The following is a 57,671-nucleotide window of genomic DNA, read 5'->3' as shown; positions in this document are numbered from 1 at the left end:
CTGCAGCGAGAAGAATCCGTTGAGTGGGATGAACCACAGGCAAAACGCGAGGATGCTGAGGCCGAGCCCCCATCCGTAGACTGCGGGCGCGTCGACGCCGTCGGGCGTGCTCGCGAGCCCGATGGTGCTCCAGATAAAGAGGCCGATGATGGCGATGAGCGCCACCGCCACGGCGACGAGCATGCCGTAGCCCGACTTGGCCTTGAGTTGCTTTTCCACGCTCATTGTGAGTTCCTTTCACGACTGCGCCGGCGTTTGCGTGACGTCCCCGGCGCCGCGCTCCAGATTGCGATGGGGAGGAGGCGAGTCCCCGAGCAGTCCGTGCGACTGCTGATTGCATTGTGATATCACATTGAGACCAAGTCAAGGAGAATCGGATGCCGTCTCTCATGGCATAAGTGGTTCGGGGCGCCCGGCATCTACGCTCCGTAGAGGTCTTCCTGTTGCATCTTGGCTCGCAAGTCCCTATAATAGCTCCACTCACGGCTGAAGGTTTACCTCTAGATTTGGAAAGGGGAGCTGCACCATGCTTGCTTCCATTTGGCTCTAGCCACGGTCGCGTGAGCGACCGGTACTTCGCTGCATACCACCGATCGCATCAAAGGATTATTCCATGACACAACCGAACCCCTGCGCTTCTTGGAAGCGCTCGCTCGCCATCGTCTGGATCGGCGAGTTCTTCTCCGTGCTCACGAGCTCCATTCTGCAGATGGGTCTCATCTGGCACGTCACCCTCACCACCGGCTCCGCGAGCGCCCTGTCGTTCGTGAGCCTGGCGGCCTTCTTGCCCATGGCGCTCCTCGGCGCCTTCGCGGGCACCATCGTGGACCGCACGTCCATCAAGCGTCTCATGATCGGCGCCGATCTCTTCATCGCGGCCGTGAGCCTCACGCTTGTCTTCGGCTCGCTTCGGGGCGACCTTTCTGTCGCCGTTGTGGCGGCGGTGCTGTTCGTCCGTGCGCTGGGCAGCACGCTCCATACGCCCGCCTTCAACGCGCTCACACCGCTCATCGCCCCGCCCGAGGTGCTCGGCAAGCTGGCGGGCATGCTGCAGTTCATGCAGTCGGGTAGCTATATCATCGGCAACGCCATCGCCGCGGCGGTCTACCCGGCGTTTGGTCTGACTTTCATGATCGCGCTCGATGTCGCCGGGGCGGTGCTCGCGAGCATCGCGGTGGCGACCTCCGGCATCAAGACGCCGGCGCCCGAGCGCCATACGCCCGAGGAGAACGCCGAGGCGTCGCACCGCGCGGTGCGGGCCTTCCTATTGGAGACGGCCAACGGGTACCGCGAGCTCAAACGCCATCACGGTCTGTTCGCCATGCTCTGGATCGGCTTCGCCTTCTCGGTCCTGTTCTCGCCCATATCCGCGCTGTTCCCGCTCATGGTGTTCGACCATTTTGGGGGCACCACTACGCAGTCGGCTATCGCGGAGATCGCGTTCTCGGTCGGCATGATCGCGGCGAGCGGCTGGATCGGGGCGACGGGTGGCCTTAAGAACCGCGCTCTTTCGTGCACGCTGGCCATCGGCCTCATCGGAGCCGCCGCGCTCGCGGGCGGCCTCGTGCCCCCTTCCGCGCTCGTTGTGTTTCTGGGGCTTACGTTCGCGATGGGGGTCTCGAGTCCGCTGTACAGCGCGCCGCAGATGGCGCTCATGCAGGAGCGCGTCGATCCCGAGTGCATGGGCCGCGTCTTCGGTCTGTACGGAGCGGTCTGCAGCTGGGCTATGCCCGTGGGGCTCGTCGCATCGACCTTGTTCGCGGACGCCATCGGCGTAAGCGCGTGCTTCGTGCTCATCGGTGCTGCAATGGTGATCCTAGCAGGCATCACCTGGGCGATCCCGAGCATCCGCAAGATTGGGTAGCGCTCTGGCGGAGTGCGTTTCGTTTCGGACGGCTCGTAGGGTCGCTGCGACGTGAAGGGTGGTCGACGGTGCGCCTGCGAGGGCGCCGTCGACCACCCTTTTGTTTAATTCGTCTGGCCCGGCGCCGATCATCATCTGTTCGCCGGGCGATTGCGATGCCGCCGCTTGCCGATACGCGGCTCCTTACGTTGTGCGCATCCCATCGTTCTGGCAGCGTTTCCTGCAGTTAATCTCCAGAGCTCGAGGCGGTGGCCCCTATGAGTAATCTGCTCGAATCCATTCTGCGCGTCGGTATGACCGTGTTCATCGTCGGCCCGCTCACTGCATGGGTCGCCCGCCGCGGCGCGAGCGAGCGCAGCGAGGCAACGGACAGCCTCGATTGCTTCACGGTGCGCATGCCCGCAGCCATCCGCACGATCATCGCCTGCTGCGCCGTCGCGTTCGAACTGCTCATGCTGGGTGTCTACGTCTGGCAGGGCGTCTCGCTGGGCGAGTGGGACCACGAACTTGTGTGGTTCGGTCATGCCATGGCGCTCGCGGGTATGGCTATCTGGGCCTTGCTGAGCATCCCGCGTATCGACGTGGACGGTGGGCGCATTCTCTCGCGTAACGCCTTCGGCATCCGCAAGGAGACGACGTTTGGCAACATCACCCGTGCAACGCTTCACGCGCAGATGATGAGGATCGACCTGTTCGAGGGCGACCGGAAGTTCTGCTCGATAAGCCTCGAGGGGGTGTGCTCGCTCAACCTCCTCGCCCGTCTGGAGGAAGAGGGCATCGAAGTCTCGGACGCCGTCGACGGTCCCATGACCAAGGCGGGCCTGTGTTGGTCTGCCATCAAGCCGTTGACGATTGTTTTCAACGGCATGGCCCTCGTCTTCTCGCTCGTCCTCGCCTTCATGGCGGTCTTCACCGACGAGGGTGCGCGCCTGCTCGTGCTCATCCCGTTCCTGTTCCTGTTCATAGGGGGGTTCCTGCCCCTGCTCATGCTCGGCATGCCGGCCCGCGGCATCCTCGAGATCGGCAGGCAGGAGCGCGCGCTCGGTTTCTCCTTCTCCGAGGAGATGGCAAGCCGAGGTGCCACGGGTACTTCGCTTGTCGATGACGATTGGTTCATCGAGATCAGCAACGCCCGCGTCGTGGCGTTTCGCCGCGATTACCTCAAGAAGATCACGGCGCACGAGAACAGCGAGAGCGGCGACCGCTGCACGGTGACCACGAGGGGTGGTCGCAAAATCAAGGTGTATGCAAGCGGGCAGCACGCTCGAGGACCTGCGCACGTGGTTCAAACAGGGTGCCAAGGTCAGAAGCACACTCGACCGCGCGGGGGACGCACTCGAGGCGACCGTTTGATTGGGTTGCCTGCCAAGGATCCAAAACGGGAAGGGGCGCTGTCGGCGCCCCTTGTCATACCAGGCCCGCTGGCCAGCGAGAGGCCTGCAGGTCGACATGTCCGTTGGCGAGGAAGGCAACGCCTTCGTCCTCGAGCAGTGTGCGCTGCGCCTCGGGCCCACCGAAGGCGAACCCCTCCGCGAGGCGTCCGTCGGCGAATACGATGCGATGACAGGGGATGGTGCTGGGTTCCGGATTGACGTGCAGGGCGTATCCCACGTATCGGGCTCGACGGGGCTCACCAACGAGCTTGGCGATCTGACCATATGTGGCAACCATGCCGCAGGGCACCTGGCGTACCATGTCGTATACGCGGTTGAAGAATCCGTCGGTGTCCCGGTCTGCCATGCCGCCCTCACTTTCAATCGATATCGCCATTGTAGTCAAGAAAGGCGCCCCACATGCGCGGGGCGCCTTTCCAAAGAGGTGTTGCGCGAGGGGAGGGAAGGCGCAACGTTCGTGTCGAAGGTCTTTAATTCGCCTGTGCCTTCATTAAGTTAACTATAGCTAATTCTCTGAGACCCAAGTCGTAGACCGACGAGCACACAGCCTCTCCATAAGTTAATCAAGGGTTACAAATAGAAAGACACAGTGACATGTGGTCGTTGGGGTTCAAGGAATCGCTCGATGAGTTCGGAGAACGCACCCTCAGTCCCAGCCGTTTCAAGGACGACATCGCAATACGGCCGCACGTCGTCGGTGACATTCGCCACGCCGACGCCCAGTCCCGCCGCCTTGATCATGGAGAGGTCGTTTGCGGAATCACCAACGGCGATGACCTCGGACATCGGAATTCCCAGCATATCGGCAAGGCGCGTGAGCCCCGTCCCTTTGTCAACGCCTGCGGGCATGAGTTCGAGGTAGCGCTTGGAGGAGAAGGTGATGTCAACGCCGAGTCGCTCGGCCATCGGCGCGAGCTTGCGGCCCAATTCCTGCAGCTCATCGAAGTCCCAGTCGACGTACAGGATCTTCACGATGCCACGGCCTTCAAGGAATGAGAGGTCGGGATGGTCAGATCCGCGAAAATGAGTGACCCCGGTGATCGATTCCAGATAGTCGCGCTCCCGTGTGGGTGCGTCATTCACGAACACGTGGCCGTCGGCGACGTTGACGTGCATGCAGAGTCCGAGTTCGAGCCCCTTTGCATAGATCGCGTTCGCGCATTCGTTGGAAAGGCCGCAGGTGGTGAGCGGGGTGGGGTCTCCCACGCGGTTGATGAAGCCGCCGTTATAGGAGAGCACATAGCCGTCTTCGATCAGCTCGCGGGCCTCCCCCGAGAAGTTGTCCATGATAGAGGAATACCATCGCCCGCTCGAAGGGACGAACAGCACACCGAGCTCCCTCATGCGTTTGAGTGCTCGGAGATTGGACGCCGGGATGGCGTGGTCGGCATCGAGAAACGTCTCATCCATATCGCTGGCAACAAGTCGGTACATGCAATCCCCCATACAACGTAAAAAACGAGGCGGGCTTATTATCGCCCACCTCGTAAGACCTTGGCTATGTCGAAGGCGTGGACACGTGAAGATGGCCCATTCGCGTGTCGCGGCGCGTTTCCGCGAGCCGGATGGCTTAGTACACCATTCCCATGGCTTCGCGTACCTCGGCGAGCGTGGCCTCGGCGACCTCGTTAGCGCGGCGGTTGCCCTCGTGCAGGACGTCCTTGACGTAGTCCATATCCTGCACGAGCTCCTCGCGGCGCGCGCGGATGGGGGCGAAGTGCTCGTTCACGCTCTCGGTGACGTACTTCTTGAGCGCGCCTGCGCCGCCCATGCCGATCTCCTCGGCGATCTCGACCTCGGAGCGGCCGGTGCAGATGGCGGCGGTGGAGAGCAGGCCGGACACACCGGGACGGGCTTCGGGGTCGAACGTGATCATGCGCTCGCCGTCGGTCTGGCTCTTCTTGATGCGCTTGGCCGTCTCCTCGGCGGTCATGGAGATGTTGATGGCGTTGCCGTAGGACTTGCTCATCTTGCGCCCGTCAAGGCCGGGCAGCAGCGGCGTGTCGGACAGCAGCGCGTCGACCTCGGGGAACACCTTGCCGTAGCGGTTGTTAAAGCGGCGGGCGATGGTACGGGTGAGCTCGATGTGCGGCAGCTGGTCGCGCCCGACCGGCACCACGTTGCCCTTGCAGAACAAGATGTCGCACGCCTGGTGCACGGGGTAGGTGAGCAAAAGGCCGGTGAGCTCATGGCCGCTGGCCTCCATCTCGGCCTTGACGGTGGGGTTGCGCTGCAGCAGGGCCTCGGAGACGAGCGACAAGAACGGCAGCATGAGCTGGTTTGCCGCGGGCACGGCGGAGTGCGCGTAGATCATGGTCTTGTCGGGGTCGATGCCGCAGGCAAGGTAGTCCATGACCATGTTGTACACGTTGTCCTGGATGTGCTCGGTGGTGTCGCGGTCGGTGATGACCTGGTAGTCGGCGATGAGCACGTTGGTCTTGGCGCCCATGTTCTGCAGCTCAACACGGCCCTTGAGGGTACCGAAGTAGTGGCCCAGGTGCAGACGGCCGGTGGGGCGGTCGCCGGTGAGCATGGTGAACTTCTCGGGGTGCTGCGGCAGGTCGGCGCGGATCTGGTTGCTGCGCTCGAGGCTGACCTCATAGCTGAGCTCGTTGGGCATGCTGTCTCCTTTTGGGTTGAGTGCCTGGCCGGCATTGTCGGTCTTGGTTGAAGATGAAGCTACCAGAGAAACGGCGTCTCTTGCCGGAATCAACGATGGTTTTCGCCGTGTCGTCCCGCAGGGCCGTTTCCCTTCTTGGGAAGGAGCCCCTCGATATGCTCGAGCCGCTCCTCATGGGCCACGTGCGCCGCGCGCTCCTCGGCGGCGAAAGCGGGGTCTTCGGGCGTGACGGTCTCATCTCGCTGTCGACTCCGGTACCACCGCGACGGCGCTCCTGAGCCTGCTCGTCGACAAGCCGGTGACTATCTACACCACCAACGGCTATGCATGTCGGTTTACGGGCGAGCTTGCTGCTAAGGTGGTGGTAATTGGCGGCGACTTCAACCCCGTTACCTGCTCGCTCACCGGTCCTATGGTTGAGAGCGCGCTGCGCGAGCTGTACTTTGACCGGGCGTTTATAGGTGTCAACGCGGTGGACGAGGACCGCGGTATCATGACGCCAGGTTATCCCGAGGCTATCAAAAAACGTATCGTGATGCAGAATTCCCAGGCGAGTTACGTACTCGCCGATAGCTCCAAGTTCCACGTGTTTTCAAATGTAAAGGTGTGCGACCTGGAGGGCTTTACTGTTATTTCCGACAGGCGCGACGCCAAAATCGGCGAACGCGTCAAAATGATCACGGCCTAGGACACTGGGGCATCGCTTCTTGCCCTCAAGCCGTTGCCCACGTAACGAAGCGTGGGGCAAACGTGCGCCCCATTCCTGATTTGGGGACTAGCTTAGTTCGTCGGCTATTTGGTGCTCGTAGAAGGCTTCTACTACGGCGTTAAAGTCGCGGGCGAAGTCTTCCATGGTTCCACGCCAGGTGGCTCGGCCGGGCTTTCCTTGGCCCACATAGGCGGTTTGAATGCCGCAGGCGGGGCTGGGGAAATCGCGCTTGGGATCGTTGCCCACCATAAGGACCTCGTGCGGCTCGAGCCCCATGACCTGCAGCTGCTCTAGATAATATGTGGCATCGGGCTTGCAGCGCGTGGCGTTGCCCATGTGCGTTACGAGCTCGAAGGGCGCGTCTGTCAGCTCGCCCCAGCCCATGCGGCACTCGATGGCCCCTTGGGGAAAGCTGGGGTTGGTGAAGAGCGCGCAGCGCAGCCCCGCGTCCTGTACGGCTTGAAGCGCGGCGTGCGCACCCGGCATGGCTTTTGCGTTGATCATGTCATCGTTCTTGTACGGCAGAACTTCGTGATCGTAGTAGGTAAACGCCTCGTAGATAAGTGGGTCCGAGAGGCAAATGCCGCACCGGCGCTCGACCTCGGTCTGGTAAAACTCAAGATTGGTGCGATTGTCCGTGCTGCTGCGGCGATTGGCGTTGAGGTCGACCAGGATGGTGCCGAGGCGCGCCATCGTGCCCCCGCGGCTGCATCGTCCGATATCCGCGAGCATCGACGAGACATCCTTAAAATAGCGAAGGATGAACGCGTTGAGGTTGATGCTAAGAAGCGTCTCGTCCATATCGAAAACGACTGCTTTGAGCACGCGGGCACCTTTCTCGAAAAATCGTTCCAGAATCGTATGTCTGGGATACTTTACCCCAAAGCAGTGTGCCTAGCTGCTCATCGTCAACTTATGGAGACGGTCGTTCACAAGATTGCGAAAAAGTCTCCATACGAGTAAAAAATCGCAGTTCACGCTTGAAATCGAAGTGATTTCCACGTAACCTATACGAACGTGATTGCATAAGCGTCACATTAGTATCTGTCGGCTCCCGAGTGTTCCTAAACGTTGTGTGCTTGTCGCACCCTTCTGTAGGTCCTAGCAATCGGGGCCCCGTAGTTCGAAAGGGGTCCACCTTTGAGTGAGATTCAGAACTCGTCCATTTTCTCTCTTGACGATGTCAACGAGGAGGAGATGAACAACCTCATCGACGGTACGATTACCGACTTTGATGAGGGCGATCTCGTTAACGGTACTGTCGTTAAGATCGAGCATGACGAGGTGCTCGTTGACATCGGATTCAAGTCCGAGGGCGTTATCCCGGTCCGCGAGCTGTCCATCCGCAAGGACGCTAACCCTGCAGACATCGTTGCACTCGGTGATTCCATCGAGGCCCTGGTTCTCCAGAAGGAGGACAAGGACGGTCGTCTGGTCCTTTCCAAGAAGCGTGCCGAGTACGAGCGTGCTTGGAACCGCATCGAGGAGAAGTTCAACTCCGGCGAGAACGTCGAGGGCGAGGTTATCGAGGTTGTCAAGGGCGGCCTGATCCTCGACATCGGCCTGCGTGGCTTCCTGCCCGCTTCCCTCGTCGACCTCCGTCGCGTCAAGGACCTCACCTCCTACATGGGCACCCGCATCGAGGCCCGCGTCATCGAGATGGACCGCAACCGCAACAACGTCGTTCTCTCCCGTCGCGTCGTGCTTGAGGAGTCCCGTAAGGCCGAGCGTTCCGAGATCCTGTCCAAGCTCAAGTCTGGCATGCGTCTCCAGGGCACCGTTTCCTCCATCGTCGACTTCGGCGCCTTCGTCGACCTCGGCGGTATCGACGGTCTCATCCACATCTCCGAGCTCTCCTGGAACCACGTCAACCATCCTTCCGAGGTTGTCAAGGTCGGCCAGGAGGTCGAGGTCGAGGTTCTCGATGTCGATCTCAACCGCGAGCGCATCTCCCTGGGTCTCAAGCAGACCACCGAGGATCCGTGGCGCGCACTGGTCAAGAAGTACCCCGTCGGCGCTATCGTCGAGGGCACTGTGACCAAGCTTGTCCCGTTTGGTGCTTTCGTCGATCTGGGCGAGGGCATCGAGGGCCTGGTGCATATCTCCGAGATGGCCAACAAGCACGTCGACCAGCCTTCTCAGGTCACCCACGTTGGCGACAAGGTTCAGGTCAAGGTCATGGAGATCGACCTCGACCGTCGTCGTATCTCCCTGTCTATGAAGTCCGCTGCTGAGACTCTGGGCGTCGAGATCGAGGTTACCCCGCTGCCTTCCGAGAAGAAGGACGAGGAGACCGACGCCGAGTAAATCGGTTTGACGATCACTTGCTTTAAGGGATCCGTCCGCAATGGACGGGTCCCTTTTTGCGTTTGCCGGTGAGGTGCGCAATGCTACTCGTGCGCAACGCTGTCCGGACTGTTCACAGGCTATTGGGTTGTCGGTGCATGAAAATGCCGACATCCCGCCTCGGGGAGGAGGCGGGAACGCACCGAGTAGACGGAGGGGTGCGGAGCGCGGTCGCGTCTCGACTGGCGACGTTGCCCATCGACGACCCTATTGTACCGCATGGCATGGTTCTTGGTATATCGTGTCGAACGCTTGTGTTGTGTCTTTGCCTGCGGCAACGGTGTGTTACACTCTTGCACTGCTGAGTGGGCCAGACGGTCGCGCGATGTGCTGCTTGCGGCACGCGTGAGGAAAGTCCGGGCTCCAGAGGGCGGGATGCCGGCTAACGGCCGGGCGGAGTGATCCGACGGAAAGCGCCGCAGAAAAGAAGACTCCCACCTGCGCCGCAAGGCGTAAAGGGAAAAGCTGAAACGGTGGTGTAAGAGACCACCAGCGTCGTGGCAACACGGCGGCTTGGCAAGCCCCATCCGGAGCAAGCGCGAATAGGAACGCTATGGGCCGGCCCGGTCCGCGTTCGGGTAGCGTGCGTGGAGCTGCACGGTAACGTGCAGACAAGATAAATGACCGTTCACGACAGAACCCGGCTTATCGGCCCACTCGGCACTTTGTTGACGCTGCGAACCCGTCAGCGCGACAATCTGCCTTTCAAGCCTTCGGGCATGACCATAAGGTCAATGCCCTCGTCTTTCAAGGCACCTTGCTCGCGCTGACGGGTTCTCGCTTTCGTTGACGGAATCATCGGCGGTTCCGTTCTTGGCATCTCGCTGTTTTTGCCTGGTCAGCGGCAGCTTCATTTCTGTTGCAATCTCGTCTTTCAAGGCACCTTGCTCGCGCTGACGGGTTCTCGCTGTTGGTGACGGCATCATTGGCATTTTCGCTCTTATTGGCGAGGACAACGGTGCTGTCTTTGCCGTATTATTGAGGCTGTTTGTTGCCGCGCTTAGTTTTGTTGAGGGGCTTTGTTGGACAGCTACTTTACTCTGCGATCGAATATTGAGGCTTCTGGCGAGTTTGTGGATCGCAAGAGCCGGTTTATTGCCCAGCTGGTCCATATTGAATCCGAGGATGAGGCGAATGCCTTCATCGAGATGGTTCGCAAGCGTCATTACGACGCTCGACACAATGTTCCCGCATGGATTTTGGTCGATGGACGCGAGCGTCAGAGTGATGACGGTGAGCCGAGCCGCACGAGCGGCATGCCGACGCTCGAGGTGTTGCGCGGCGCTGGGCTCAAAAATGTTTGCTGCGTGGTGACGCGCTATTTTGGCGGCACGCTGTTGGGGCCCGGTGGCTTGGTGCGCGCCTATACCGCGGCGACGCAGGCGGCGGTGGCAGCTGCTCAGGAGGCAGGGCAGGTCGTTGAGATGACGAGCATCGTGCCTGTTGACGTGCACGTGGCCTATCCGCAGTATGAGCAGGTGCTTCGTTTGGCGCAGGATTCGGGTGCCAAGGTTTCGGATACCGATTACGCGGATGCCGTGACGATTCATTTGGTGTTTAAGGCGGGGGAGCAGGAGCCGTTTTGCGCTAAGATGCGCGAGCTTATGGCGGGGCGCGAGGAGATTGAGGTTGGCGCTCCCAAATTTGCCGAGTTCTAACGGCGACGGCCGGCGTGCTTTTGGATGAATCCCAAGCACGCCAGCCGTCGTTTTCTGTTGCCGCCGTTTACTCGGCGAGCTGCTTTAGCACATCGCAGGCGATCTCGATGGCGTCGTCGATGCAGCCGGGGCAGCTGCGGAGCGGACCATTGTCCGATCCGATGCCCTTGAGCGTGCCGCAGACGGTCGTCGTGTTTTTCGTTTTAAAACGCTTGGCGATTTCGCGCGACAGCTTGTAAGTCTGGCCCTTGGTCTTGGGGTTATCCATGCCGTCGCTCATTACAGCGCCCATGATGGCCACGGCGCCCGAGATAGCGCCGCAGGTCTCGGTCATGCCGCCCATGCCGGCGCCAAAGCCCTCGGTGAGGATAAAGGCGGTCTGGGGGTCGAGCCCGACGGCGGGTGCGAGCGTGCAGGCGACGGCCTGTGCGCAGTTAAAGCCACGGGCGTGGTATTCGGCAGCCTGAGCCTGACAGGCGGTGATGTCGAGCTGGGCAGTATCGATTTGCTTCATCGTTGTCTCCTCGGTAACGGTGTACTCGCCTATGGTACCCTTGCCGACGCTTTTGTTCATCGAAAGCCTCATGTATGCCTCATTTTTATCTATCGAATAATTGCCAAGATCTGCGATAAATGCCCCCTGTTGATTTGTCTCATAACCTACCTTGGGGATGGGTTGAGAGGGGTGCGGGGTAGCGGTATCGTGAACCGGATAAAAATGTAACCCAGGCAAGGGAGCTAGATATGAGCGAGCAGACCATCGGTACGACATGTGTTCAGGGCGGCTATCACCCGGGAGATGCGGAGCCGCGCCAGGTGCCCATCTACCAGTCCACCACGTGGAAGTATGACACGTCCGAGCACATGGGCAAGCTGTTTGACCTGGAGGAGTCTGGCTATTTCTACAGCCGTCTGCAGAACCCTACGTGCGATCTGGTTGCCGCCAAGATCTGCGAGATGGAGGGCGGCACCGCTGCGATGCTCACGAGCTCGGGCATGGCTGCGAACTTCCTCGCGATCTTTAACGTGGCCGGCGCCGGCGATCATGTGGTCGCAAGCTCGGCCATCTACGGCGGTACCTACAACCTGCTTGCCCATACCATGGGTCGTATGGGCGTTACCTGTACGTTCGTTGCCCCCGATTGCACCGATGAGGAGCTCGAGGCAGCCTTTGAGCCCAATACCAAGCTCGTCTTTGGCGAGACGATCGCCAACCCCGCCCTTGCCGTGCTCGATATTGAGCGCTTTGCCAAGGCCGCGCATGACCACGGCGTGCCGCTGATGGTCGACAACACCTTCCCGACGCCCGTGATGTGCCGTCCCTTTGAGTGGGGCGCCGATATCGTTACGCACTCCACTACCAAGTACATGGATGGACATGGGGCCTGCCTGGGCGGCGTGATCGTCGACCACGGCCAGTTTGATTGGATGGCCCATGCGGACAAGTTCCCGGGTCTCACCACGCCCGATGAGAGCTACCACGGCGTGACCTATGCCGAGAAGTTCGGTCGCGAGGGCGCCTTCATTACCAAGGCAACCGCTCAGCTCATGCGCGACCTCGGCCCCATGCAGAACCCGCAGGCGGCGTTTTTCCTGAACAGCTCGCTCGAGAGCCTGCATGTGCGCATGCCGCGTCATTGCGAGAACGGCCTGGCTGTTGCCAAGTTCCTGCAGAGCCATCCCAAGGTGCGCTTCGTGAGCTATCCGGGTCTGGAGGGCGACAAGTACTATGACCTGGCTCAGAAGTACATGCCCAACGGCACCTGCGGCGTTGTGAGCTTTGGCTTTAACGGTGGTCGCGCGGCGGCCGAGACCTTTATGAAGAGCCTCAAGCTCGCTCAGATCGCCACGCATGTGGCCGACGCCCGCACTTGCTGCCTGCATCCCGCTAACGCCACGCACCGCCAGATGAACGATGAGGAGCTTATCGCCTGTGGTATCTCCGCCGACATGGTGCGCCTGTCGTGCGGTCTCGAGGATACGGCCGATATGATTGCCGACCTTGAGCAGGCGCTTGAGCAGTGCTAGGCTAGCGTTCGTGCAAGGCGCCGATGCCGGCAGAAAGCTTCGGCGACCTTTAGCTCCGATACCGTAGGCGGGGCCCCAATCGCGACTGTTTGCAGGCGATTGGGGCCCCGTTTTTTGTGTTGCGCCACTCGAAAGGATGGATATGGAGAAAACCGCAGAGCAGCTGCGCCGCGAACACATCGCTCTTGAGGGGGACACCCATGGCAAGAACAAATGGGCGATTCTGTTTACGGTGCTCATCATGACGTTTATGGTGTGTCTGGATTCGACCGTCGTGACCGTGGCGCTGCCCGTGATGCAAAAGGAGCTGGGCGTGGGCCTCGATCGCATTCAGCTGGTAAGCTCGGTGTATCTGCTTGCGGCTTGTGCGGCGATGCGGCTTTGTGGTGCGATGCGGCTTGTGGGGCGGGCGGGGGTCGGTCCGTGGTAGACTATCGAGCAACGTTTATTAATCGCGCGGTATCGTTGCCGCGAGAAGGGGTTGCGCCATGCAGGAGCTTGAGGACCGTATTCGCCATGACGGCATCGTAAAGGCCGGTAATGTCCTTAAGGTTGATGCTTTCCTCAACCACCAGTGCGACGTTGAGCTGTTTGACCACATGGGCGCCGAGTGGGCCCGTCTGTTCGAGGATGTCGAGATTAACAAGATCCTTACGATCGAGGCTTCGGGCATTGGCATGGCCTGCATCGCAGCCCAGCATTTTGGCGGCGTGCCGGTGGTCTTTGCCAAGAAGGCGCAGTCCATCAACCTCGACGGCGAGCAGTATGCCACGACCATCTACTCCTTTACCAAGCAGAAGGAGTACCCGGTCATCGTTGGCAAGCGCTTCCTGTCCGAGGGCGACAAGGTCCTGATTATCGACGACTTCCTGGCCAACGGATGCGCGCTCGAGGGTCTTATCAAGATCTGCGAGGCTGCGGGTGCCGAGGTGTCCGGCATTGGCATTGCGGTGGAGAAGGGCTTCCAAGGCGGTGGCGATAAGCTCCGCGAGCGCGGCTTCCGTGTTGAGAGCCTGGCCCGTATCGCCGATATGGACTGTGAGAACGGCGAGATCACCTTCGCCTAAGCGCGCAACACAAGCGATTGGTATGCGATGTGACAAAGGGGGTGTCCCTTTGTCACATTTTTTGTATGAGGGGAGGTGTTGATATGGATGAGAACAAGATGGGATGGCGTGAGTATGCGCGCTATGCCGAGATGTCGGTCGAGGAGCTGGCGCGCGATTGCGAGGTGCAGGTGTTTCGCGCGACGGGCCCGGGCGGGCAAGGCGTGAACACGACGGACTCGGCGGTGCGCATGAAACATATCCCTACGGGGATTACCGTGACGGCGCGCGAGAGTCGCAGTCAGTTCCAAAATCGTAGCTGCTGTTTGCGTAAGCTACGCGCCGAGCTTGAGCGTCGCGGGCGTCCACCGCGTCGACGCGTAAAGACCAAGGTGCCTCAGCGCTCTCGCCAGCGCAGACTTAATGACAAGCACTTCAACGCCATTAAAAAGGCCAACCGCCGCAAGCCGGGCGGGGAGGAGTGATCTTCTCGATAAGTTGCGGCGAAATAGGGGCTGTTTTGCGGCTTTACCTGCATAAACAGTCCCTATTTCACCGCAACTTAGGGGTGGTTAGCGGGTTGGACGCCAGACTTGGAGGGCGCCGGGTAGGATGTCGACTTCGATGCGCGAGGCGATAACAGGTTCGCCGTCGGCCTGGATGGGGTAGTCGGGCTCCTCAAAGGTAAGCTCGGCATGGCGGCAGCGACGCATGCAAACCGGCGGCAACTTGGTATGGTGGCCGTCCTTGGCCGAAAGGAACATGGGAAGCGCGACCGCGCGCGGAACGGGGCCGCAGGCGTAGCAAACGTCGAGCATGCCGTCGCACGGGTCGGCGTCGGGACAGATGCGATAGCCCGAGCCATAGGTGGGGCCCAGCTGAATCGCCATGATGATCGCCCTCACGCGCTCGGCGGGCGCGCCATCAAAGCTGACTGTCATGGGGTAGTTGCGATAGCGCAGGCCAAACTGTTCAAGTCCCGAGAGGGTGTAGAGCGGAGCGCCGGTGAGGCCCGTCTTTTTGCGCAGCTCGGTGGTGCCCAGGCCGATGGCGGCGTCAATACCGACGGAGAGCGTCTGGTCGTAGTACTCAACGGAAGCCTCGCCGCTACCGCTTGCAGGGTTCCATGAGCGAATGCGACCGATGTCCTGACGCTGCAGCTCGCAGGTGAGCAGCGCGCCAAAATCCTTGCCGGAGAAATCTTCTATACCGAGCGTTTGGGCAAAATCGTTGCCGGAACCCACGGGTAGGATGGCAAGAGCGGGGCGGGCGTCCTCCTTTTGTGCCATAAGCCCGTTGAGGACCTCGTGGATCACGCCGTCGCCGCCAAGGGCGATAACGGTGCGATAGCCCTGAGCCTGTGCGGCCAGCTCCTCGGCGTGCCCCATACGCTCGGTCAATACCAGGTCAAACTGGGATGCGCGTGCAGTCATGTCCAAAAAGCGTTGCAGGCGCTCGGCAACTTCGCGCGCCGCACCCGATTGGGCGGCTGGGTTGGCGATGATGAGCGTTCGACCAAATTCAGTTGCGTGCATGGGCGACTCCCGGCGTATGGCGTGACGGTGCGGTCGCGCTCGGGTCGAATTGCCCCCCGATTGTGGCTGCACGGCGAATACTTACGTCTACTCTATCAGGTCGTTGTGGCGCTCGATAGCATCCGCTACCGTACCGCCCTCATCCACTATAAGCGAACGGCGTTTGGGTGAGATGATGCGCTGGGCAGGGTACACGCCGCGGTGTCCGCCGGCGAGATAGCTGATAAAGGCCACGATGACAAAGAACCCGGCGGCCGTGCCGTGGAACAGGTCGATGGCCATCATGCAGGTGGTGATGGGCACGTTAAGGCCGGCACAGAACACGCCGAGCATGCCGAGAGCCGCCAGAAAACTGGGGTCGAGCCCGGTAAGGCAACCGATCCAGCCACCGAGTGCCGCACCGATGCCAAACAGGGGCGTGACCTCGCCGCCTTGGAAACCGGCACCCAGGGTGAGTGCCGTTACGACGAGCTTGATGGCGGCGTCGGCGAGGGTGGTGTTGCCGGCAAACCCGGCGCCCGAAAGCCACGTGGAAAGGCCGGCGTAGTCCCAGGCGTCGAGGAGGGCATAGACAGCCAAAACCACGAGTGCGCCTATAAGGGCGCGAACGAGGTAATTGGTGATAAAGCGACCGTACAGGCTCTTGACGGTTCGAACCGACCAGGCAAAGAGGCGTGCCGTCAGACCGAAGATAATGGCGCTGATAACAACGATAACGACCGTTTTGGGCGTCATGGCGGGAACGCTGGCGATGGCATTCGCTTCGTACTCGGTACCCAGGGCGAGTGATGTAAAGTAGCCGGTAAACGAGGCGACCAGGCAGTAGATGCCTGCGGTGTAGTCGATCTTGCCGATAAAGCACATCTCCATGCCAAAGAAAGCTCCGGCAAGGGGCGAACCGAATACGGCGCCAAAGGCCGACGAGATGCCTGCGAGCATGAGGTCGTGGTGGTCATGCTTTTTGAGGTGGGCGAGGCTTGAGATGTTGCTGGCGATGGTGCCGCCAATCTGCACCGCGGCTCCCTCGCGACCGGCCGATCCGCCCGTTAGGTGCGTGAGCGTGGAGCAGACGAAGGTGAGGACGGCCATGCGCTTATGGATGAGGCGTGTGCCCAGAGCGGAGTCGATGACCAGGTTGTTACCGCGTTTGGCGGCAAGACCGTGGTTTTTGTACGCCCATGCGGTGGCAACGCCCACAACGGGAAGCAGCGCGTAAATCCACGTATGGTGCTCGCGATAGTCGGTCGCGATATTCAACGAGGCCAAAAAAGCCCAAGCGGCAACGCCCATGGCGAGCGAGACGATGACGACGAGCACGAGCAACTTAGCGCTCGCGAGTAGGTTGTGGGCATTGCGGCGCGTGTCGGCAGCCAAGAGATGCTCGGAGCGGGTGAGCTGTTGCCTGCCTGCCATGATGACGTCGTTCAGGGAGAAAAAGCCGCCGTCGTCGAGCGACTGAGAATGATCCTGCGCCTCGTTTGCGCTTTCGGGTTTGTCGGTAAAAGCCATACGGTCCTCTTTTAGGTTGCAACACGAGCATTATAGAACGTGCCAAACGTGACAAACCGGCAGGTTGGTTTCGGTTCTGTTTCGCGGCTTGCGGCCGACAGATGTATTCGAGAACGTGGGTCGTTTCGCCGCCGTGCGGCAGGGGATTATACTGAGACAAGCATAAAGAATTGGCGCCCCCGTTGTGCGCTGTGGCATTAAGAGGTGCATATGGCAGAGAAACTCATTCCGCTGGAGGACGCGCAGTCGATTGTTCTGTCGCACGTTGCTCCGACCGATCTCGTCGAGATTCCCGTGTGGCAGGCCGCCGGCCTTCCCTTGGCCGAGGACGCGGTGGCCGATATCGACATTTCACCGTTTGCCAACAGCGCTATGGACGGATATGCCGTGCGCGCCGTCGACCTCGCCAAAGCGTCCACCGATGCGCCCGTGACGCTTTCTGTCGTGGGGCACGAGGCGGCGGGCCATGTCTTTGAGGGCGCAATCGGCGCGGGCGACACGGTTCGTATCATGACGGGCGCGCCGGTACCCGAAGGTGCCGATGCCGTGGTGAAGTACGAGATCGTCGATGTGCTCGACGGTGACGGCAACGAGGGTTCGCGTGTGAGATTCTCGGCGCCTGCCAAGGTGGGGGAGAACGTTCGATCGGCTGCTGAGGAAGCGCATACTGGCGACGTCGTGATGTACGCTGGGGAGGTTGTGGCTCCGGCGGGCGCCGGCTTGCTGGCGAGCGCCGGGTATGCGAGCGTGAAGGTACATGCCGCGCCGCGCGTGGGCATTATCTCGCTGGGGACGGAACTGGTCGCACCAAGTAACGTGCCGGCGCGCGGGCAGATTCGCGACTCCAACTCGTCGGCGTTGATGGCCGAGGCGCTCGATGCAGGAGCCGAGCCCGTGTTCTACGGCATTGCGCCCGATGATGAGCAGGCGATTGCCGAGTTGGTGCATCGCGCCGCGCAGGAGTGCGATCTTGTCATTACGAGTGGTGGCGCCTCTGCGGGTGATTACGACTATGTGACGGCGCTCGTTCGGCGCGAGGGCGAGGTACTGTTCGACCGCATCTCGATGCGTCCCGGCAAGGCCATCACGTTTGGCCTGCTGGGGGGCAAGCCATATTTGGGACTTTCGGGCAATCCCGCGGCGGCGTATGTGGGCTTTGAGATGCTCGCCCGCCCGGCGATCCGCAAGATGCGCGGCTTTGCCGAGGGCCTGCGTCCCGTGCAGCAGGCGAAGCTCACACACGGCGTGAAGAAGCGACAGCATCGCCGCTTCTTCGATCGTGCCACGGTTTTGCGCGACCCCGAGACCGGTGAGCTGTTGGTGACCGAGGCCAAGACGCAGAATTCGGCGCTGCTCGGCACGATGCAGCGGGCCAACTGCCTGCTGCGTATTGATGAAGGCCCGTGTGACCTCAGGGCGGGCGACGTCGTGGATGTCGTGCGTGTCGACTTGCCTGAGGGCGCGGTGCTATAGGAGGAATGCTATGGAGCTGAAGATATCGATTGTGACGTGCTCGGATACGCGCGATCTTGCCCAGGACGAGGCGGGTGCTGTGCTCGAGGAACTCATCGCGGCGCAGGGCTGGACGGTCGCCTCACATGTGGTCGTGCGCGACGACGTCAGCGAGATCGGTGATGCCATTGTGGAAGCGGCCGATGAGTGCCACGCCAATGTCGTGCTCACCTGCGGCGGCACGGGCCTTTCGATGCGCGACGTGACGCCCGAGGCGACGCGTGCCGTCTGCGACCGCGATGTACCGGGTATTGCAGAGGCAATCCGTGCGTACTCCATGACCAAGACGCGCCGCGCTATGCTTTCGCGCGCCGTGTGCATGCAGCGTGGGCATACGCTTGTCATCAACTTTCCGGGATCAACGAAAGCGGCCCGCGAAAGCTGGGAGGCTGTGAGCGACCAGCTGGAGCACGCAGCTCAAATGACGGCGGGGGGCGGGCACGCCAAATAAGCGCATTACCTGCGGCGGAGTGACCTTACGGGCTGCTCCGCCTTTTTTATGCAGCGACAGTGCGGGCCGTCTCGTGGTTATCGGTAAAGGAAAATTATTAGACGAGAAATATTTATCACAAACACTATTCGTGCAAAAGTATAATCTAGTAACAGAATAAAGCTTGCGGCGGGGTGCCCGGGCGTAGCGTTCGAAAGGGTTGAACATGTTCGATACGGTTTCTCGCCGCGGGTTCGTTTCACTTTCCGCTGTCGCCGCTGCCGGCCTTGGCCTTGCCGGCTGTTCCGGCAGCAAGACGTCTGGGCCGACTGGTTCCGATGCCGGCTCCGCCAAGATTTCGTCCAAGAAGGCTGTTGAGCTGCAGGTCTTTGCTGCCAACTCGCTCGAGAAGGCCCTGCCCGAGGTTCAGAAGCTCTATACCGACCAGACCGGCACCACGTTTGCCGACACGCAGTTTAAGGCTTCCGGCGACCTTGTCGAGCAGATGCGCGCCGGTGCCGCCGTCGACGTACTCATCACGGCCTCCAAGGGCACCATGGATGACGCCGAGGCCGCCGAGCTCGTCGACGCCGACACGCGTGAGGACATGTTCGTCAACGACCTCGTGATCATTCGCGCCGAGGGCTCCGACACCAGGGTCGAGGCCATCGCCGACGTCGCGAACCTGGACGGCAAGATCGCCATCGGCGACGCCAAGACCGTTCCCGCTGGCAAGTACGCCAACCAGGTCCTGGCCTCCGTGGGCCTCTACACCGGCACCGAGGGCGACGACGGCGAGTATGCGCCCGATCTCGCCGACAAGGTGGCTCTGGCCGACAAGGTCGGCACCTCTGCGTCTTACGTCTCTACGGGCGATTGCGTGGCCGGTTTTGTCTACAGCTCCGATATCTTCCGCTGCGACGGCATCGAGGAGACCTTCGTGTGCCCCGAGGACTCGCACAAGCCCATCGTGTATCCCGGCGCTGTCGCCGATAGCTCCGAGCACGCCGACGAGGCCAAGGCGTTCATCGACTTCTGCCTGACCAACAAGAAAGCCCAGAAGATTTGGGCTAAGTACGGCTTTGAGCTTTCCGCGTAGTTCGCAACATCGCCGCATAACGATATGCTTGAGGGCGGGCGTTCTCGCGATCGCCCGCCCTTTTGATTGAACCGGCGTGTCCGCGTGCCGTTGCCCTGTGTTTGAGGAGTCGCCCGTGCCAAGGAAAACGATTCGCCTGCTCGCCGTGCTGGCTGCGGTTCTGTGCGTGCTGACCGCACCGCCCGGGGTTGCTCGGGCCGAGGCACTCTTCACCACCGCCGATGGCTGCCAGGCGACCGAAGATTCTGCGCTTATCGATGGCGTCGGGTTTGGCCTCAACGCGTTTGAGCGCAATGCCAAGGGCACGGCCCGTTCGTTTGCGGGTCAGCCCGAGGGCTACCGTTTTCCTATCTACAAGAAGACGACCCTCGTGACGGTGACGACGCCTGAGAGCATCGTGGTCTGGCTCGACGCCCATGCCGCCAAAGACGCGGGGCTCGATATCTCAAAGGCAGATGACCAAAAGGCGCTCAAGAAGATGCTCGTGGGGCTCGACAAGTCGCACTCCATGGGTGGTGCGTTGCTGGAGGACTCTAATCTCGAATGGGTCTTTACCTCGGATAACGCGCTGGTGCAGAGCGATTACCGCTATCAGTTTAAGGTGAAGGGCGGCAACGGCGATTACTACACGGTAGTGAATGCCGCCGACGCCGCGAATGCCGAGCTAGATTTGGGTGACGGCGTCCTGTGGAGCGATAACGCCGCCCTCGTGCGGTATGCGGACGTGTCGACGACGGTGCCGCCGTCGCTGGCGGAGCGCGCCGCAGCCTTCTTTGGCGACATCGACTATCGCCCGTTTTGGGTGTCCATAAAAACGAGCGGCCTTGCCCTGCTGATCTCCTTTGCGCTGGGGCTGTTCGCCGCGTGGAAGACTATGGGTACCTCGAGTCGCATCAAGGGCCTGCTCGATTCGGTTTTTACGATTCCTATGGTGCTGCCGCCCACGGTCTGCGGCTTTCTGCTCCTCATGCTGTTTGGCCGCTCGACCGGGGTGGGCCAGTGGCTTATCGCGCACGGCATCTCGATCGTCTTTACGTGGCCGGCGGCGGTGATATCTGCCGTGGTGGTGTCGTTCCCGCTCGTCTATCGTACGGCACTCGGTGCCTTCGAGAGCCTCGACACGCAGATGCTCGACGCCGCGCGAACCTTGGGATGGTCCGAGCGTCGCATCTTTACCAAGCTCATGATGCCGCTCGGCTGGCCCTCCATCGCCGCCGGCACGGTGCTCGCCTTTGCCCGCGCAATGGGTGAGTTTGGCTGCACGCTGTTCTTTGCGGGCAACTATGCCGGCATCACGCAGACCATTCCCATCGCCATCTACTTTGAGTGGATGGGCGGCAATACGTCGGTGGCCCTCTTTTGGGTCGTGGTCGTAATCGTTTTTAGTTTCCTAGTCATCCTGTTCATCAACATGTACACTGCGCATTCGCAAAAGTATCGCGAACGGGGCCTTTCCCGTGCGGAGCGCAAGCAGGCCAAAGATCTCGCCGGACGGGGCGATTCGCTCGATCCGGCGGGCGGCGATGCCTTGCGTATCGATCGCGAGGCACTGGTCGAGCTCATGCGCGATGACGCCGTCTCGAAGGGAGGTCGATAGGCCATGTCGCTCGTTCTGGATATCAAAAAGCACTATCCCGGGTTTACGCTCGACATGCAGCTTGAGGCCGGCGAGGAGCGCGTGGCGCTGCTGGGCGCCTCGGGTTGCGGCAAGAGCTGCACACTTCGCTGCATCGCCGGCGTGGAGACGCCCGACGAGGGCAAGATCGTCGTCAACGGCATGACCTTTTTTGACTCGGTGGCGGGCATCGACCTGTCGCCTCAGGAGCGCAAGTGCGCCCTGCTGTTCCAAAACTATCAGCTGTTTCCCAACATGACGGTGGCCGATAACGTATGTGCCGGTGTAAAGGACGCGGGCGACGCCGCGGCGCGCAAAAGGTTGGCGGAGCGCTATCTGGGCATTTTCGGCCTGGCCGATTTTGCCGACCGCTACCCCGCGCGCCTTTCGGGCGGGCAGCAGCAACGCGTGGCGCTCGCCCGCATGGCGGCGGCGCATCCGGGCATCTTTATGCTCGACGAGCCCATGAGCGCGCTCGATTCCTATCTCAAGAGCGCCCTCGAACAGAACATGCTCGACCTGTTCGACGTCTGTAACCGCACCGTGCTCTACGTGAGCCACGACATCGACGAAGCGTGCCGCCTCTGCCAGCGCATCTGCGTGATGCATAACGGGCGCGTCGAGGAGATCGGTTCTGTCGAGGACGTGGTTCGCCGTCCGCAGACGCTGGCGGCGCTGCGCCTGACGGGCTGCAAGAACACTAGCCGGGCGCGCAAGATCGGCGATGAAGAAGTTGAGGCGCTCGATTGGGGCATGACCTTTAACGTGGGTCGCGAGGTTCCCGATAATGTGGCGTACCTGGGCATTCGCGCAAGTTACTTCCATGTTGACAACCGTGCCGAGCGGGGCCGCAACAGCTATGATTTGCACGTGGCCCGAGTGAGCGATTCGCGTTTTGAGCGCCTGGTGCTGCTGGACGTACCGCGCGTCGATGCGCCAACGCGCCTGCAGTGGAAGGTCAACAAGGTGGGCATGCCTGTCGACGAGCTACCGCAAGCAGGCGAGACGCTGCGCATGCATTTTGATGCCAGTAGGATCCATTTGGTCTGTCGATAGCGCCGGGTAATGCCGTCGGGGATATAAGCCTCGGCGGCTTTGTTTTTGCCGTTCGCCGAATGAGGGATGACAAACTCTTATCAATTTAGATAATTATTTATTAAACGATGGCACACGACGCTGTCGTACGACGATGCCGCGGGGGCTGCAAGCGTGGCTCTGTGCGGTACGTCCGACGAGGTGATTCCCGAGGCCGAGAAGGTGCTGCCGGCAAATCTGTGTCCGCTCATCAAGCCGACGTACGGCTTTGCCTACTCGCAAAAGTGCCCGTTTACGTACTTTAGCGACATGATCATCGGCGAGACCACCTGCGACGGCAAGAAGAAGATGTACGAGCTGCTGGGGGAGCTTAAGCGCACGCACATTCTGCATCTTCCGCAGGGTCGCGACCGCGCCTACGAGCGTGAAGGCTGGTACGAGGAGTGCCGCCTGCTCAAGGAGGAGCTCGAGGGCTTCTACGGCGGCTAAGGCCGCTGTGGTCGATGGGGTGGATTCGGTGACGTGGACCTGCGTGCAGCCAACCGGGTTCTCGTCGGTCGATGCGGCCGAGCGTCTGCGTGGCGAGCTTGCCGCGGCTGGCTATGACGTGGCTGCCGACCTGGCGCGTTCCGGCGAGCCCACCAAGATCAGCAGCATGTGCACGGTGTTTGCCGAGAGCGAGGTCATTAGTCTGATCGGCCGCGGCGAGCCACGCGAGAACATTGCGCGTGGCGTGATCGACAGCGTGGTCTCGCGTGTGGCGACCATGGCCTCGCAAGCCGCGGGCGCCCCGTACTATCTGACCGGTGGTCTGTGCGAAAACGCCTATGTCGTCGAGCGTCTTGGCGCATTGGTGGGCTCGCCAGTCACCACCTCGCCCCAGGCCCGCTTTGCCGGTGCCATCGGCGCGGCCATTCGAGCCCAGGCGCTCGCGTAGGGGGCCGGTGCGATAAATTGCCCGCTCTCGGCGCCGCCATGCGTATACTGGGAGGAACTGATTGACCGATGAGAGGAGGTATCGATGGCTGACGATCTCATGAAGCTCACGCAGATGACTGCCGCGAGCGGTTGAGCCGCTAAGCTGGCTCCTGGAGCCCTCGCCCAGGTCCTGGGCGACTTACCCAATGTGCATAACGACAACCTGCTCGTGGGGTTCGATACCTCCGACGATGCGAGTGTCTTCCGCGTTGGCGATAACTTGGGCCTCGTGCAGTCCATCGACTTCTTCCCACCGATGGTCGACGACCCGTTCCTGTTTGGCCAGATCGCCGCGGCAAACTCGCTGTCGGACATATACGCCATGGGCGGACGGCCGAGCCATGCCATGAACCTGCTTTGCATACCCAGTTGCCTGGGCGTTGAGGTTGCCGGCCAGATTCTGGCGGGCGGCGCCGACAAGTGCGTCGAGGCCTGCTGTGCCATCGCGGGCGGCCACACCATCAACGACGACGAGCCCAAGTACGGCCTGTCCGTGAGTGGCTTTGTCGCGCTTGACCGTATGCTCGCCAACAGCGGCGCACGCGTAGGTGATGTTCTGCTGCTGACCAAGGCGATCGGCTCGGGCATCATCACTACGGCCATTAAGGGCGAGCTCATCGAACAGGACGAGGCCGCAGCCATGTTTGACTCGATGCGGACCCTCAACGAGGCTCCGATTCGTCTGGCCGAGGACCTCGAGCTTCATGGCTGCACCGACATCACGGGCTTTGGCCTGATCGGACATGCGTGCGAGATGGCCGAGGGCTCGGGCGTGCAGATTGAGCTTGTGTCGGGGGCGGTGCCGCTCTTTGACCAGGTGCTCGACATGGCACGCCTTGGCATTATCCCTGCCGGCGCCTACCGCAACCAGGACTTCTTTGGCTCGCGCGTGGCGGTCGACGATGGCCTGGAGCCGGGCATGCTCGACGCGCTGTACGATCCGCAGACCTCGGGCGGCCTGCTTATCGCGGCGCCTGCTGCCGATGTGGATGAGCTTGCGCGCCGTCTGCATGCCGAGGGGCGCGTTGCCGCCGTCGTCGGTCGCGTGTGCGAGCCGGTGCCAGGCGGTCCTGCCGTCCACGTTGTCCGCTAGCCCGCACGTTTATGTAACTGTTTACCGTTCTCTAGAATGGTTCTTTCGAAAGGAAATGCTATGTCTACCAAGATTGAAGTCAATGCCATGGGCGATGCCTGCCCGCTGCCCGTCGTCAAGACGCTTAAGGCGCTCAAGCAACTCGATGGCGAGGGCGTTGTCGTGACCTCGGTCGATAACGAGACCGCCGTCAAGAACATCTCCAAGATGGCGCAGGAGAAGGGCTGCACGGCCTCGGTCGAGAAGGTTTCTGACGCCGAGTGGCACGTGACCGTGGCGACCGCCGGTGCCGTGGCCGTTGCGGACCCCGAGCAGGACGGTGCTGCCTTCTGTGATGCCAGCGCCGGCAAGGGCAAGCTCGTCATTTCCGTCTACACCGACTGCATGGGCCGCGGCGACGACGAGCTGGGCCACAAGCTCATGAAGGCCTTCATCTTTGCCGTGACGCAGCAGGAGGAGCTGCCCGCGACCATGCTGTTCTACAACGGCGGCGCCAAGCTCACCGTCGAGGGCTCTCCGGTGCTCGATGACCTGAAGGGCCTGGCCGAGCAGGGCGTCGAGATTCTCACCTGCGGTACCTGCCTGGACCACTTTGGCATTAAAGACCAGCTTGCGGTGGGCGAGGTTACCAACATGTACGTGATCGTGGAGAAGATGGAGCAGGCCGTACGCGTCGTGCGCCCGTAGCGTATTGGTTGGAGTTGCCATGAGGGAGAAGCGTCCGGCGCTTGTCATCACGTTTCCCACCACGGCGGCCGCCATGGGGTGCGAGACCCTATGCATCGAGCGCGGCCTCCCCGGGCGAACGATTCCTGTGCCCGGGGAGGTCGCTGCCGGCTGCGGTCTGGCGTGGAAGGCGTTGCCTGCCGATGAGGAACTGCTGCGCACCGAGCTTGCCGCAGCTGGTGTTCCCACCGAGGGCTTTACGGTGATTGACATGTGGGAGGTCGTGCGATGATCTATCTGGATAACGCGGCGACGACCATGCTCAAGCCGCAGGCGGTCATCGATGCCGTGACGCAGGCGATGTGCTCGCTCGGCAATGCCGGGCGCGGCGCCACGTCGGGTGCTCTCGATGCGGCTCGTACGATTCACGGTTGCCGTGCCAAGCTCGCGCGCCTTTTGGGTTGCCCGAGAGCGGACCATGTGTGCTTTACGCCCAACTCCACGGCTGCGCTCAACACCGCCATCTGTGGCGTGGTGCGCCCCGGCGACCGTGTGGTCACGACGGTGCTCGAGCACAACTCGGTGTTACGCCCGCTCAATCGCCTGGCGGCGGAACAGGGTGTGGCGGTTGAGCGTGCGGGCTGCGACGCGAACGGCGCGCTCGACTACGACGAGCTCGAGCGGTTGGTTACGCCGGACACGCGTGCTGTGGTGGTGACGCACGCCTCCAATGTGACCGGCAACGCGGTCGACATTGCGCGCGTAGCGGCCATGGCCCATGCGGCAGGTGCGCTGGTGATCGTCGATGCCTCGCAGTCTGCCGGTACGGCGCATATCGATATGCACGCCATGGGGCTCGATGTCGTGTGCTTTACCGGTCACAAGGGGCTTATGGGTCCGCAGGGGACCGGCGGCCTGGCCGTGGCAGAGGGCGTCGACGTGGCGCCCTGGGCCATGGGCGGCACCGGTGTACACAGCTTCGATGAACTGCAGCCGCTTGAGTGGCCCACGCGCCTTGAGGCGGGCACGCTCAACGGTCACGGTATCGCGGGCCTTTCTGCCGGCCTCGACTTTATCGAGGCACAAGGCGGGGTCGAGGCGATTGCGGCGCATGAGCGCTTGCTTGCAGAGCGCTTCCTTGCCGGCGTGCGCGAGATTCCGGGGATTAAGCTTTACGGTGCCTTTGACCAGCCCGTGCGCTCGGCGATCGTCTCACTCAACGTGGGCGATATCGACTCTGCCCAGATTTCGGATGCGCTCATGCAGGGGTGGGGGATTGCGACGCGCCCCGGCGCCCATTGTGCCCCGCTCATGCACCGCGCGCTCGGGACTGAGCGTCAGGGTGTCGTTCGTTTCTCGTTTGGGTATTTCAACACGGACGGGGAAGTCGACACCGCGATTGACGCGCTCCGCGATTTAGCCTGCTAGAGCGTATATACTTGCGGGACGGGTCTTTTGCCCGTCCCGTTTTTGTTTCGACCCGAAAGGTGGTCCCATGGCCTCATCCGCCCCGCGCGGCCTGCGCTCCGACCATGTCGTTACCGTCGGCATCGCCCTGTTCTCGATGCTCTTTGGCGCCGGCAACCTCATCATTCCGCCGCTGCTGGCGCTGCAGGCAGGCTCTGCCACGCCGCTCGCCATGCTCGGCTTTCTCATCGCCGCCATCGGTCTGCCCGTCATGGGCTTTATCGCCGTGGCGCTTGCCGGAACGGCGCGCGAGCTGGCCGGGCGTGTGCATCCTAAATTTGGAGAATTCTTCGTTGCGGCGGTGTATCTAGCCATCGGCCCGTGCCTGGCTATTCCGCGCACGAGCTCCACGGCCTTCGAGATGCTGGTGCCGCTGCTGCCGGAGGGCGTCTCGCTCGGCACGGCACGTCTGGTGTTTGCCGTTGGCTTCTTTATCGTCGCGTTTGCGCTCACGCTGCGTCCGGGCGTTATCACGCGCGTGCTCGGCCGTATTACGGGCCCCGCGCTCATTGCGCTCATCGTGCTGGTCGTGGGTGCCGCCGTGGTCTCGCCGTTGGGTCCCGCTGGCGCGCCGCAGGCTCCCTACGATGCAGGCGCTGCCGTGCAGGGCTTTTTGACCGGCTACCAGACCATGGACCTGCTTGCGTCGCTCGCCTTTGGCATTATCATCGCCGAGACCATCCACGAGCTGGGCGTGACCGATGACAAGCGCGTGGCCTTCGAGATTTCGCGTTCCGGTGTGATCGCCGGCGTGCTCATGGCCATCATCTACTGCGGCCTGGCGCTTGCCGGCATGCAGCTCGGCACGGTTGTGCCCGATGCCACCAACGGCGCCGCCATCCTTGCCCGCTCTGCCTCCATACACTTTGGTCTTGCCGGCACGATCGTGGTCTTTGCGATCTTTTTCCTCGCCTGCATGAACGTGTGCATCGGCCTCATCAGCTGCTGCTCGCGCTACTTCTGCGAGACGTATGTGGTCGAAGGGGGAGCGGAGGCTTCCGAGGAGGCTATGCGCCGTCCCTTTGCGGTTCTCGCCTTTGTGTTCGCGGCGTTTTCTTGCGTGCTCTCCAACGTGGGTCTCGACGCGATCCTCATGTTCTCGGTGCCCATGCTCAACGCCTTGTATCCCGTTGCCATCGTGCTGGTGCTTATGGGCCTGGTGCACGGCTTTTGCGACGCTCATCCGCAGGTGTGGGTCTGGGTCGGCGGCGTCGTCGCGGTGCAGAGCGTGATCACCTCGGTCCGCGACGCGTTCTTTGCGGGCGCGTGGCTGCCGTTCGATGCGCTGCCGCTGGCAGATATCGGCGCTGCGTGGGCGCCGGTCGCTGTGGTGGCGTTTGTGATTGGCCTGCTCCATAGCCAGTTTGTCGCACATTCGAGGAGCTAGGGTATCGTCGCTTGCACAGGCGGGAAGTCTCCCCTATAATTTCCTTCGCTTTGGGACACGCAAGGTTTAGACCTTAGCTGCTCAACACCTTCGGGACGTGGCGCAGTTTGGTAGCGCGCCTGCTTTGGGAGCAGGATGTCGCAGGTTCAAATCCTGTCGTCCCGACCATATCTTGCGGGCGTAGTTCAATGGTAGAACCCCAGCCTTCCAAGCTGATGACGCGGGTTCGATTCCCGTCGCCCGCTCCATAGGATAGTTTTAACGGCTTTGGCTCCATTTGGTGCCAGAGCCGTTTTCATAAGCGTGCCGGGCGACGGGAATCGAACCCGGCAGGGTGCGAAGCCGAGAAAATGCGTGAGCATTTTCCAGCGCAGCACGCAAGGGCCAATGGCCCGCAGCGAAACAAGGGTTTGCGAAGCAAGCCCTTGGACTTCCCGTCGCCCGCTCCATAAGATTGATGAATGGCTCTGCTTCCTTTTGGAAGCAGAGCATTTTCATATACCTGCCGTGGACCCCACATCCCCTCCTAAGTTGCGGTGAAATACGGACTGCTTTCCGGCTTTTATGGCCCATGTAGTCCGTATTTCACCGCAACTTGCACCTGAGCTTCAGGTTGAGATTGCTCGGCCAGGAAACGCCGGCTATTATCTGGCAGATTATGGTTGGCACGTGCCGTCGCTACTCGAGGCCTGCGATGCGCTGCTCGACGAGCGCGGTTTTCGCGGGTCGGCCAAGGCCGGCATCTCGGTGTTTGACGACGACTTTGGCCTGCATGCTCAGCAGGTGGCACCATCCGCTTGCTCGACAAGCGCGACGTAGCCCGCAAGTCGATGTTCACCACGCATTCGCTCCCTTTGTCGATTCTGATCGAAGAAATCGAGCAATCGTGCGATGATATCTTCTTCATAGGGATTCAGCCGGGCGACACGGAATTCTACAACCCCATGTCCCCGGAAGTCTTTGACGCCGTTGACGCCGTGTACGACGCCGTGGCCGCCAACGACTTTTCCCACTTTGTCCGCTTGGGACAGGAGCTGTAGCAGCGCTTGTCCCTGGTGATTAGGAAAGAAGTGATTGACATGGCAGATTCCAAGGTGGAGTACCCTGCTCCCGATTGCCTGGCGCCCGCCGCGATCGAGGCCAAGACCGAGGCCGCCGGCGTGACCAAGGCTAACCTGCCGGTCGATAAGGCCTTTCTGTTGGCAATGTTCGCCGGTGCGTTTATCGCCTTCGGCGGTCTGTTCTTTACGGTGTTTTTGAGCGACAGCACGCTGGGCTGGGGTGCCCAGCGCGTCGTGGGCGGCCTGTGCTTTTGCCTGGGCCTGGTGCTGGTGCTGGTGTGTGGCGCCGAGTTGTTCACCGGTAATTCGCTTATGGTCTGCGCTCTCAAGAGCAAAAAGATCACCCTGGTCCAGATGCTCAAGGCTTGGGTCGTCGTGTGGCTTGGCAACTTTGCCGGTGCCTTGTTCATCGTCTTTTTGGTGTACATGGCCGGCGTTTACAAGCTCAACGGCGAGGCGGTCGCCAATTCCATGGTGAGTGTCGCCGCCGGCAAGGTGACGATCGACTGGCTGACGATCTTCTTCCGCGGCATCCTGTGTAACATCTTTGTGTGCCTGGCCGTGTGGATCGGTACCGCCGGCAAGACCGTGGTCGATAAGGTCGTGGGCATTCTGCTGCCCATCGCCGCCTTTGTGGCCTGCGGTTTTGAGCACTGCGTTGCCAATATGTACTTTTTGCCCATGGGTGCCGTGATGCACGCGTGCGGCTATGGTGCCGACGTCGCCGGCGCCGATGCGCTCAACGCCGCGGGCATTGCGTTTAACCTGTCCGCCGCCACGCTGGGCAACATCGTGGGCGGTGCGGTTCTGGTCGCGCTCGGCTACTGGTTTATCTACGCCAAGAAGTCTGAGGCGTAGGGTACCGTCTGTTTGACGTTGGACCTCCCGCGGGGCGTCGCCGTGCGGGGATAATAGCGATTGATTGACTCAGCCGATCGAATCGGCTGATAGCTTGACGTTCGAACGATTGATTCACCTTTGGTTTTGAAAGGCCGCACATGAGCGATAGCCAGAACATGTCCGATGAGGTTCGCGCCCGCCTGCGCGCCATTCCCTCCGTCAACGAGCTGCTCGCCGAGTGGCCGGTAGTGAAGGCGGCGGGGGAGACCTGCGACGCGGTGGTGCATGCCGTCGTCACGGCCGAGCTCGACGAGGAACGCGCCGCCATTCGCGCCGGTGCCGTCCCGCGCTCTAAGCGCGACCTGGCCTCGGCGATCGAGTGGCGTGCGCACCGCTCCGCGCTGCCGAGCCTGCGCCCTGCCGTCAACGCCACGGGCGTGGTCATCCATACCAACTTGGGCCGCGCCCCGCTCGCGGAGTCGGCGGCAAAGGCCGTGGCCGAGGTTGCGCGCGGGTACAGTACGCTCGAGTACAGCGTGGACACCTGCTCGCGCGGGTCGCGCAAGGAACACGCCGCGCAGCTGATCCGCTCGCTCACCGGTGCCGAGGACGCGCTTGTGGTCAATAACAACGCTGCCGCGGTGCTGCTGGTGCTGGCGACCCATGCCGCAGGCAAGGAGGTCGTCGTTAGCCGCGGCGAGCTTGTCGAGATCGGCGGCAGCTTTCGCATCCCCGATGTCATGGCGTCTTCGGGCGCCAAGCTCGTCGAGGTCGGCGCCACCAACCGCACGCACCTAACAGATTATGAGCAAGCCATCACGCCCGATACGGCCATGATTCTCAAGGTCCATCCTTCCAACTATCGCATCGAGGGCTTTCACGAGGAAGTGAGCTCTCGGGAGCTTGCGGCGCTTGCTCACAAGCATGGCCTGCTGTTCTATGAGGACCAGGGGTCGGGCGCGCTTCTGCCCGATGACATCCTGGTGCGCGGTGGCGAGGAACCCACGCCGGCTTCGGTCGCGGCGGGGCTCGATATCGTGTCGTGCTCGGGCGATAAGCTGCTGGGCGCGGCGCAGGCGGGCATCATCATGGGCCGTCGCGATCTGGTCCAGGCCTGCGGCGCACATCCACTCATGCGCGCTCTGCGTCCGGGCAAGTTGGCGCTTACGGCGCTCGAGGCCACGCTGCGCATTTACATGGACGGGGCGGATGCGGCCCATCGCGAGGTGCCGGTGCTCAGCATGCTTACGCTGCCGCAGGCCCATTTGGAGCGACGTGCCCGCAAGCTGCGCGATCGTATGGTCGCCGGGCTCGATAAGGCCGGTTGCCCGTGCGCCGTTCAGGTGGAGATCGTCGAGGAATCGTCGACCCCCGGTGGCGGCTCGCTGCCTACCATGGAGCTGCCCACGATGTGCGTTGCCGTGCGTCTTGTTGACGCGCGCCTGACGGTCGATGCGCTCAAGCGCTCGCTTGTCCAGGACTTCGACACACCGGTTGTCACGCGAACCTCGCACGATCGCATTTTGTTTGACGTCCGTACGCTCGTGGGCGACCGCGATATCGAGACGGCGGCATCGACGCTTGCCGCATGCGTTGAGAAGGCGATTGCTCGATGAGTGAGGTCCAGGCGCTGGTGGAGTGTCCCGTTATCGTTGGCACGGCGGGCCACGTCGACCACGGTAAGTCGGCATTGATCGAGGCGCTGACCGGCAAGAATCCCGACCGTCTGGAGGTTGAGCGTCGTCGAGGTATGACCGTTGAGCTTGGCTTTGGCGAGCTGGCGCTGCCGAGTGGCAAGATTGTCGGCCTGGTCGACGTGCCTGGCCATGCCCACTACCTGCGCGCCATGGTGCAGGGCGCCACGGGTATCGACGTGGCCGTGCTGGTGGTTTCGGCCGTCGAGGGCGTGATGCCGCAGACCCGCGAGCACGTGCATGTGCTGGAGCTGCTGGGCGTTACGCATATGGTGGTCGCGCTGACGATGTGCGACCTGGCCGATGCCGAGATGACCGAGCTTGCCGGGCTCGATGTCGATGACTTTTTGTCGGGTACCGTGTTTGCGGGCGCGCCGATTGTGCCCGTGTCGTCCAAGACGGGCGAGGGGATCGACGGGCTGCTTGCGGTGGTCGACGAGCAGGTAAGTGCCTGCTGGGATGCTTGCCGCGACCGTTCCGATCGGAGCGATGCCGCGTCTCGCCTGCCGATTGACCGCTGCTTTACGATCAAGGGTGTCGGCACCGTCGTTACGGGAACGCTGCACGATGCGCCGGTTGCGGTGGGCGACGAGCTGATGGCTCTGCCGTCGCGTACGGTCTGTCGTGTGCGCGGGATTCAGGTGCATGGCGATACGCCGCGCGCGCTGCCTGGACAACGCGTGGCGCTCAACCTGGTCGGTGACGGTGTCGCGGCGCTTGACCGTGGTGAGATGCTGGGCGTGGCGGGTCGCTTTGGTCAGACGTTGCGCTTTATGATGACGTTTACCTACCTGGGCCGCGAGGGCGCCAAGCCGCGCGTGCTCGAGTCGGGCGCGCGCGTGCACGTGATGGCCGGCACGGCCGGGGTCATCGGCCGTGTTATGCTTTTGGAGGGCGAGGCCCCCATGGCGGTGGGCGAGACCCGTACCGTGCAGGTGCGCCTGGAGGAGCCATTGCCGCTGCGCGCCGGAGACCATGCCGTGGTGCTGTCGTATTCGCCCGTTATGCTCATCGGCGGCGGGCGTGTGCTGCTTTCGCGCTGCCGTCGCTCGCGCGAGCTTTCGGCCGGCGAGCGTGCGCTGTTTGCGGCGCTTGAAGCCGGCGATGCCGTTGCTGGCGTAGACGCGTGGCTGGCGCTGCAAGCGCTGCCGGTTGCGGCGGCTGATGTTGCCGAGGCGCTCGATCTTGTTGCCGGTGAGGCTGAGGCAGCGCTGGGCGAGTTGGTGGCGCGAGGTGTTGTTTGCGAGCTTGCCGGCTCGGGCGGCACGTTGTATGCGAATGGCGCCGTGCTCGATGCCGCCATGGACGTGCTGGCGGCGACCCTGTCTGCCATGCACGCGGCGGCTCCCAAGGAGACGGGTTTTACGCCCGGCGCCGTTGCCCATGCTGCGTGGCCTGCCGCCGATGAAGGCGTTGCCGCGGCTCTGATTGCCGAGGGCTGCTCGCGTGGCGTGTGCGCCGCCGAGGGCACCGAGGTGTTCGACCCGCACTCCGCTGCTGCCGCGGTGCGTGTGGTGCGCGAGGCGTGTGAGCGCATTGTGGCGCTGCTCGATGGGGCCGGCCTCGATGCGCCGACGCTGCCCGAGGTGGGTGAGCGACTGCAGCTCGACCGCGACACCATGACGCGCGCCCTGCGCGAGCTTTCGCTCAACTGCTCGATCGTTAAGGTCGAGCGCGACGTTGCCCTGTCTGCCATCTCGGAAGCCCATGCGCGCGAGCTTGTCGCCGCTGCCATTGAGACAGCCGGCGGCGCTGCCACCACGAGCGTGCTGCGCGAGGCTCTGGGTGTGTCGCGCAAACGTGCCATCAGCATCTTGGAGCACCTGGATGCCGCGCGCTTTACGGTGCTCGACAAGGAAGCCGGTGGCCTGAGGTCCCTGCGCTAGACTGGCTGCTCGGTTTGGTAAAATACCGCCGCACTTGGGAACGGATGAGCTCCGGTGGGCTCCGCGGTCCTCAAAACCGTTGCGAGGCGTGCAAAACGTCTTGGATGTGTTCGATTCACATACGTTCCCGCCACACGCCACCAGCGCTTTTGTGCTCGCGGTCTTGCTGCGTGCCGCAAAGGCGCTGTTTTGTTTTTGTGCGGGTCCGCCGTGTCGTCTGTCTTGCCGCCGGTGTGCCCGGGCGCATCATGTGTCCCCAATGTGGTGGTTTGGAACGTGTGGACGAAACAGCTTCGAAACACGCGATTTGTACGTCGGGTGCTCAAAAACGCTTCTACCTGCATCGTAATCAAAATGAAACATCTGCTCGTCGGCTTATGCGAAACTTTGCTGCAACAGTGCGATATTATCCATACACGATAAAGTTCGCGGCGCATGGGGTGCCGTGACCGACATTTTCGTTTCCCATCATTGGAGGAAGCATGAGCTACACGCAGAAAGTTCTCGAAGAGCTCAAGGCCCGCTATCCCGAGCAGCCTGAGTTCATCCAGGCCGCGACCGAGATCCTCGGCACCATCCAGCCGGCGCTCGACGCCCACCCCGAGTACGAGGAGGCCGCCCTGCTGGAGCGCCTCGTCGAGCCCGAGCGCATCGTCATGTTCCGTGTTCCCTGGGTCGACGATCAGGGCAAGGTTCAGGTCAACCGCGGTTACCGCGTCGAGTTCAACTCTGCCATTGGACCCTACAAGGGCGGCCTGCGCTTTAACCCGACGGTCACCCTGGGTATGCTCAAGTTCCTGGGTCTGGAGCAGATCCTCAAGAACAGCCTGACCACCCTTCCCATGGGCGGCGGCAAGGGCGGCTCCGACTTTGATCCCAAGGGCAAGTCCAACAACGAGATCATGCACTTCTGCCAGTCCTTCATGACCGAGCTCTATCGCCACATTGGCCCCAACACCGACGTTCCCGCCGGCGACCTGGGCGTTGGCGGCCGCGAGGTTGCCTACATGTTCGGTCAGTACAAGCGCCTGACCAACGAGTGGACCGGCGTCCTTACCGGCAAGGGCCTCTCCTTTGGCGGCTCGCTCGCCCGTACCGAGGCCACCGGTTACGGTCTGGTCTACTTTGTGGACGAGTACCTCAAGAGCCGCGGCGACTCCTTCGAGGGCAAGAACGTTGTCGTTCACGGCTCCGGTAACGTCGCTATCTACGCGGTCCAAAAGGTCGCCCAGCTCGGCGGCAAGGTGCTCGCCTGCTCCGATACCCACGGCTGGGTCGAGGATCCCGACGGCATCGACTACACCGTGCTCGAGCACGTCTACAACAAGAAGCGCTCCGGCCACGACAAGGGCGTCACGCTCGCCATGTATGTTGACGAGAAGCCCAACGCCGTGTGGCACGAGGGCGACGGCCGCGGCGTGTGGCAGCTGCCCTGCGACATCGCGCTGCCCTGCGCTCGCGAGAACACGCTGCTGCTCGAGGACGCCCAGGCGCTCGTCGCCAACGGCTGCAAGGTGGTCGGCGAGGGCGCGAACATGCCCACGACCATCGAGGCCACGACTTACTTCCAGGAGAACGGCGTCGCCTTTATGCCCGGTAAGGCTGCCAACGCCGGCGGCGTGCTCGTGTCCGGCCTGGAGATGAGCCAGAACGCCGAGCACCTGTCCTGGACCTTCGAGGAGGTCGACGGCAAGCTCGAGCAGCTCATGCGCGGCATGTTCCACAACGTGGACGACACCGCCAAGGAGTACGGCCAGGAGGGCAACTTTGTCATGGGCGCTAACATCGCCGGCTTCCTGAAGGTCGCCGACGCCATGCTCGCCCAGGGCGTCTGCTAAATCTTCGCTCGACATAGCATGTGATGAGGCTCCCAGCCATCAGGCTGGGAGCCTTTTTCTATGGTGGCGAGGGCTGTGCGCCCTCGTTTGGTACACTTAGAGGTACTGGATAAGTGAGGAGATGGGGGAGAACGTGCTCAAGTTCGGTACCTACGTTCGCGTTGGAAACGCGGCCGAAGCCTATGAGCTCTTACAGAAGAACCGCAACAACAAGATTGTGGGCGGCGGCATCTGGATGCGCCTGGGTTCGCGTCGCGTGGCGACGGCGATTGACCTTTCGGCCTGCGGACTCGACCAGATCGAGGAGACCGAGACCGAGTTTCGCATCGGTGCCATGTGCACCCTGCGCCAGCTCGAGCGCCATGCCGAGCTCAACGCGCTTGTCAACCATGTCTTTGAGTTCGCCGTCCACGATATCGTGGGCGTGCAGCTGCGCAACACCGCCACGGTGGGCGGCAGCATCTACGGTCGCTTTGGTTTCTCGGACGTGCTCTCGGCCTTTTTGGCGCTCGATTCATACGTTGAGCTGACGGGGGCCGGTCGCGTGCCGCTCGCCGAGTTCGTGGATATGGGTTACGTGCGCGACGTGATTGAGCGCGTCGTGGTCGTTAAGCACGATTACCGTGCAAGCTACGAGGCCGTGCGCAAGGCCGCGACCGACTTCCCCTCCTTAAACGTCACCGCCGCCTGGTGGGACAACAGCTGGCATGTCACCGTGGGTGCCCGCCCGCTGCGCGCGACCCTGCTGCAGGGCGAGGCATGTGGCCTGGTGAGCGAGCAGCCTTCCGAGGACGAGCTGCGCGCCCTGGCCGCGTCCGTACGCGCGCTGAGCTACGGCACCAACCTGTGGGGCTCGGCCGACTATCGCCGTTGCATCTCGGCGCCGCTGGCGATTCAGGCCGTGCGTCGCGCCGCCGGCATCGAGCTTTCGGCCTCGCTTGCCCGCGAGCTCGAGGGCGTGCAAGTGCCTAAGTTTGCCACGGACGAGTATTCCTGCCGCCGCGTGCCCGGCGTCGATTCTAGCGAGGTGCGCTAATGGCTGCCAAACTCATCGATCTTTCCTTTACGCTCAACGGCCGCAAGGTCAAGGTTCAGATTGCCCCCGACACCATGCTCTTTGCGCTGCTGCGCGAGCAGGGTTGCGCCTCGGTGCGCTGTGCCTGCGAAACCACCAACTGCGGTCTGTGCACGGTGTGGCTCGACGGCGACCCGGTGCTGAGCTGCTCGGTTCCCGCTGCGCGCGTCGAGGGCCGCTCCGTCACCACGCTCGAGGGCCTCAAGGCCGAGTCCGAGGCGCTCGCCCACGCAATGGCTGCCGAAGGCGCCGAGCAGTGCGGTTTTTGCGCCCCCGGCCTCATCATGAACGTGCTGGCGCTTGCCCGCGCCGCCAAGGAGGACCCGAGCCTCGTCGCCACGCGCGAGGAGCTCTCGCGCCAGCTCGCCGGCAACCTCTGCCGTTGCAGCGGCTACGAGAGCCAGCTGCGCGCCATCGTCCGCTTCCTTAACGAGTCCGGCGTGCAGGTGGGCTTTGAGATGCCCGAGCTTCCGGTCAACGACACCAGCTGCGATGGTGTCTCGTACAAGCAGATCACCCATAAGCAGCCCAAGAAGGACTCGAAGGCCCTGCTCGAGGGGCGTCCCGTCTACACAGGAGACCTGGTGCCCGCCGGCGCCCTTATCGTCAAGCTCAAGCGCAGCCCGTATGCCCGTGCCAAGATCCGCTCCATCGATACGTCGCGCGCCCTGAAGGTGCCCGGCGTGGTGGGCGTCTACACCTACGAGGACGTGCCCAAGCGCCGCTTTACCATCGCCGGCCAGAGCTATCCGCAGCCGAGCCCCTACGACCGCCTGATCCTCGAGAACCTGGTGCGCTACCAAAACGAGGAGGTGGCGATCGTCGCCGCCGAGACCGAGGAGGCCGCCGACAAGGCACTCAAGCTCATCAAGGTCGACTACGAGGTGCTCGAGCCCCTGCTCGACTTTACCCAGGCGCTCGATAACGACATCGTGGTCCACCCCGAGGGCGACGTGACCTTTATGTTCCCGCAGGGCGGCGACGTTGCTCGCAACCTGGTGTGCAGCGGTACCAGCGATTTTGGCGACCTGGACGAGGCCTTCGCCCAGAGCGACATCGTCTTTGAGCGCACTTACACCAGCCAGGCCACGCAGACCGCGCCCATGGAGACCTTCCGTGCCTTCGCGACGACCGACGCGTTCGGCCGCATCTCGGTGACCACCTCCACGCAGGTGCCCTTTCATGTGCGCCGCATGGTCGCGCAGTCGCTCGACATTCCGCAGTCGCAGGTGCAGGTTATTAAGCCGCGCATCGGCGGCGGCTTTGGCTCCAAGCAGACGGGCTGCTGCGAGATCTTCGTGGCGTTCGTGACGCAGCAGACTGGCCGTCCGAGCTATTGCTGCTACACCCGCGAGGAGACCATCACTGCGGGCAACTCGCGTCACCAGATGCAGATGACCGTCAAGCTGGGCGCCATGAAAGACGGCACCATCACGGCCATCGACCTGCACACGTTGTCCAACGCCGGCGCGTATGGCGAACATGCCACCACGACGATCGGCCTCTCGGGCCACAAGAGCCTGCCCATCTACAACCACGTGAAGGCGAGCCGCTTTAGGTGGGACGCCGTCTACACCAACACCAACCGCGGCGGTGCGTATCGCGGCTACGGCGCCACCCAGGGCCAGTTTGCCGTGGAGAGCGCCGTCAACGAGCTCGCCGACATGCTGCACATGGATCCCGCCGACCTGCGTCTTAAGAACATCGTGCGCGAGGGCGAGATTATGCCGCAGTACTACAATGAAAAGCTCAACGCCTGCGCGCTCGACCGCTGCCTGCTGCGTGCGATGGACATGATCGGCTGGCGCGACAAGCCGCTGGCCGTGGACCTGGGCGACCGCGTGCGTGCTCTGGGCTGCGCGCTCACCATGCAGGGCTCGGGCATTTCCAATGTGGATATCGCCGGCATCGACATGCGCCTGGAAGAGGACGGCTTCATTACCATCGGCACCGGAGCCACCGATAACGGCATGGGCGTCGACACGATCCTGGCGCAGATTGCCGCCGAGGAGCTGGGCGTGGAGAGCTCGCTTATCGTGGTGCGCGGCGTGGACACCGACGTCTCGCCGTTCGATGCCGGCTCGTACGCGAGCTCGGGCACGTACGTGACGGGCCTGGCAGCCAAGAATGCCGCGACCGAGCTGCGCGAGAAGATCTGCGCCAAGGCCGCCCAGATGTGGGACGTGGACGCCGCCGACGTGGTCTTCGACGGCCAGTACGTGCGTCTGTCTGACGAGCGCGCCGCTCGCGAGTGCGGCCGCTACCTCACGCTGCGCGACTTTGCCAACCTGTGCGTAAAGAACATCGCGGGCGGCGACGCGCTCACCTCGCATGCTTCTGCCTGCCTGCCCGTTTCGCCTCCGCCGTTTATGGCCGGCATTGCCGAGGTCGAGGTCGACAAGGCCACCGGCAAGGTGACTGTGGTGGACTATGCGGCGGCTGTGGACTGCGGCACCGTGATCAACGAGGCACTCGCGCGCGTCCAGGCCGAGGGCGGCATTGCCCAGGGCATCGGTCACGCACTCTACGAGATTGTCGAGCACGACGACCGCGGCCGCCTGCGCACCGGTAACTTTATGAGCTACAAGCTGCCCACGCGCCTGGATATCGGCAGCATTCGCGTGGCCTTTGAGCCGAGCTACGAGCCGACGGGCCCGTTTGGCGCCAAGTCGATCGGCGAGGTCGTCATCAACACACCGCTCGCCGCCGTTGCCTCGGCCGTGGCGCACGCCACCGGCCACCAGGTTCGCTCGCTGCCGATCACGCCCGAGAAGGCCCTGCTGGGGGAGTAGGCGAGGCGCGGCAGCCGCCGCTCTTTGGCAAGCCCGAGGAAACTGCAGCCCACTTTTCAACCGAATTGTGGGCTGCGGGAGATAGCCGATGGGGGTAGCTAATTTGGGACGGGGCTTTTTTAGTTACCCCCACAAGGGGGGTAGCTAAGAAAGCCCCGTCCCAAATTAGCTACCCTGTTCCGCTGTAACTCGTGGTGAGGTCGTGGGTCTAAAAAGGTGTGCGTGCGCTTGCCGTTCGTATCTGCTATCATTCCTTGTCTGTGCGCTCATGCGGGCGTGGCGGAATTGGTAGACGCGCCAGATTTAGGTTCTGGTGGGATTCCCGTGAAGGTTCGAGTCCTTTCGCCCGCACCAACGCACCTGCGTCGGCCTCGGCCGTCGCGACACTTTGTTGCATAAAGGTACCAGCACCTCAGATAAGCTGGGCAGTATGAGGAGGAACGTGTTGAACATCACCGCTTCTGACGTCAAGGACGCCAAGCTCACCGCTACGGTCACCATCCCGGCCGCCGACGTCGACGCCGCGATCAAGAAGGCCTACAAGGACACCGCCAAGAAATACCGCTTCCCGGGCTTCCGTGCCGGCAAGGCTCCCCGTCCGGTCATCGACGCTGCTCTTGGCGCCGAGGCCACCCTCGCCCAGGCCACCAACGATCTGATTGCCGCCAACGAGCCCGCCGTCCTCAACGAGCTGGACATCGTCCCCACCAAGAACGGTGACTACAAGGAGCTCGACCTCGCCAAGGATCACGAGGACTACACCTACACCGTCGAGTTCTCTCTGCGTCCTGCCGCCGAGCTCTCCTCCTACGACGCCGTCGAGATCGAGATGCCTCCCGCGGAGGTCACCGAGTCCGAGATCAACAACCAGGTCGAGATGCTCCTCAACTACCGTGCCACCTTCGAGGACGTCGAGGATCGTGCCGTCGAGGCCGAGGACTACGTTACCGTCGGCCTCAAGGCCGTCGAGAACGCCGACAACTTCGCTGCCGAGGGTCGCATGCTCATCGCCGGTAGCGACAGCAACCCCAAGGAGTTCAACGAGGCTCTGATCGGTGCTAACGTCGACGACGTCAAGACCGTCACCTGGACCGACGAGGTCGAGGAGGGCGAGGAGGCCGAGACCCACACCGTCGAGGTCACCGTCAAGGGCATCAAGGTCCGCAACACCCCCGAGCTCACCGACGAGCTCGTCAAGTCCGATTTTGGCTTCGACAGCATCGACGCTATGCGCGACGCCATCAAGCTCGAGATCGAGCAGGACAAGGCTTCCCGCCTTCCTGCCGAGAAGGAGAACCGTTGCGTCGCCGCTCTCGCCGAGCGCCTGCAGCTCGAGGAGATGGACGCCGACTATGAGCAGTCTGTCTTTGAGGAGCTTGGCCAGAACTTCCTGTCCAACCTCGCTGCCCGTGGCATGACGCTGGACACCTGGCTGCCCGCTTCCGGCCTGACCATGGAGCAGTTCATCGGCGACCTGCACAAGCAGGCCAACGACGTTGCCCGCGAGTCCCTGGCGCTCGACGCCCTCGCCCGTGAGCTCAAGATCGAGGTCACCGAGGACGACGTCAACGCCGAGTTCGAGAAGGCCGGCGTCAAGGACGTCGAGGCTTCCAAGGCCGAGTTCATCGCCGATGGACGCATGCCTGCCGTCCGCGAGTCCATCCGTCGCTCCAAGGCCGTCGATCACCTGGTCGAGAACGCCAAGGTGACCGAGGTCGACGAGACCGCCAAGGACGCCGAGTAATTCTCGCCACCTTTCCCGCGAGCGCATGCAGGCGCCCGTGATGGGGTAAAGTTATAAACCGGTTATTCGGTTGCTTCGTACGGTGCCAGCCAATGCATAGCATGCGGGCACCGTACGTTTATCTAGAACCAATTTGGTCCGCAAGAGAGAAATGGAGATGCGTATGATCGCTAAGTTCGATTCCGCCCTCGTGCCATACGTTATCGAGCAGACGCCGCGCGGCGAGCGCAGCTACGATATCTATTCGCGCCTGCTCAACGACCGCATCATCTTCTTGGGCGAGGAGATCAACTCCGTCAGTGCCAACCTGGTCGTTGCCCAGCTGCTGCATCTTGAGAGCCAGGATGCCGAGAAGGATATCTCGCTCTACATCAATTCGCCCGGTGGCGAGGTCTACTCCGGCCTGGCGATTCTGGACACTATGAACTTTATCAAGCCGCAGGTCTCTACCATTTGCGTCGGTATGGCCGCGTCTATGGCCGCCGTGCTGCTTTCGGCCGGCGCCAAGGGCAAGCGCTTCTGCCTGCCGCACTCCAAGGTCATGATTCACCAGCCCAGTGGCGGTGCCCAGGGTCAGCAGACCGAGATCGAGATCGTGGCCGAGGAGATCAAGAAGACCCGTCGCGAGCTCAACCAGATCTTGTCCGACGCCTCGGGCCAGCCGATCGAGAAGGTCCAGGCCGATACCGAGCGCGACAACTACCTGACCGCTGCCGAGGCGCTTGACTACGGCCTGATCGACCGTATCGTCACCTCGCGCGATCTTGCCGCGAAGGACGCCTAGGATGGCCGGTAACATGCAGGACAACTTTGACGAGAACGGCAACCCCATCCGCTGCTCCTTCTGCGGAAAAGAGCAGGGTCAGGTGCGCCGCCTTGTAAAGGGCCCTACCAACATCTTTATCTGCGACGAGTGCGTTGCCGCCTGCTCCGAGATCTTGGAGGAGTCGCTGGCTTCGGACTTTATGGATGCCGCCTGCAACGGCAAGCTGCCGGGCTTCCTCAACGACCACGGTCAGGCTGCCGGGCAGCCTGCCATGGATCCCGAGCCCGAGGGCTTTGAGCTCGAGGACGACGTACGTCAGGTCATCACGCACGTGCCGACCCCGCACGAGATCTATGACGAGCTTTCGGCCTATGTCATGGGTCAGGAAGACGCCAAGCGCGCCATGTCGGTTGCCGTGTACAACCACTACCGTCGCGTGATCGAGGGCGGCGCCGCGCTTTCGGCCTTTGACGAGGCCTCGGGTGCGGGTTCGCGGCTCGACGACGATATGGACGAGGTGGAGCTCGCCAAGTCTAACATCTTGCTGCTCGGTCCCACCGGTACCGGTAAGACCTTGCTCGCCCAGACGCTCGCGCACATCCTCGAGGTGCCGTTTGCCATCGCCGATGCCACCGCACTCACCGAGGCCGGTTACGTGGGCGAGGACGTGGAGAACATCCTGCTCAAGCTCATCAATGCTGCCGATGGCGATATCGAGCGTGCGCAGGTCGGCATCATCTACGTGGACGAGATCGACAAGATCGCCCGCAAGGCCGAGAACCTCTCCATCACCCGCGACGTTTCGGGCGAGGGCGTTCAGCAGGCGCTGCTTAAGATCCTTGAGGGCACGGTGGCAAGCGTTCCGCCCACCGGCGGCCGCAAGCACCCCCAGCAGGAGCTGCTGCAGATCGACACGACCAATATCTTGTTTATCTGCGGCGGTGCCTTTGTGGGTCTGGACAAGATTATCGCCGATCGCGTGGGCAACAAGGGCGTGGGCTTTAACTCCGAGATCGCCGGCCCCACCTCGGTCGACGAGAACGACCTGCTGCGTCAGGTGCTCCCGCAGGACCTCAACGCCTTTGGTATGATCCCCGAGTTTGTGGGACGTACGCCCGTCGTCACCCAGACACAGGCGCTCGACGAGGACGACCTGGTATCGATCCTGACCGAGCCAAAGAACGCCGTTGTGCGTCAGTACCGCAAGATGTTCCAGCTCGAGGACGTTGAGCTTGAGTTTGAGGACGCCGCCCTGCACGAGATTGCCCGCATGGCGCTTGCCCGCAAGACCGGCGCCCGCGGCCTGCGCTCCATCTGCGAGGACGTGCTGCAGCAGACGATGTTCGACCTGCCGAGCGAGGAAGGAGTCGCCAAGGTCATCGTGACCGAAGCCTCCGTAAAGGGCACCGAACAGCCCCAGCGCATCTACGGGTAAACCTGCCAAAAAGGGACAGGTTTATTTTGGCAGGTTTTATCAGGGAGAATGACGTTTGCCCATATAAAACCGACCAAAATAAACCTGTCCCTAAATGGTAGGTTTCGCAAATGTGAATTTGAATAGCCTCCGACCACCCGCGGTCGGAGGCTATTTTATATATACGCAATAACCCCAACTACCTGTGTTATTCTGTGTGATTGTTTAAGCCTCAGCGAAGTCGTATCAGTCTGAAGTAATCGATACCTAAGGGGAGGAATGCAGACCCTGGCGGGCCTACATTCCTCCCCGGTGGGACGGGAGAGATATATGGAAGAGATGCCCAAAAACTACGATCCGTCGACCAACGAGCCGGCGATCCTGCAGAAGTGGCTCGACGGCGGCTACTACAAGCGCCGTGAGGGCGTGGGCGACTGCACTGTCACCATTCCGCCTCCCAACGTGACCGGCAAGCTCCACATGGGTCACGCCACCGACGATTCCATCCAGGATGCCATCATCCGCATGGCCCGCATGCGCGGCAGGTCCACCCGCTGGGTGCTCGGTACCGACCACGCCGGCATCGCCACGCAGACCAAGGTCGACAAGAAGCTCAAGAGCGAGGGCATCAGCCGCCTGGAGATCGGCCGCGATAAGTTTGTCGACGCCTGCTGGGATTGGACCCACGAGTACGGCGGCATCATCGTCGAGCAGATCAAGCGTATGGGCTGCTCCGTCGACTTTGATAACGAGCGCTTTACCATGGACGAGGACTACGCCCAGGCCGTGCGCAAGGTGTTCTGCGACTGGTACCACGACGGCCTGATCTACCGCGGCAAGCGCATCGTCAACTGGTGCCCCAACTGCACCACCGCCATCTCGGACGACGAGGCCGAGTACAAGGACGAGAAGGGTCACCTGTGGCACCTGCGCTACCCGCTGACCGAGCCGGTCAACGGCCAGGACTACATCGTCGTCGCCACTACGCGCCCCGAGACCATGCTCGGCGACACGGGCGTGGCCGTCTCCCCGAAGGACCCCGAGAAGGCCGCCTTTGTGGGTAAGACCGTCAAGCTCCCCATCGTCGACCGCGAGATCCCCATCTTTGAGGATTGGCATGTCGACGCCAACTTTGGCTCCGGCTTTGTCAAGGTCACCCCGGCCCACGACCCCAACGACTACGCCATGGGTCAGGCCCACGACCTGCCGCAGATCAACATCTTTGACGAGCATGCGGTGGTCGTCGATGGCTACGGCGAGTTTACCGGTATGACCCGCGAGGAGTGCCGCGAGGCCGTCATCAAGTGGTTTGAGGAGCACGACCTGCTCGATCACGTCGAGGATCACGATCACTCCGTCATGCACTGCTACCGTTGCGATGCCGCACTGGAGCCGTGGCTGTCCGAGCAATGGTTTGTGGCCGTCGACAAGCTCAAGGGGCCGGCGCTCGACGCCGTCAACTCCGGCAAGGTGACCTTCCACCCCGCGCGTTGGACGCAGACCTATACCACCTGGATGGAGAACCTCAAGGACTGGTGCATCAGCCGCCAGCTGTGGTGGGGCCACCGTATTCCCGTGTTCTACTGCGAGGACTGCGGCTGGGAGGATGCCCTTACCGAGGACACCGACGTGTGCCCTAAGTGCGGCGGTCATCACGTGCATCAGGACGAGAACGTGCTGGACACCTGGTTCAGCTCGCAGCTGTGGACTTTCGCCACGCAGGGCTGGCCCCAAAAGCCGGAGCTGCTCGAGGGACATCACCCCACGACGGCACTCGTCACCGCGCGCGACATCATCGCGCTGTGGGTCGCCCGCATGGTCATGAGTTCGCTGTACTTCCTGGACGAGGTGCCGTTTAAGGATGTCGTCATCTACCCGACGATTCTTGCCAAGGACGGCAGCCGCATGTCCAAGTCCAAGGGCAACGGCGTTGACCCCATGGACCTCATTGGCATGTACGGTGCCGACGCCATGCGCTTCAACCTGCTGACGCTCTGCACCAACAACCAGGACGTTAAGTTTGACGCGAACATCGATAAGAAGACCAAGAAGCTTATCGACAGCCCGCGCACCGAGCAGGCCAAGTCGTTTGTGACCAAGATTTGGAACGCCAGCCGCTTCCTGCTTATGAACATGGAGGGCTACACGCCCGGCGAGCCTGTCGTAGAGACGCCGGCCGACGCCTGGATGTTCAGCCGTCTGGCCAAGGCCGTCAAGATGGTCACAGAGGGCATCGAGAACTACACCTTTGGCGACATGGCCCGCGGCGTTCAGCAGTTCTTCTGGAACGAGGTCTGCGACTGGTACGTCGAAGTCACCAAGGCGCGCCTGAAGGGCGAGGGCCGTCTGCAGGCGCAGCGAAACCTGATCTTTGTGCTCGATACCTCTATTCGCCTGATGCACCCGCTCATGCCGTTTGTCACCGAGGAGATCTGGGACAACATGCCGGCGAGCGTGCTCGACCTGGACGCCGAGGGCAACGTGGACCGCGCCGAGGCGCTCATGATCGCCAAGTGGCCCGAGCCTGCCGACTATGTCAAGTATGTCGACGAGGACGCCGAGCGCGCGTTTGAGCTGTGTCGCACCGTCGTTTCTGCCGCCCGCGCCACGCGTTCGCGTTATCGCTTGAGCCCCAAGGCCGAGCTCGACGTGGTCGTGCGTGCCGGTGCCGAGGATATCGAGAAGCTCGAGAGCCTGCGCTCGACCATCGAGCCGCTGGCCAATACCGCCTCGCTGGTCATGGGTACCGATGTTGAGAAGCCGGCTGCGAGCATCGCCGTGGTCGACAGCGGCGTCGAGGTCTTTGTGGTGCTCGAGGGAAAGGTTGACCTTTCGGCCGAGAAGGCACGTCTGGAGAAGGAGATTGCCGCGGCCCAGAAGGAGCTCGCCGGCTGCGAGAAGACGCTCGCCAACGAGGGCTTTGTGGCCAAGGCCGCGCCCGCGGTGGTCCAGAAGAAGAGGGACCGTGCAGCTGAGCTCAAGGAGATCCTGGAGGCGCTGACTGCTCAGGTTGCTGACTTCTCGTAGGCGTTACTGGGGGACGCGGTTTGGGGCATTGCTCGCTACTGCGGACAGTCCTGCTCGCACGAAGGCCACATTAAGTGGCCTTCGGCTCGTGCGGAACTTGTATCGAGCAAAGCCCCAAACCGCTCCCAGGTCGTTTACGTGGTTGTTTGCAACTGGTGGGTTAGGCCACTTGGCTGTGGCCTTGATTCTGCTGCAAAGCGGTGTTTGGCTGATATTTTGAATGGGAAGGGCTCGTTGTTGATTCGGGCCTCTTTTTATGTTGAGGGGACTTTGGGTTATGGCTAAGCGTTCTGGGTCGTATGTCGTTCCTTTCTCGTTTGATTTGCTTTCGTTTGGTGAGGCTGTGGGGCTTGCTGCCGATACGGGGCGGATTTCTGGGGATGCTGGTCCTCTGCTCGAGACGGTTGTCGATATGCTCGATGAGCTGGGGCGGCCGGACGAGTACTTTGATTGCATTCAGGTTGCCGGTACCAATGGCAAGACTTCGACGACGCGTTTTTCGGCTGCTATCCTTCGCGGCGAGGGGCTCAAGGCTGCGCTTTATACGTCGCCGCAGCTTGTTCGCTATCCCGAGCGCATGGAGATCGATGGGCACGTCGTGAGCGATGAGGCGTTTGCCCATGGCGTTTCTGCTGCTGTTGAGGCGGGGCATCGAGTGAATGCGCGCCGCGTGGTGGCGGGGGAGCGTGCCTATACCATCACGCCGTTTGACCTGCTGACGGCCGCCGCGCTTGTGGTGTTTGCCGAGGCTCGCGTGGATGTTGCCGTGCTCGAGGTCGGCATGGGCGGTCGCTGGGACGCCACGAGCGCGACCGATCCCGTTGCCGTTGCCATCACGGGCATCGGACTCGATCACACGCGTATTCTGGGCGATACGCTCGAGGCCATTGCGGGGGAGAAGGCCGCCGTCATTAAGCCCGGACGCCTGGTTGTGCTGGGCGAGGGCACGCATGAGCCGAGCGTTCAGCGCGTTATGGACAACCGTTGTCGCGAGTGTGGTGTGGTGCCGCTGGTGGTGAGCCACGCCACGACCAAGGTGCCGGCGCATGTGGGCGATACGGTTGAGTTTAGCTGTGCCACGCCGCGTGCGATTTATACGTCGAGCATGATTAAGCCGGCGTATCAGCCGCAGAATGCCGCGTGCGCGATTATGCTCTGCGAGGGGTATCTGGGTCGCGAGCTCGACCACGAGGCGCTTGATGCTTCGCTTATGGGCTGCCCTACGCCGGGCCGTTTTGATGTGTTGGGAACCGACCCGCTCAAGCTGATCGACGCCTGCCATAACCCCCAGAGCTGCGAGAACTTTGTGAGCGCCTTGGACGAGATCGATCCGTGCGTAGAGAATCGCCCCACGTTGCTGTGCGCCGCGCTGGCAGACAAGGACGTGGCGGGTATCGTCGACGTGCTGATCCCGGCCTTCCCGCGCGTGGTCGTCACACAGACCGATTCCGATCGCGCCTTGCCGGCGGAGGAGCTTGCTGCCCTGGTGGATTCCGATAAGCTCGCAGGCGTGTACCCCAGCGTGTCCGAGGCCCTCGCAGCCTTTGAGGCCGCAGGCGAGCCTTTCGTAGCAGCAGGCACCATCACCCTGGCCGGCGAAGTTGCCGGTCTGCTCTGCTAGATCCCTTCCGCAGGGTAGCTAGTTTGCCTGCTCTCCACGAAATGGGCCTATCTACTACGTTTGACCGGCTACCCTCAACCACGCCGAGAATCGCAAAATCAAAACCGCAGGTAGAGGGCTTGCCAATTTTCAAAAAATACCCGCATGGTCGCCCCATGCGGGTTAAACGTAATAGATAGGCCCATTTCGTGGCGGCATTCATGTGATGCGGCAAAGGGGCTGTCCCTTTGCCGCATTGCCTAGTCTAGGCGGACCGGATCGTGGGGGTAGGCGTTGAGAATCTCGACGCCGCTCTCGGTGACCAGGGCAAGGTCCTCGATGCGGACGCCGGTGCGGCCGGGGAGGTAGATGCCCGGCTCGATGGAGAACGTCATGCCCGGCTCCACGACCTGCTCGTTGACGAGCGAGACGTCACCCGGCTCGTGGTCTTGCAGGCCGATCGAGTGTCCCAGACGGTGCGTAAAGTACTTGCCATAACCCGCGTCCTCAATCACGTCGCGCGCGGCACGGTCCAGGTCGCACATGCGCACGCCCGGGGCGATGAGCGCCTCGGCGGCCTCGTTGGCGCGGCGCACGATGTCGTAGATGCGTGCCGTCTCCTCGTCCGGCTCGCCCCAAAAGAACGTGCGCGTCATGTCCGAGCAATAGTTGCGTCGACGCCCGCCAATGTCGAACAGCACCACTTCGCCACGCTTGAGTACCGTATCGTCTGGCTCGTGGTGCGGGTCGCCGGCGTTGGCGCCAAAGCTCACGATGGGCGGAAAGCTAAAGCCCTCGCAATCGTGCTTGCGATATAGGCCAAGCATCTGGTCGGCGATCTCGCGCTCTGTCACGCCTTCGTGGACGAGCTCGATCGCGTCGGCCATCACGGCGTCGTTAGCGGCCGAGGACACGCGCATAAGCTCCTGCTCGGCGGCGTCTTTGTAGGTTCGCGCGGCGGTCACGGCAAAATCGCCTAGGAAGAATTCGCTCGCGGCATGGCGCTCCATAAGGGGCATCAAGAAGCCGGAGCGCATGACGGTGTCGATGCCGAGCGGTTTGGTCGGATCAACCTCGCGAGCGATGGCGTCGGCCACGACGTCGGTATCGGTGTGGTACGCGACGCGGGCATTGTCATACTCGGGCAGCTGATGCAGCGCGTTGACCAAGATCACGGGCTCGCTACCGCGTGCGAGCAGTACGCCGCAAAAACGCTCGAACATATCGGCATAAAAGCCGGTCAGGTAATAAATCGACCACGGGTCGTTTACGAGCAGCTGCGCGCCGGGGTGCTGAGCCTCGAGCGCATCGAGCACGCGTGCCACGCGCTGGTCATCGACATGTGCCATACATCGTCCTTTCGTTAGGTTGCCACCATGGTATCCCCAATGCCAGGGTAGTCAATTTGGGACGGGGCTATTTTAGCTGCGTCAAACATGCGAGCTGATAGGTAAAAGTAGTCAATATGGTCCCGTCCCAAATGGGCTGGTTTCAAAACTATGGCGGATTACGGGGCTGGACCTGTATTACTTGACCATGGGAAAAATCGCGAAATTAAAACCGCAGGTAGAAGGCTTATCAAAAATCGAAAATTGCCGGTATGGGTGGGGGTCTCCGAATCAGCCCCGTAATCCGGCATAGTTTTGAAATGGCACTAAAGTAGGCACAAGCTAAATACCGATCCCAAAGCAAGTTGCGGTGGAATAGTTCCTTGATGCCGGGGTTTTGGCGGAAATCGGGAATTATTTCACCGCAATTGAGGAGGGGCGGGGCGGATGCGGGGTAGCTAAAAGAGCACCGTCCCAAACGAGCTGCTTAGGCCGGGTCGATGTCCATGCTGGCGATGAGGTCGGTACCGGTGTCTAGGAGGTTGGGGAGGACTACATCGCCCATGCGGATGGGTGCTTTGACCACTAGGCCGCGGATGAGGTCCATGGTCTGGGCATGGAGTTCGAGCGGGATGGCTTCGGCCGTGCGGACGGGCAGCAGCGCCTCGTCGCCGCCTGATACCGCCACGGTGGTAGTGAGGACGCGCATGGGGCAGGTGAGCTCCTGATGTGCGAACTTATCGCCGCGCGGGCAGCTGTTGCCGGTCACGGCGCGCACCGTCGCCACGCGGTCGTCGGCCCCGCGCTCCACTTCCACCGTAAGGAGGCACTCGGATGGGCAGGTGGTGCAGTTGAACTGTAGCGTCTCGATCGCATTTGTGCTCATGGCTATGCCTCCTCGACGGTCTCGACGGAAAGGATAATCTCGCTGGCACCCAGGTCGAGCGCTCGCTGTATCACCTTTGCCGGCAGCGGGAAGCTTTCCATAACGCTCGGTTTAAACGCGCGGACCTTGCCCGTAAGCAGTTCCTCGTCGCCCGCCAGAATGCGCACGCGGGCGGCATCGACCGGCCGGCGCACGCGGAAGTTGAGCCTGGTGAGTGCCACGGCCGTAATGCGTCCCGGCAGCGCGTAGCCGGCGATGCCGGCAGGGGAGACCGTGAGCTGGCAGCCAGCGCCCGTCTCGACATCCGCGCCGGTCCCCAGCGCGTACGTCGCCGCGGCTGCGCCGGCACGCTCGGACTCGGCCGTCACGTTATCGGCCAGGTCGTGCACGTGCAGCACGTTGCCGCAGGCAAAGATGCCTGGCACGCCCGTCTGCAGGCTCTGGTCCACCACGGCGCCGCGCGTGCGCGGGTCAAGCTCAACACCCGCGCCTACCGAAAGCTCGTTCTCGGGAATCAAACCTACCGAAAGCAGCAGCGTGTCGCACGGAACGATGCGCTCGGTCCCCGGAATGGGCGCCAGATTTTCGTCGACCTGGCTCACCTCGACGGCCTCCACGCGGTCGTGCCCAATCACGCGTGTGACGGTGGTGGACAGGTGCAGCGGAATGCCAAAATCGTCCAGGCAATTCTTTACATTGCGGCGCAGGCCGTTGGCGTATGGCATAAGCTCGTACACGCCCTCGACCGAAATCCCCTCGAGCGTGCAGCGACGCGCCATGATGAGCCCAATGTCGCCCGAGCCTAAAATGACGGCGCGCGAGCCGGGCTTGAGGTTGTCGATGTTGATGTATCGCTGCGCCAGGCCGGCGGTAAACACGCCGGCGGGGCGGCTGCCGGGAATCTTGATCTCGCTGCGCGTGCGCTCGCGACACCCCATGGCAAGGACGACGGCGCGCCCGGTGAGCTGCAACATGCCGGCGGGGCTCATGAGCGTGACGGTGTGTGCCGAGGCATCGCTCGCCGCGCCACTTGCGCCCGTGCCTGCGACTATGTCCTCGCTTGAGTCGATCCCAATCACCATACTGTCCAGGAACAGTGCGATATCGGTTTTGCGCACCTGGTCGATAAAGCGCTGTGCGTACTCGGGACCGGTCAGTTCCTGCTTAAAGTGTGAGAGGCCAAAGCCCGGGTGTATGCACTGGCGCAGGATGCCGCCCAGGTGCTGCTCGCGCTCCACGATGGCCACGCGCGCTCCGGCCTTGTGTGCGGCAAGTGAGGCCGCCATTCCGGCAGGTCCGCCGCCGATAACGACTACGTCGAACGCCTGCGTCTGCACGGCGCCGGCAGCAATTGATACCCTGTCGGCATCTGCGCAAGTGCACTCGACGCCCGATACCGCACCCATATCGATACTCGTTGCCATCCTAGCGCACCCCCTTCAACGGTCCCTCTACCAGCCAGGAGCCATCGTCTTCCAACGGTACCTCGCTGGAGTCGCAGCCCAGCTCGCGGGCCAGAATCCGCACCACGCGGCTCTGGCAAAAGCCGCTCTGGCACCGACCCATGCCGGCACGGCAGCGGCGTTTGACGCCCTCGACCGAAACCGCACCCGGGCGGCGTCGAATCGCGGCCACGATTTCGGCCTCGGGCACCGTCTCGCAGCGGCAGACAATCTGCCCCCACGCGGGGTCGGACTCGATCAGCTCTTCCTTGCGCGCAAGCGGCGCGCGGTCAAAGTCGTCCGGCGCACGGCGAATCGGATCCCAATCGGCCCGCTCGCGCAAAGCAACGCCCGCCTCGCGCAGCACCTGCTCCATGCGCTCGGCAATGGCCGGAGCGCTCGCTACGCCCGGCGACTGAATGCCCGCCGCCTGGAACAGCCCCGGCACCACGGCGGACTGTCCAATAAAAAAGTCGTTTGTTCCCTTAATGACCGGACGCCCGCCGGCAAACGCTCGCACCACGCGGCGCGTGTCCAGATCGGGCACCAGCTTGCGCGCACCGCCCAACAGCGCGTTTACGTCGCCCGCATAGGTCTGCGTGTCGCCGGGCTCGCGCACGGCAGCGGTCGCGGTGATCACGGTGTTGCCGTGGACGGTGCCCGTGACGATGACGCCCTTGGAAACCGGCGTGGGAACGGGGTAGAGCGGCATGAGTGCGCGCGGCTCCTTGTCCAGCACCACAATGTTGCCCTGGCGCCAGACCATCTGGAACTCCTCGGCGCCCGCCATATGCGAGATGTCTGCGGCGCCGTTGCCCGCCGCGTTAATCAAATAGCGGCAGCGCACATCACCGGCCGGTGTCACCAGCCTAAAACGAGCGGTCCCGTCACCGCTCCTGTCGCCAGCGCCGGGAGCTACCTCGATCGTCTCCACCGGTGCGGAGCGCACAAACGTCACGCCGTTGGCTACGGCGCTCTCCATCGCGGCGATGGCGACCTCAAACGGATCGACATAGCCGGTCGAGGGACACCACAGCGCGCACGTGGCCTGGGCGCTGGCGCGCGGCTCCAGCTCGTGGATGCGCTCGGCCCCGATGATCGCCAACTCGGGTACGCCGTTTGCCAGCCCGTTGCTTTGCAGCTGCTCCAGCTGCGCGTGGTCTTGGTCGCTAAAGCCCAGCACCATGGACCCGGTGCGGCAAAACAAAAAGCCCAGCTCCTGGGCCCACGTGCCATATAGCTCGCAGCCGCGGGCGTTGACCTGGGCCTTAACCGTGCCCGGCGCCGGATCGTAGCCGGCGTGCACCAGGCCGCCGTTGGCCTTCGACGCGCCCAGGGCAATGTCGTTGGCCGCCTCGACCACACAGATGGACAGGTCATAGCGTGCGAGCTGCCGCGCGATGGCGCATCCGGTGATGCCCGCGCCCACAATCGCGATATCAAACGTTTCCGTCACAGTGCCTCCAAGACGAGTTGACAGGCTGTCAATAAGGCTATCCTACGGTGTGCGCATCCCCCGCGCAGCGGCAATGCGGCGAATAGCACCGCTGCATCCGCCAACGGCAGGCGAGGGGAGACTCAGGTCAATCGGTGACCTCGTCTGGCACCCCTGTTGTCAAAGGTTTGTCTCGTTCTGTAACGGTAAGCAGAAGAGTTGGGTTCCGGATGTTACAGATCGAGACGTTTGCCAGGCGGGCCCTCTGTTTGTCTTGATTTGTAACAGTAAGAGTAGAAAATCGGTCCTATGTGTTACAGATTGAGATTTAAAGTCAGGGAGAGGTCATCTGTCTCGATCTGTAACATCTCGGGACCGTTTTGGGGTCTAGATGTTACAGATTTAGATGAACCCATCAGTCGGTTTCGAATGTCTAAATCTGTAACAGTTAGACCTGTTTTTGCCGAGTTGTTGTTACAGATTGAGATATTGAGATTGGACATTTTCCTTTGTCTTGATCTGTAACAGATAGAAGGGGTTCTGGCCCCTAGTTGTTACAGATTGAGATATTTAACGGAGGGCTCACCGTTCATCTTAATCTGTAACAGTAGGGACTGATTCTGGAGCCAAGATGTTACAGATCGAGATTGTAGTCGGGGAGAGAACGGTTTGTCTAATTCTGTAACATCTGGACCCGGATTCCGCTCTCACCTGTTACAGATTGAGATGTTTCTATCCGCCCATGCCTGCGACCTGCCAAATCGTTAACCCCCGTGTTACACTAACTCGAGTTGTAACTACCCCGAAAGGCCCACCTTATGTCCAAGTACATCTCCGAGCTCATGTCGCCGCAGCTTATGGGCGTCATCTATGCCTTTGTTGGCTTTATCATCGCCCTGTACGTGCTGTCGGTCGTCTATGTGTTTATTGACGCCCGCCGCCGCGGCGCCAGTGCCTACGTGGCCTGGGGCATTATTGCCCTCATCCCGTTTGTAGGCCTCATTGCCTACCTAGTCCTGCGCCCGCACTCCTATGCGGCCGACCGCGAGGAGCAGGAGCTGGACATGGCCCTGCGCGAGCGCCAGCTTGCCCAGTACGGCACCTGCCCGCAGTGCGGTGCGCCCATCGAGAAGGACTTTGTGGTCTGCCCGGTGTGCGATACCCAGGTTCGCAACGTGTGCCCCAGCTGCCATCGCCCGCTCGACGCACACTGGAAGGTCTGCCCCTACTGCCGAACTCGCATTCAGTAGCGCATCCATCGCCGGGCCGGCCGCAAGCCACGGGCACGCCGCGCGCCACGCGAACGCCGCGCGCTCCGCACGCGCCCCACGCGATGAAGCATGCGTAGAAATTCGCCCGCCGTGCCATTCAGGTGCGGCGGGCGCTTGTATACCTAGGTAACCTGCCTATAATGATGCAAGTCAAAACGCACGCGCCGGCAAGCGCAATGCACACCGCACGGCGCCAAGCAGCACTTGCACAAGGCATCCGAGAGGAGAAAACATACCCATGAAGGCACTCTACAATGACGGTTCGGTGGCCGAGCTCCCGCAGGACGAGGTCACGCACGTCATCCGCCACTCCGCCGCGCATATCATGGCGCAGGCCATCAAGCGCCTGTACCCCCAGGCCGATTTTGCCTACGGCCCCGCGACCGACAACGGCTTTTACTACGACGTCGACCTGCCCGAGGGCGTCAAGATCAGCGAGGACGACTTCCCCGCGATCGAGGCCGAGATGAAGAAGATCTGCAAGGAGAACCTCAAAGTCACCGTGTACGAGAAGCCCCGCGCCGAGGCCATCGCCCTTATGGAGGAGCGCGGCGAGAAGTACAAGGTCGAGCACATCGGCGACCTGGACGACGACGCCCGCATCACCTTCTACCAGCAGGGCGACTACATCGACATGTGCGTTGGCCCTCACATCTGCTACACCAAGGCCCTCAAGGCCTTTAAGCTCACCGGCGTCTCGGGCGCCTACTGGAAGGGCGACAAGGACAACAAGATGCTCACCCGTATCAACGGCGTCGCCTTTGCCACCAAGGAAGAGCTCGACGAGCACATGCACATGCTGGAAGAGGCCAAGAAGCGCGACCACCGCAAGATCGGCCGCGAGATGGACCTCTTTATGATGCGCGATGAGGCCCCCGGCTTCCCGTTCTTCCTGCCCAACGGCATGATCCTTAAGAACACGCTGCTGGACTACTGGCGCGAGATCCACCACAAGGCCGGCTACGTGGAGATCTCCACGCCGCTCATCATGAACAAGCAGCTGTGGAAGACCTCGGGCCACTGGGACCACTACAAGGACAACATGTACTCCACCGTCATCGACGACGAAGAGTACTGCATTAAGCCCATGAACTGCCCGGGCGGCGTACTGGTGTACGCTTCCAAGCCGCACTCCTACCGCGAGCTGCCCATCCGCGCCGGCGAGATTGGCCTGGTGCACCGCCACGAGCTGCGCGGCGCCCTGCACGGCCTGTTCCGCGTGCGCTGCTTTAACCAGGACGACGCCCACCTGTTTGTGCGCCCCGACCAGCTGACCGACGAGATTGTGGGCGTGGTCAACCTTATCGACTCCGTATACCAGAAGTTTGGCTTTAAGTATCACGTTGAGCTTTCCACCCGCCCCGAGGACTCCATGGGTTCTGACGAGGACTGGGCACGAGCCGAAGAGGGTCTGCGCACCGCTCTTGAGCAGCTGGGCATGGACTACGAGGTCAACGAGGGCGACGGCGCCTTCTACGGCCCCAAGATCGACTTCCATCTGGAGGACTCGCTCGGCCGTACCTGGCAGTGCGGTACCGTGCAGCTCGACTTCCAGATGCCGCTCAACTTTGATCTGGAGTACGTGGATGCCGACGGCACCAAGAAGCGCCCCATTATGCTGCACCGCGTGTGCTTTGGCTCCATCGAGCGCTTTATTGGCATTCTGATCGAGCACTTTGCGGGCAAGTTCCCCACCTGGCTGGCTCCCGTGCAGGTCAAGGCGCTTCCGGTCTCCGAGAAGAGCCGCGACTATGCCCACGAGGTGTGCGCCAAGCTGGAAGAGGCCGGCATTCGCGTGGTCTGCGACGACCGCGACGAGAAGATCGGCTACAAGATCCGCGAGGCCCGCAGCATCGACCGCGTGCCCTATATGCTCATCCTGGGCGAGAAGGAGGTCGAGGCCGGCAACATCTCCGTCCGCGATCGCTCTAACGAGACCGTTCAGATGAGTGTCGATGAGTTTGTGGCCAAGGTGACCGAGGAGATCAAGACTCGCGCCTAAGGCGAACAAAACAACAATACGTATAAGGCGACCGTCCACAAAGGGCGGTCGCCTTTTTTAATGCCCAAACAAAAAAAGCCGCTGGATGAGCGGTTTTTTGCACAAAAAGGTACAGGTTTTGTAGAGGGGTATGGAGATGTGTCTGCTTGCGCAGCAATTTGCGTAATCTGGGAAAACGGCCTGAATTAACTCGTATAATGACCTGTGTCGAAAGATACAAAAACCTGTACTTTTGCGACTGCGCCTAGCTGCGAGCGAGAAGCCTGTTCTAAACGTCCCTGCATTTGCGTGCATCGCAAAGCCAAAAAGAGGGGGCGAGAACATGGAGCAGACGGCACGGCGCCAAGAGCAGCTGCCGGGCGCATTTAACGGCGCCACCACCAATAGCCAGCACGGCCGCGTCCGCTGGTATCTGGTCCACACCCCCAATGGAAAAGAGCGCGAGACCTGCGAAAAGGTTCGCCGCATTATCCCGCACAACCTTATGCAGGACGCTTTTGTGATGCAAAAGGAGTTCTGGTTTAAGCGGGACGGCGCCTGGTCGCTCCAAACCAAACCCATGTATAAGGAATATTTCTTCGTCGCCACGCACGATGCCGCCGCGCTCGATAGGGCCCTGGCCCAGTTGAGCTTTGGCTGTCGCATCGCCGGCAGTAGGTAGCGGGCGTACATGCCCATGCCGGATGATGCGCAGGACTGGTACCGCAGCGTGCTGGATGACGACGGCGTGGTGCGCAACAGCGTGGCGCGCATAGAAGACGGCGTGTTGCACATAGAGCAGGGTCCCTTGGTGGGGCAAGAGGCCCGCGTTAAAAAGATCGACCGTCATAAACGCTGGTGCCTGGTAGACGTGGGCGAAGGCGATTCCAGCTTTAGGGAAGTGCTTCCGCTCGACGTGCCCAGCAAAACTTAAAGGGAGACGTTGCGCCGGCAAGTTGTTCGCATTTTGAATTTATCGATTGGGGATCCCTGGGGGCAGGGACGTACGTTTGACTGTGGCTGCTAAGGAAATGACAGAGAGCAATGCGCCCGTGGGGGCGGCGTTGATTGCTCAGGCCATGGACCGGCGCGAGGGCGTCGGACGCTACAAGGCCATGCAATCCATCATGGACTGGGATCGCTCGCGCCTAGCCTACCGCACCGTCAAGCGCGCGTTCGACATCGTGTTCAGCGGTGCCGTGCTCGTCGTCATCGCGATCCCCAGCTTGGTGCTGGCGGCGGCCATTCGCATGGAGAGCGAGGGGAGCCCCTTCTACAGCCAGATCCGCATTGGTCAGACCCGCCCTGACGGCAGCCTGACCACCTTCCGCATGTGGAAGTTCCGATCCATGTATAAGGACGCCGACGAGCGCCTCGCCGAGCTCAAGGAGCAGAACGAAATTGCCGGGGCTATGTTCAAGATGAAGAATGACCCGCGTGTCACCAAGATCGGGAAGTTCATCCGCAAGCACTCCATCGACGAGTTCCCGCTGTTTGTGTCAAGCTCGGGCTTTCAATTGAGGCAGCGGTTCTTTTCACACGTGGCAAGGAAAGGTTTCAGGTTTGGCAAAGGCGTGCCTCTTTCTCTCTTTGGCTTTGC

General features: G+C 62.0%; 50 protein-coding genes, 4 tRNA genes, 1 other RNA gene and 1 pseudogene (1 of these 56 running past the window's edge). 44 read left to right on the top strand and 12 right to left on the bottom strand.

Annotated features, from left to right (window positions below; all coding sequences use genetic code 11):
* Positions 1-225, bottom strand: the beginning of a protein-coding gene (locus tag ACTQV3_RS03130; protein ID WP_117734981.1) for an SPFH domain-containing protein. The gene continues 795 nt to the left of window position 1, outside the view; only the first 225 of its 1,020 coding nucleotides appear in the window; the start codon lies at positions 223-225; its stop codon lies beyond the left edge, outside the window.
* A gap of 388 nt (positions 226-613) precedes the next feature.
* On the opposite strand from ACTQV3_RS03130, the gene ACTQV3_RS03125 reads away from it, so the two are divergent.
* The gene (locus tag ACTQV3_RS03125; RefSeq protein ID WP_427719692.1) at positions 614-1,864 is read left to right on the top strand and encodes an MFS transporter; all 1,251 of its coding nucleotides are present in this window, start codon (positions 614-616) and stop codon (positions 1,862-1,864) included.
* A 1,407-nt stretch (positions 1,865-3,271) separates the two neighbouring features.
* Here the strand turns inward: ACTQV3_RS03125 and ACTQV3_RS03120 are convergent.
* From ACTQV3_RS03120 to trpS, 3 genes are all read right to left on the bottom strand, one after another.
* Entirely contained in the window at positions 3,272-3,634 is a 363-nt protein-coding gene (locus ACTQV3_RS03120) for an MGMT family protein (protein ID WP_441053976.1), read from the bottom strand.
* A gap of 194 nt (positions 3,635-3,828) precedes the next feature.
* On the bottom strand, positions 3,829-4,692 hold the full coding sequence (locus ACTQV3_RS03115; RefSeq protein ID WP_233540280.1) for an HAD-IIB family hydrolase: 864 nt from the start codon (positions 4,690-4,692) through the stop codon (positions 3,829-3,831).
* Positions 4,693-4,828: 136 nt separating this feature from the next.
* Positions 4,829-5,878, bottom strand: a complete 1,050-nt coding sequence (gene trpS / locus ACTQV3_RS03110) for a tryptophan--tRNA ligase (protein ID WP_441535883.1) — start codon at positions 5,876-5,878, stop codon at positions 4,829-4,831.
* 298 nt (positions 5,879-6,176) lie between these two features.
* Here trpS and ACTQV3_RS03105 point away from each other — a divergent pair, with 298 nt between their 5' ends.
* Positions 6,177-6,566 (top strand): hypothetical protein, encoded by a 390-nt coding sequence (locus tag ACTQV3_RS03105; RefSeq protein ID WP_441535884.1) that lies wholly within the window; start codon positions 6,177-6,179, stop codon positions 6,564-6,566.
* An 87-nt stretch (positions 6,567-6,653) separates the two neighbouring features.
* Here the strand turns inward: ACTQV3_RS03105 and ACTQV3_RS03100 are convergent, their stop codons facing one another.
* Entirely contained in the window at positions 6,654-7,412 is a 759-nt protein-coding gene (locus ACTQV3_RS03100) for an HAD family hydrolase (RefSeq protein WP_441535885.1), read from the bottom strand.
* A 315-nt stretch (positions 7,413-7,727) separates the two neighbouring features.
* On the opposite strand from ACTQV3_RS03100, the gene rpsA reads away from it, so the two are divergent.
* From rpsA to ACTQV3_RS03085, 3 genes are all read left to right on the top strand, one after another.
* Entirely contained in the window at positions 7,728-8,894 is a 1,167-nt protein-coding gene (gene rpsA / locus ACTQV3_RS03095) for a 30S ribosomal protein S1 (RefSeq protein WP_154515317.1), read from the top strand.
* Between the two features lie 341 nt (positions 8,895-9,235).
* An RNA gene (gene rnpB, locus ACTQV3_RS03090) (RNase P RNA component class A) lies at positions 9,236-9,597 on the top strand.
* A 355-nt stretch (positions 9,598-9,952) separates the two neighbouring features.
* Positions 9,953-10,591 (top strand): YigZ family protein, encoded by a 639-nt coding sequence (locus ACTQV3_RS03085; RefSeq protein ID WP_441535886.1) that lies wholly within the window; start codon positions 9,953-9,955, stop codon positions 10,589-10,591.
* Positions 10,592-10,658: 67 nt separating this feature from the next.
* Here the strand turns inward: ACTQV3_RS03085 and ACTQV3_RS03080 are convergent, their stop codons facing one another.
* Positions 10,659-11,105 (bottom strand): C-GCAxxG-C-C family protein, encoded by a 447-nt coding sequence (locus ACTQV3_RS03080; RefSeq protein WP_441549826.1) that lies wholly within the window; start codon positions 11,103-11,105, stop codon positions 10,659-10,661.
* Between the two features lie 230 nt (positions 11,106-11,335).
* On the opposite strand from ACTQV3_RS03080, the gene ACTQV3_RS03075 reads away from it, so the two are divergent.
* The 4 genes from ACTQV3_RS03075 (at position 11,336) to ACTQV3_RS03060 (ending at position 14,150) form a co-directional block, all read left to right on the top strand.
* The gene (locus ACTQV3_RS03075; protein ID WP_441016249.1) at positions 11,336-12,619 is read left to right on the top strand and encodes an O-acetylhomoserine aminocarboxypropyltransferase/cysteine synthase family protein; all 1,284 of its coding nucleotides are present in this window, start codon (positions 11,336-11,338) and stop codon (positions 12,617-12,619) included.
* 142 nt (positions 12,620-12,761) lie between these two features.
* Positions 12,762-13,049, top strand: a complete 288-nt coding sequence (locus ACTQV3_RS03070; protein WP_441053933.1) for a hypothetical protein — start codon at positions 12,762-12,764, stop codon at positions 13,047-13,049.
* Positions 13,050-13,107: 58 nt separating this feature from the next.
* Positions 13,108-13,686 carry a xanthine phosphoribosyltransferase gene (locus tag ACTQV3_RS03065; protein WP_427727567.1) on the top strand — a complete coding sequence of 193 codons (579 nt, stop codon included), beginning with the start codon at positions 13,108-13,110 and terminating at the stop codon, positions 13,684-13,686.
* 65 nt (positions 13,687-13,751) lie between these two features.
* Positions 13,752-14,150 carry a peptide chain release factor family protein gene (locus ACTQV3_RS03060; protein WP_441562913.1) on the top strand — a complete coding sequence of 133 codons (399 nt, stop codon included), beginning with the start codon at positions 13,752-13,754 and terminating at the stop codon, positions 14,148-14,150.
* 87 nt (positions 14,151-14,237) lie between these two features.
* On the opposite strand, the gene ACTQV3_RS03055 is transcribed toward ACTQV3_RS03060, so the two are convergent.
* Positions 14,238-15,200, bottom strand: coding sequence for a diacylglycerol/lipid kinase family protein (locus ACTQV3_RS03055; protein WP_441535888.1), 963 nt, complete (start codon positions 15,198-15,200; stop codon positions 14,238-14,240).
* Positions 15,201-15,287: 87 nt separating this feature from the next.
* Positions 15,288-16,709 (bottom strand): chloride channel protein, encoded by a 1,422-nt coding sequence (locus ACTQV3_RS03050; RefSeq protein WP_441535889.1) that lies wholly within the window; start codon positions 16,707-16,709, stop codon positions 15,288-15,290.
* A 210-nt stretch (positions 16,710-16,919) separates the two neighbouring features.
* Between ACTQV3_RS03050 and ACTQV3_RS03045 the strand changes: the two genes are divergently transcribed.
* From ACTQV3_RS03045 to ACTQV3_RS02900, 30 genes and pseudogenes are all read left to right on the top strand, one after another.
* Positions 16,920-18,182, top strand: a complete 1,263-nt coding sequence (locus tag ACTQV3_RS03045) for a molybdopterin molybdotransferase MoeA (protein ID WP_441535890.1) — start codon at positions 16,920-16,922, stop codon at positions 18,180-18,182.
* Positions 18,183-18,192: 10 nt separating this feature from the next.
* On the top strand, positions 18,193-18,672 hold the full coding sequence (locus ACTQV3_RS03040; protein WP_441535891.1) for a MogA/MoaB family molybdenum cofactor biosynthesis protein: 480 nt from the start codon (positions 18,193-18,195) through the stop codon (positions 18,670-18,672).
* 205 nt (positions 18,673-18,877) lie between these two features.
* The gene (modA, locus tag ACTQV3_RS03035; protein WP_441535892.1) at positions 18,878-19,750 is read left to right on the top strand and encodes a molybdate ABC transporter substrate-binding protein; all 873 of its coding nucleotides are present in this window, start codon (positions 18,878-18,880) and stop codon (positions 19,748-19,750) included.
* Between the two features lie 115 nt (positions 19,751-19,865).
* The gene (gene modB, locus ACTQV3_RS03030) at positions 19,866-21,347 is read left to right on the top strand and encodes a molybdate ABC transporter permease subunit (RefSeq protein ID WP_441535893.1); all 1,482 of its coding nucleotides are present in this window, start codon (positions 19,866-19,868) and stop codon (positions 21,345-21,347) included.
* 3 nt (positions 21,348-21,350) lie between these two features.
* The gene (locus tag ACTQV3_RS03025; protein ID WP_441535894.1) at positions 21,351-22,421 is read left to right on the top strand and encodes a sulfate/molybdate ABC transporter ATP-binding protein; all 1,071 of its coding nucleotides are present in this window, start codon (positions 21,351-21,353) and stop codon (positions 22,419-22,421) included.
* 153 nt (positions 22,422-22,574) lie between these two features.
* Entirely contained in the window at positions 22,575-22,889 is a 315-nt protein-coding gene (locus tag ACTQV3_RS03020) for a 2-hydroxyacyl-CoA dehydratase (protein ID WP_441535895.1), read from the top strand.
* 7 nt (positions 22,890-22,896) lie between these two features.
* A complete protein-coding gene (locus ACTQV3_RS03015) occupies positions 22,897-23,337 on the top strand; it encodes a BadF/BadG/BcrA/BcrD ATPase family protein (protein ID WP_441535896.1) in 441 nt (146 codons plus the stop codon).
* Between the two features lie 84 nt (positions 23,338-23,421).
* Positions 23,422-24,471, top strand: a complete 1,050-nt coding sequence (selD, locus tag ACTQV3_RS03010; RefSeq protein WP_441535897.1) for a selenide, water dikinase SelD — start codon at positions 23,422-23,424, stop codon at positions 24,469-24,471.
* Between the two features lie 60 nt (positions 24,472-24,531).
* Positions 24,532-25,158 (top strand): sulfurtransferase-like selenium metabolism protein YedF, encoded by a 627-nt coding sequence (gene yedF, locus ACTQV3_RS03005; protein ID WP_154515345.1) that lies wholly within the window; start codon positions 24,532-24,534, stop codon positions 25,156-25,158.
* A 19-nt stretch (positions 25,159-25,177) separates the two neighbouring features.
* The gene (locus ACTQV3_RS03000; RefSeq protein ID WP_154515347.1) at positions 25,178-25,429 is read left to right on the top strand and encodes a DUF3343 domain-containing protein; all 252 of its coding nucleotides are present in this window, start codon (positions 25,178-25,180) and stop codon (positions 25,427-25,429) included.
* Positions 25,426-26,565: an aminotransferase class V-fold PLP-dependent enzyme gene (locus ACTQV3_RS02995; RefSeq protein ID WP_441535898.1), complete on the top strand. Its 1,140-nt coding sequence runs from the start codon at positions 25,426-25,428 to the stop codon at positions 26,563-26,565. The genes ACTQV3_RS03000 and ACTQV3_RS02995 overlap by 4 nt, the downstream gene beginning before the upstream one ends.
* A gap of 67 nt (positions 26,566-26,632) precedes the next feature.
* Positions 26,633-27,991: a branched-chain amino acid transport system II carrier protein gene (gene brnQ, locus ACTQV3_RS02990; protein WP_441535899.1), complete on the top strand. Its 1,359-nt coding sequence runs from the start codon at positions 26,633-26,635 to the stop codon at positions 27,989-27,991.
* A 91-nt stretch (positions 27,992-28,082) separates the two neighbouring features.
* A tRNA-Pro gene (locus ACTQV3_RS02985) sits at positions 28,083-28,159 on the top strand.
* Between the two features lie 6 nt (positions 28,160-28,165).
* Positions 28,166-28,239, top strand: a tRNA-Gly gene (locus ACTQV3_RS02980).
* A gap of 421 nt (positions 28,240-28,660) precedes the next feature.
* Positions 28,661-28,810 (top strand): hypothetical protein, encoded by a 150-nt coding sequence (locus tag ACTQV3_RS02975; RefSeq protein ID WP_441549934.1) that lies wholly within the window; start codon positions 28,661-28,663, stop codon positions 28,808-28,810.
* Positions 28,789-29,031 carry a hypothetical protein gene (locus ACTQV3_RS02970; protein ID WP_441549933.1) on the top strand — a complete coding sequence of 81 codons (243 nt, stop codon included), beginning with the start codon at positions 28,789-28,791 and terminating at the stop codon, positions 29,029-29,031. Before ACTQV3_RS02975 ends, ACTQV3_RS02970 begins: the two co-directional genes overlap by 22 nt.
* Positions 29,032-29,070: 39 nt before the next feature.
* Positions 29,071-29,910: a formate/nitrite transporter family protein gene (locus ACTQV3_RS02965; RefSeq protein WP_441041650.1), complete on the top strand. Its 840-nt coding sequence runs from the start codon at positions 29,071-29,073 to the stop codon at positions 29,908-29,910.
* A gap of 140 nt (positions 29,911-30,050) precedes the next feature.
* Complete coding sequence (gene selA / locus ACTQV3_RS02960; RefSeq protein ID WP_441535901.1) at positions 30,051-31,508, top strand: L-seryl-tRNA(Sec) selenium transferase; 1,458 nt, start codon at positions 30,051-30,053, stop codon at positions 31,506-31,508.
* Positions 31,505-33,472, top strand: coding sequence for a selenocysteine-specific translation elongation factor (gene selB, locus ACTQV3_RS02955; RefSeq protein ID WP_441535902.1), 1,968 nt, complete (start codon positions 31,505-31,507; stop codon positions 33,470-33,472). Before selA ends, selB begins: the two co-directional genes overlap by 4 nt.
* A 36-nt stretch (positions 33,473-33,508) precedes the next feature.
* Positions 33,509-33,605 (top strand) — tRNA-Sec (locus ACTQV3_RS02950).
* Between the two features lie 349 nt (positions 33,606-33,954).
* Positions 33,955-35,310: an NADP-specific glutamate dehydrogenase gene (gene gdhA, locus ACTQV3_RS02945; RefSeq protein WP_154515369.1), complete on the top strand. Its 1,356-nt coding sequence runs from the start codon at positions 33,955-33,957 to the stop codon at positions 35,308-35,310.
* 121 nt (positions 35,311-35,431) lie between these two features.
* On the top strand, positions 35,432-36,346 hold the full coding sequence (locus tag ACTQV3_RS02940; protein WP_441535903.1) for an FAD binding domain-containing protein: 915 nt from the start codon (positions 35,432-35,434) through the stop codon (positions 36,344-36,346).
* A pseudogene (locus tag ACTQV3_RS02935) lies at positions 36,346-36,789 on the top strand ((2Fe-2S)-binding protein); the annotation flags it as partial. The gene ACTQV3_RS02940 and the pseudogene ACTQV3_RS02935, both read left to right, overlap by 1 nt.
* Positions 36,790-36,969: 180 nt before the next feature.
* Entirely contained in the window at positions 36,970-39,177 is a 2,208-nt protein-coding gene (locus tag ACTQV3_RS02930) for a xanthine dehydrogenase family protein molybdopterin-binding subunit (protein ID WP_441535911.1), read from the top strand.
* A gap of 270 nt (positions 39,178-39,447) precedes the next feature.
* Positions 39,448-39,531 (top strand) — tRNA-Leu (locus tag ACTQV3_RS02925).
* A gap of 88 nt (positions 39,532-39,619) precedes the next feature.
* Positions 39,620-40,921 carry a trigger factor gene (tig, locus tag ACTQV3_RS02920; RefSeq protein ID WP_441535904.1) on the top strand — a complete coding sequence of 434 codons (1,302 nt, stop codon included), beginning with the start codon at positions 39,620-39,622 and terminating at the stop codon, positions 40,919-40,921.
* A 163-nt stretch (positions 40,922-41,084) separates the two neighbouring features.
* The gene (locus ACTQV3_RS02915; RefSeq protein ID WP_022095182.1) at positions 41,085-41,705 is read left to right on the top strand and encodes an ATP-dependent Clp protease proteolytic subunit; all 621 of its coding nucleotides are present in this window, start codon (positions 41,085-41,087) and stop codon (positions 41,703-41,705) included.
* A 1-nt stretch (position 41,706) separates the two neighbouring features.
* Positions 41,707-43,122 carry an ATP-dependent Clp protease ATP-binding subunit ClpX gene (clpX, locus tag ACTQV3_RS02910; protein ID WP_441535905.1) on the top strand — a complete coding sequence of 472 codons (1,416 nt, stop codon included), beginning with the start codon at positions 41,707-41,709 and terminating at the stop codon, positions 43,120-43,122.
* A 309-nt stretch (positions 43,123-43,431) separates the two neighbouring features.
* Positions 43,432-46,128 (top strand): valine--tRNA ligase, encoded by a 2,697-nt coding sequence (locus ACTQV3_RS02905; RefSeq protein WP_441535906.1) that lies wholly within the window; start codon positions 43,432-43,434, stop codon positions 46,126-46,128.
* Between the two features lie 277 nt (positions 46,129-46,405).
* Positions 46,406-47,749 carry a bifunctional folylpolyglutamate synthase/dihydrofolate synthase gene (locus tag ACTQV3_RS02900; RefSeq protein ID WP_441068060.1) on the top strand — a complete coding sequence of 448 codons (1,344 nt, stop codon included), beginning with the start codon at positions 46,406-46,408 and terminating at the stop codon, positions 47,747-47,749.
* A 239-nt stretch (positions 47,750-47,988) separates the two neighbouring features.
* On the opposite strand, the gene ACTQV3_RS02895 is transcribed toward ACTQV3_RS02900, so the two are convergent.
* From ACTQV3_RS02895 to ACTQV3_RS02880, 4 genes are all read right to left on the bottom strand, one after another.
* Positions 47,989-49,077 (bottom strand): M24 family metallopeptidase, encoded by a 1,089-nt coding sequence (locus ACTQV3_RS02895; protein WP_441068058.1) that lies wholly within the window; start codon positions 49,075-49,077, stop codon positions 47,989-47,991.
* Between the two features lie 466 nt (positions 49,078-49,543).
* On the bottom strand, positions 49,544-49,942 hold the full coding sequence (locus ACTQV3_RS02890; protein WP_427728710.1) for a DUF1667 domain-containing protein: 399 nt from the start codon (positions 49,940-49,942) through the stop codon (positions 49,544-49,546).
* Between the two features lie 2 nt (positions 49,943-49,944).
* Positions 49,945-51,366, bottom strand: coding sequence for an NAD(P)/FAD-dependent oxidoreductase (locus ACTQV3_RS02885; RefSeq protein ID WP_441068056.1), 1,422 nt, complete (start codon positions 51,364-51,366; stop codon positions 49,945-49,947).
* 1 nt (position 51,367) lies between these two features.
* Entirely contained in the window at positions 51,368-52,840 is a 1,473-nt protein-coding gene (locus tag ACTQV3_RS02880) for an NAD(P)/FAD-dependent oxidoreductase (protein WP_441535907.1), read from the bottom strand.
* A gap of 797 nt (positions 52,841-53,637) precedes the next feature.
* On the opposite strand from ACTQV3_RS02880, the gene ACTQV3_RS02875 reads away from it, so the two are divergent.
* The 5 genes from ACTQV3_RS02875 to ACTQV3_RS02855 form a co-directional block, all read left to right on the top strand.
* On the top strand, positions 53,638-54,069 hold the full coding sequence (locus ACTQV3_RS02875; RefSeq protein WP_006234085.1) for a double zinc ribbon domain-containing protein: 432 nt from the start codon (positions 53,638-53,640) through the stop codon (positions 54,067-54,069).
* Between the two features lie 259 nt (positions 54,070-54,328).
* On the top strand, positions 54,329-56,092 hold the full coding sequence (gene thrS, locus ACTQV3_RS02870) for a threonine--tRNA ligase (protein ID WP_441068052.1): 1,764 nt from the start codon (positions 54,329-54,331) through the stop codon (positions 56,090-56,092).
* Positions 56,093-56,414: 322 nt separating this feature from the next.
* Positions 56,415-56,753, top strand: a complete 339-nt coding sequence (locus ACTQV3_RS02865; protein ID WP_441068050.1) for a hypothetical protein — start codon at positions 56,415-56,417, stop codon at positions 56,751-56,753.
* 9 nt (positions 56,754-56,762) lie between these two features.
* Positions 56,763-57,005, top strand: a complete 243-nt coding sequence (locus tag ACTQV3_RS02860) for a hypothetical protein (protein ID WP_441068048.1) — start codon at positions 56,763-56,765, stop codon at positions 57,003-57,005.
* A gap of 97 nt (positions 57,006-57,102) precedes the next feature.
* On the top strand, positions 57,103-57,671 hold a 569-nt coding region (locus ACTQV3_RS02855), incomplete at its 3' end, for a sugar transferase (RefSeq protein ID WP_441535909.1).

Source organism: Collinsella sp. LCP19S3_A7, from assembly GCF_052121995.1.
Lineage (GTDB): Bacteria > Actinomycetota > Coriobacteriia > Coriobacteriales > Coriobacteriaceae > Collinsella.
This window is presented reverse-complemented; position numbering and strand designations above follow the sequence as displayed.

Coding starts and splice junctions, on each gene's coding strand:
- ACTQV3_RS03125 (WP_427719692.1), top strand. CDS start 614: ATGACACAACCGAACCCCTGCGCTTCTTGGAAGCGCTCGCTCGCCATC.
- ACTQV3_RS03120 (WP_441053976.1), bottom strand. CDS start 3,634: ATGGCGATATCGATTGAAAGTGAGGGCGGCATGGCAGACCGGGACACC.
- ACTQV3_RS03115 (WP_233540280.1), bottom strand. CDS start 4,692: ATGTACCGACTTGTTGCCAGCGATATGGATGAGACGTTTCTCGATGCC.
- trpS (WP_441535883.1), bottom strand. CDS start 5,878: ATGCCCAACGAGCTCAGCTATGAGGTCAGCCTCGAGCGCAGCAACCAG.
- ACTQV3_RS03080 (WP_441549826.1), bottom strand. CDS start 11,105: ATGAAGCAAATCGATACTGCCCAGCTCGACATCACCGCCTGTCAGGCT.
- ACTQV3_RS03075 (WP_441016249.1), top strand. CDS start 11,336: ATGAGCGAGCAGACCATCGGTACGACATGTGTTCAGGGCGGCTATCAC.
- ACTQV3_RS03070 (WP_441053933.1), top strand. CDS start 12,762: ATGGAGAAAACCGCAGAGCAGCTGCGCCGCGAACACATCGCTCTTGAG.
- ACTQV3_RS03065 (WP_427727567.1), top strand. CDS start 13,108: ATGCAGGAGCTTGAGGACCGTATTCGCCATGACGGCATCGTAAAGGCC.
- ACTQV3_RS03060 (WP_441562913.1), top strand. CDS start 13,752: ATGAGGGGAGGTGTTGATATGGATGAGAACAAGATGGGATGGCGTGAG.
- ACTQV3_RS03055 (WP_441535888.1), bottom strand. CDS start 15,200: ATGCACGCAACTGAATTTGGTCGAACGCTCATCATCGCCAACCCAGCC.
- ACTQV3_RS03050 (WP_441535889.1), bottom strand. CDS start 16,709: ATGGCTTTTACCGACAAACCCGAAAGCGCAAACGAGGCGCAGGATCAT.
- ACTQV3_RS03045 (WP_441535890.1), top strand. CDS start 16,920: ATGGCAGAGAAACTCATTCCGCTGGAGGACGCGCAGTCGATTGTTCTG.
- ACTQV3_RS03040 (WP_441535891.1), top strand. CDS start 18,193: ATGGAGCTGAAGATATCGATTGTGACGTGCTCGGATACGCGCGATCTT.
- modA (WP_441535892.1), top strand. CDS start 18,878: ATGTTCGATACGGTTTCTCGCCGCGGGTTCGTTTCACTTTCCGCTGTC.
- ACTQV3_RS03025 (WP_441535894.1), top strand. CDS start 21,351: ATGTCGCTCGTTCTGGATATCAAAAAGCACTATCCCGGGTTTACGCTC.
- yedF (WP_154515345.1), top strand. CDS start 24,532: ATGTCTACCAAGATTGAAGTCAATGCCATGGGCGATGCCTGCCCGCTG.
- ACTQV3_RS03000 (WP_154515347.1), top strand. CDS start 25,178: ATGAGGGAGAAGCGTCCGGCGCTTGTCATCACGTTTCCCACCACGGCG.
- ACTQV3_RS02995 (WP_441535898.1), top strand. CDS start 25,426: ATGATCTATCTGGATAACGCGGCGACGACCATGCTCAAGCCGCAGGCG.
- brnQ (WP_441535899.1), top strand. CDS start 26,633: ATGGCCTCATCCGCCCCGCGCGGCCTGCGCTCCGACCATGTCGTTACC.
- ACTQV3_RS02965 (WP_441041650.1), top strand. CDS start 29,071: ATGGCAGATTCCAAGGTGGAGTACCCTGCTCCCGATTGCCTGGCGCCC.
- selA (WP_441535901.1), top strand. CDS start 30,051: ATGAGCGATAGCCAGAACATGTCCGATGAGGTTCGCGCCCGCCTGCGC.
- selB (WP_441535902.1), top strand. CDS start 31,505: ATGAGTGAGGTCCAGGCGCTGGTGGAGTGTCCCGTTATCGTTGGCACG.
- gdhA (WP_154515369.1), top strand. CDS start 33,955: ATGAGCTACACGCAGAAAGTTCTCGAAGAGCTCAAGGCCCGCTATCCC.
- ACTQV3_RS02940 (WP_441535903.1), top strand. CDS start 35,432: ATGGGGGAGAACGTGCTCAAGTTCGGTACCTACGTTCGCGTTGGAAAC.
- ACTQV3_RS02915 (WP_022095182.1), top strand. CDS start 41,085: ATGATCGCTAAGTTCGATTCCGCCCTCGTGCCATACGTTATCGAGCAG.
- clpX (WP_441535905.1), top strand. CDS start 41,707: ATGGCCGGTAACATGCAGGACAACTTTGACGAGAACGGCAACCCCATC.
- ACTQV3_RS02905 (WP_441535906.1), top strand. CDS start 43,432: ATGGAAGAGATGCCCAAAAACTACGATCCGTCGACCAACGAGCCGGCG.
- ACTQV3_RS02900 (WP_441068060.1), top strand. CDS start 46,406: ATGGCTAAGCGTTCTGGGTCGTATGTCGTTCCTTTCTCGTTTGATTTG.
- ACTQV3_RS02895 (WP_441068058.1), bottom strand. CDS start 49,077: ATGGCACATGTCGATGACCAGCGCGTGGCACGCGTGCTCGATGCGCTC.
- ACTQV3_RS02890 (WP_427728710.1), bottom strand. CDS start 49,942: ATGAGCACAAATGCGATCGAGACGCTACAGTTCAACTGCACCACCTGC.
- ACTQV3_RS02885 (WP_441068056.1), bottom strand. CDS start 51,366: ATGGCAACGAGTATCGATATGGGTGCGGTATCGGGCGTCGAGTGCACT.
- ACTQV3_RS02875 (WP_006234085.1), top strand. CDS start 53,638: ATGTCCAAGTACATCTCCGAGCTCATGTCGCCGCAGCTTATGGGCGTC.
- thrS (WP_441068052.1), top strand. CDS start 54,329: ATGAAGGCACTCTACAATGACGGTTCGGTGGCCGAGCTCCCGCAGGAC.
- ACTQV3_RS02865 (WP_441068050.1), top strand. CDS start 56,415: ATGGAGCAGACGGCACGGCGCCAAGAGCAGCTGCCGGGCGCATTTAAC.
- ACTQV3_RS02860 (WP_441068048.1), top strand. CDS start 56,763: ATGCCCATGCCGGATGATGCGCAGGACTGGTACCGCAGCGTGCTGGAT.